The organism is Telluria sp. ZB4P36 (assembly GCF_059685865.1).
In genome coordinates this window covers 169393-225177 of record NZ_JCASIE010000006.1, presented here as the reverse complement: position 1 = coordinate 225177, position 55785 = coordinate 169393, and the positions used below count along the sequence as shown (strand labels likewise).

Annotated in this window: 58 protein-coding genes and 1 tRNA gene (2 of these 59 cut by a window edge); 22 read left to right on the top strand and 37 right to left on the bottom strand. The window is 65.6% G+C overall.

The window, feature by feature from the left end; all coding sequences use genetic code 11:
- The 19 genes from rpsE to AC56LK_RS11345 all read right to left on the bottom strand — a co-directional run.
- A protein-coding gene (gene rpsE / locus AC56LK_RS11435; RefSeq protein ID WP_436107905.1) for a 30S ribosomal protein S5 crosses the window boundary here: on the bottom strand, positions 1–74 show its 5' end (the start). 445 nt of this gene lie to the left of the window's left edge; only the first 74 of its 519 coding nucleotides appear in the window; its start codon is at positions 72–74; the stop codon falls past the left edge of the window.
- A gap of 12 nt (positions 75–86) precedes the next feature.
- Complete coding sequence (gene rplR / locus AC56LK_RS11430) at positions 87–449, bottom strand: 50S ribosomal protein L18 (protein WP_005663438.1); 363 nt, start codon at positions 447–449, stop codon at positions 87–89.
- An 11-nt stretch (positions 450–460) separates the two neighbouring features.
- Complete coding sequence (gene rplF, locus AC56LK_RS11425; RefSeq protein ID WP_436107906.1) at positions 461–994, bottom strand: 50S ribosomal protein L6; 534 nt, start codon at positions 992–994, stop codon at positions 461–463.
- A 9-nt stretch (positions 995–1003) separates the two neighbouring features.
- Positions 1004–1399, bottom strand: coding sequence for a 30S ribosomal protein S8 (gene rpsH, locus AC56LK_RS11420; RefSeq protein ID WP_436107907.1), 396 nt, complete (start codon positions 1397–1399; stop codon positions 1004–1006).
- Between the two features lie 14 nt (positions 1400–1413).
- Positions 1414–1719, bottom strand: a complete 306-nt coding sequence (gene rpsN / locus AC56LK_RS11415) for a 30S ribosomal protein S14 (RefSeq protein ID WP_436107908.1) — start codon at positions 1717–1719, stop codon at positions 1414–1416.
- A gap of 4 nt (positions 1720–1723) precedes the next feature.
- Positions 1724–2263, bottom strand: a complete 540-nt coding sequence (rplE, locus tag AC56LK_RS11410; RefSeq protein ID WP_224946781.1) for a 50S ribosomal protein L5 — start codon at positions 2261–2263, stop codon at positions 1724–1726.
- A 5-nt stretch (positions 2264–2268) separates the two neighbouring features.
- A complete protein-coding gene (gene rplX, locus AC56LK_RS11405; protein ID WP_027867252.1) occupies positions 2269–2583 on the bottom strand; it encodes a 50S ribosomal protein L24 in 315 nt (104 codons plus the stop codon).
- A gap of 9 nt (positions 2584–2592) precedes the next feature.
- A complete protein-coding gene (gene rplN / locus AC56LK_RS11400; protein WP_005663451.1) occupies positions 2593–2961 on the bottom strand; it encodes a 50S ribosomal protein L14 in 369 nt (122 codons plus the stop codon).
- Between the two features lie 227 nt (positions 2962–3188).
- Positions 3189–3461 (bottom strand): 30S ribosomal protein S17, encoded by a 273-nt coding sequence (rpsQ, locus tag AC56LK_RS11395; protein WP_036246286.1) that lies wholly within the window; start codon positions 3459–3461, stop codon positions 3189–3191.
- Positions 3458–3649: a 50S ribosomal protein L29 gene (rpmC, locus tag AC56LK_RS11390; protein ID WP_027867254.1), complete on the bottom strand. Its 192-nt coding sequence runs from the start codon at positions 3647–3649 to the stop codon at positions 3458–3460. Before rpmC ends, rpsQ begins: the two co-directional genes overlap by 4 nt.
- A gap of 12 nt (positions 3650–3661) precedes the next feature.
- Positions 3662–4081 (bottom strand): 50S ribosomal protein L16, encoded by a 420-nt coding sequence (gene rplP / locus AC56LK_RS11385; RefSeq protein ID WP_005663456.1) that lies wholly within the window; start codon positions 4079–4081, stop codon positions 3662–3664.
- Between the two features lie 2 nt (positions 4082–4083).
- Positions 4084–4914 (bottom strand): 30S ribosomal protein S3, encoded by an 831-nt coding sequence (gene rpsC, locus AC56LK_RS11380; protein WP_436107909.1) that lies wholly within the window; start codon positions 4912–4914, stop codon positions 4084–4086.
- Positions 4915–4925: 11 nt separating this feature from the next.
- Positions 4926–5258: a 50S ribosomal protein L22 gene (gene rplV, locus AC56LK_RS11375; protein WP_171085678.1), complete on the bottom strand. Its 333-nt coding sequence runs from the start codon at positions 5256–5258 to the stop codon at positions 4926–4928.
- Positions 5255–5530: a 30S ribosomal protein S19 gene (rpsS, locus tag AC56LK_RS11370; RefSeq protein ID WP_137172337.1), complete on the bottom strand. Its 276-nt coding sequence runs from the start codon at positions 5528–5530 to the stop codon at positions 5255–5257. Before rpsS ends, rplV begins: the two co-directional genes overlap by 4 nt.
- 10 nt (positions 5531–5540) lie before the next feature.
- Positions 5541–6368: a 50S ribosomal protein L2 gene (rplB, locus tag AC56LK_RS11365; protein ID WP_497184638.1), complete on the bottom strand. Its 828-nt coding sequence runs from the start codon at positions 6366–6368 to the stop codon at positions 5541–5543.
- Complete coding sequence (rplW, locus tag AC56LK_RS11360) at positions 6368–6685, bottom strand: 50S ribosomal protein L23 (protein ID WP_296315993.1); 318 nt, start codon at positions 6683–6685, stop codon at positions 6368–6370. The genes rplB and rplW overlap by 1 nt, the downstream gene beginning before the upstream one ends.
- Positions 6682–7302, bottom strand: coding sequence for a 50S ribosomal protein L4 (rplD, locus tag AC56LK_RS11355; protein ID WP_497184637.1), 621 nt, complete (start codon positions 7300–7302; stop codon positions 6682–6684). Before rplD ends, rplW begins: the two co-directional genes overlap by 4 nt.
- A 2-nt stretch (positions 7303–7304) precedes the next feature.
- Positions 7305–7961, bottom strand: a complete 657-nt coding sequence (gene rplC, locus AC56LK_RS11350; RefSeq protein WP_159698345.1) for a 50S ribosomal protein L3 — start codon at positions 7959–7961, stop codon at positions 7305–7307.
- Positions 7962–8227: 266 nt separating this feature from the next.
- Positions 8228–8304 (bottom strand) — tRNA-Val (locus tag AC56LK_RS11345).
- Positions 8305–8511: 207 nt separating this feature from the next.
- On the opposite strand from AC56LK_RS11345, the gene AC56LK_RS11340 reads away from it, so the two are divergent.
- The 7 genes from AC56LK_RS11340 to AC56LK_RS11310 all read left to right on the top strand — a co-directional run bounded on the left by AC56LK_RS11340 (position 8512) and on the right by AC56LK_RS11310 (position 15309).
- Positions 8512–9087 carry a TerD family protein gene (locus AC56LK_RS11340; RefSeq protein WP_497184636.1) on the top strand — a complete coding sequence of 192 codons (576 nt, stop codon included), beginning with the start codon at positions 8512–8514 and terminating at the stop codon, positions 9085–9087.
- 82 nt (positions 9088–9169) lie between these two features.
- Entirely contained in the window at positions 9170–10189 is a 1020-nt protein-coding gene (locus tag AC56LK_RS11335) for an ATP-grasp domain-containing protein (RefSeq protein WP_497184635.1), read from the top strand.
- Positions 10186–11370, top strand: coding sequence for a phosphoribosyltransferase domain-containing protein (locus AC56LK_RS11330; protein ID WP_497184634.1), 1185 nt, complete (start codon positions 10186–10188; stop codon positions 11368–11370). The genes AC56LK_RS11335 and AC56LK_RS11330 overlap by 4 nt, the downstream gene beginning before the upstream one ends.
- Entirely contained in the window at positions 11348–12100 is a 753-nt protein-coding gene (locus AC56LK_RS11325) for a hypothetical protein (protein ID WP_497184633.1), read from the top strand. The genes AC56LK_RS11330 and AC56LK_RS11325 overlap by 23 nt, the downstream gene beginning before the upstream one ends.
- A complete protein-coding gene (locus tag AC56LK_RS11320) occupies positions 12097–13194 on the top strand; it encodes a cysteine protease StiP family protein (RefSeq protein WP_497184632.1) in 1098 nt (365 codons plus the stop codon). Before AC56LK_RS11325 ends, AC56LK_RS11320 begins: the two co-directional genes overlap by 4 nt.
- A 1-nt stretch (position 13195) precedes the next feature.
- Positions 13196–14092 carry an HpcH/HpaI aldolase/citrate lyase family protein gene (locus AC56LK_RS11315; RefSeq protein WP_497184631.1) on the top strand — a complete coding sequence of 299 codons (897 nt, stop codon included), beginning with the start codon at positions 13196–13198 and terminating at the stop codon, positions 14090–14092.
- Positions 14089–15309, top strand: coding sequence for a TerD family protein (locus AC56LK_RS11310; RefSeq protein WP_497184630.1), 1221 nt, complete (start codon positions 14089–14091; stop codon positions 15307–15309). The genes AC56LK_RS11315 and AC56LK_RS11310 overlap by 4 nt, the downstream gene beginning before the upstream one ends.
- Here the strand turns inward: AC56LK_RS11310 and AC56LK_RS11305 are convergent.
- Positions 15200–16162 carry a hypothetical protein gene (locus AC56LK_RS11305; protein ID WP_497184629.1) on the bottom strand — a complete coding sequence of 321 codons (963 nt, stop codon included), beginning with the start codon at positions 16160–16162 and terminating at the stop codon, positions 15200–15202. The genes AC56LK_RS11310 and AC56LK_RS11305 overlap by 110 nt on opposite strands.
- A 239-nt stretch (positions 16163–16401) precedes the next feature.
- Here AC56LK_RS11305 and AC56LK_RS11300 point away from each other — a divergent pair, with 239 nt between their 5' ends.
- Positions 16402–17289, top strand: coding sequence for an ABC transporter ATP-binding protein (locus tag AC56LK_RS11300; RefSeq protein ID WP_497184628.1), 888 nt, complete (start codon positions 16402–16404; stop codon positions 17287–17289).
- Entirely contained in the window at positions 17286–20885 is a 3600-nt protein-coding gene (locus AC56LK_RS11295) for a M1 family aminopeptidase (RefSeq protein ID WP_497184627.1), read from the top strand. Before AC56LK_RS11300 ends, AC56LK_RS11295 begins: the two co-directional genes overlap by 4 nt.
- A 28-nt stretch (positions 20886–20913) precedes the next feature.
- Here the strand turns inward: AC56LK_RS11295 and AC56LK_RS11290 are convergent, their stop codons facing one another.
- Positions 20914–21810: a hypothetical protein gene (locus AC56LK_RS11290; protein WP_497184626.1), complete on the bottom strand. Its 897-nt coding sequence runs from the start codon at positions 21808–21810 to the stop codon at positions 20914–20916.
- Between the two features lie 164 nt (positions 21811–21974).
- On the opposite strand from AC56LK_RS11290, the gene AC56LK_RS11285 reads away from it, so the two are divergent.
- Positions 21975–22163 (top strand): hypothetical protein, encoded by a 189-nt coding sequence (locus AC56LK_RS11285; RefSeq protein WP_497184625.1) that lies wholly within the window; start codon positions 21975–21977, stop codon positions 22161–22163.
- Positions 22164–22259: 96 nt separating this feature from the next.
- Here AC56LK_RS11285 and rpsJ read toward each other — a convergent pair whose 3' ends face one another.
- The 6 genes from rpsJ to AC56LK_RS11255 all read right to left on the bottom strand — a co-directional run bounded on the left by rpsJ (position 22260) and on the right by AC56LK_RS11255 (position 28585).
- Positions 22260–22571, bottom strand: a complete 312-nt coding sequence (rpsJ, locus tag AC56LK_RS11280; protein WP_197065334.1) for a 30S ribosomal protein S10 — start codon at positions 22569–22571, stop codon at positions 22260–22262.
- A 308-nt stretch (positions 22572–22879) separates the two neighbouring features.
- Positions 22880–24070 carry an elongation factor Tu gene (tuf, locus tag AC56LK_RS11275; RefSeq protein WP_436107920.1) on the bottom strand — a complete coding sequence of 397 codons (1191 nt, stop codon included), beginning with the start codon at positions 24068–24070 and terminating at the stop codon, positions 22880–22882.
- Positions 24071–24151: 81 nt separating this feature from the next.
- Positions 24152–26257 carry an elongation factor G gene (gene fusA, locus AC56LK_RS11270; RefSeq protein ID WP_497184624.1) on the bottom strand — a complete coding sequence of 702 codons (2106 nt, stop codon included), beginning with the start codon at positions 26255–26257 and terminating at the stop codon, positions 24152–24154.
- Between the two features lie 117 nt (positions 26258–26374).
- Positions 26375–26845, bottom strand: a complete 471-nt coding sequence (gene rpsG, locus AC56LK_RS11265; RefSeq protein ID WP_091877420.1) for a 30S ribosomal protein S7 — start codon at positions 26843–26845, stop codon at positions 26375–26377.
- Between the two features lie 135 nt (positions 26846–26980).
- Complete coding sequence (gene rpsL / locus AC56LK_RS11260; RefSeq protein ID WP_036240557.1) at positions 26981–27364, bottom strand: 30S ribosomal protein S12; 384 nt, start codon at positions 27362–27364, stop codon at positions 26981–26983.
- A gap of 312 nt (positions 27365–27676) precedes the next feature.
- Entirely contained in the window at positions 27677–28585 is a 909-nt protein-coding gene (locus AC56LK_RS11255) for a LysR family transcriptional regulator (RefSeq protein ID WP_497184623.1), read from the bottom strand.
- A 102-nt stretch (positions 28586–28687) separates the two neighbouring features.
- Between AC56LK_RS11255 and wrbA the strand changes: the two genes are divergently transcribed.
- Complete coding sequence (gene wrbA / locus AC56LK_RS11250) at positions 28688–29314, top strand: NAD(P)H:quinone oxidoreductase (protein WP_497184622.1); 627 nt, start codon at positions 28688–28690, stop codon at positions 29312–29314.
- A 77-nt stretch (positions 29315–29391) separates the two neighbouring features.
- Positions 29392–30513 (top strand): MFS transporter, encoded by a 1122-nt coding sequence (locus AC56LK_RS11245; protein ID WP_497184621.1) that lies wholly within the window; start codon positions 29392–29394, stop codon positions 30511–30513.
- Here AC56LK_RS11245 and AC56LK_RS11240 read toward each other — a convergent pair.
- Both AC56LK_RS11240 and AC56LK_RS11235 read right to left on the bottom strand, forming a co-directional pair.
- Positions 30507–32093: a MutS-related protein gene (locus AC56LK_RS11240; RefSeq protein WP_497184620.1), complete on the bottom strand. Its 1587-nt coding sequence runs from the start codon at positions 32091–32093 to the stop codon at positions 30507–30509. The genes AC56LK_RS11245 and AC56LK_RS11240 overlap by 7 nt on opposite strands.
- Before the next feature lie 44 nt (positions 32094–32137).
- The gene (locus tag AC56LK_RS11235; protein WP_497184619.1) at positions 32138–33247 is read right to left on the bottom strand and encodes an alpha/beta hydrolase; all 1110 of its coding nucleotides are present in this window, start codon (positions 33245–33247) and stop codon (positions 32138–32140) included.
- A 238-nt stretch (positions 33248–33485) separates the two neighbouring features.
- Here AC56LK_RS11235 and AC56LK_RS11230 point away from each other — a divergent pair, with 238 nt between their 5' ends.
- The 8 genes from AC56LK_RS11230 to AC56LK_RS11195 are packed head-to-tail and all read left to right on the top strand — an operon-like array spanning position 33486 to position 42215.
- Positions 33486–34754, top strand: a complete 1269-nt coding sequence (locus AC56LK_RS11230) for an efflux RND transporter periplasmic adaptor subunit (protein ID WP_497184618.1) — start codon at positions 33486–33488, stop codon at positions 34752–34754.
- Between the two features lie 27 nt (positions 34755–34781).
- Positions 34782–35492 (top strand): ABC transporter ATP-binding protein, encoded by a 711-nt coding sequence (locus AC56LK_RS11225; protein ID WP_497184617.1) that lies wholly within the window; start codon positions 34782–34784, stop codon positions 35490–35492.
- A gap of 13 nt (positions 35493–35505) precedes the next feature.
- The gene (locus AC56LK_RS11220; protein WP_497184616.1) at positions 35506–36816 is read left to right on the top strand and encodes an ABC transporter permease; all 1311 of its coding nucleotides are present in this window, start codon (positions 35506–35508) and stop codon (positions 36814–36816) included.
- A gap of 16 nt (positions 36817–36832) precedes the next feature.
- Positions 36833–38065, top strand: a complete 1233-nt coding sequence (locus tag AC56LK_RS11215; protein WP_497184615.1) for an ABC transporter permease — start codon at positions 36833–36835, stop codon at positions 38063–38065.
- A 30-nt stretch (positions 38066–38095) separates the two neighbouring features.
- Complete coding sequence (locus AC56LK_RS11210; RefSeq protein ID WP_497184614.1) at positions 38096–39427, top strand: sigma-54-dependent transcriptional regulator; 1332 nt, start codon at positions 38096–38098, stop codon at positions 39425–39427.
- The gene (locus AC56LK_RS11205) at positions 39424–40767 is read left to right on the top strand and encodes a sensor histidine kinase (RefSeq protein WP_497184613.1); all 1344 of its coding nucleotides are present in this window, start codon (positions 39424–39426) and stop codon (positions 40765–40767) included. Before AC56LK_RS11210 ends, AC56LK_RS11205 begins: the two co-directional genes overlap by 4 nt.
- A 15-nt stretch (positions 40768–40782) precedes the next feature.
- On the top strand, positions 40783–41385 hold the full coding sequence (locus AC56LK_RS11200) for a glutathione S-transferase family protein (RefSeq protein WP_497184612.1): 603 nt from the start codon (positions 40783–40785) through the stop codon (positions 41383–41385).
- A gap of 53 nt (positions 41386–41438) precedes the next feature.
- A complete protein-coding gene (locus tag AC56LK_RS11195; protein WP_497184611.1) occupies positions 41439–42215 on the top strand; it encodes a spermine/spermidine synthase domain-containing protein in 777 nt (258 codons plus the stop codon).
- A 10-nt stretch (positions 42216–42225) separates the two neighbouring features.
- Here AC56LK_RS11195 and AC56LK_RS11190 read toward each other — a convergent pair whose 3' ends face one another.
- The gene (locus AC56LK_RS11190; protein ID WP_497184610.1) at positions 42226–43464 is read right to left on the bottom strand and encodes an alpha/beta fold hydrolase; all 1239 of its coding nucleotides are present in this window, start codon (positions 43462–43464) and stop codon (positions 42226–42228) included.
- A 194-nt stretch (positions 43465–43658) separates the two neighbouring features.
- Here AC56LK_RS11190 and AC56LK_RS11185 point away from each other — a divergent pair, with 194 nt between their 5' ends.
- Both AC56LK_RS11185 and AC56LK_RS11180 read left to right on the top strand, forming a co-directional pair.
- Positions 43659–45107, top strand: coding sequence for a Gfo/Idh/MocA family oxidoreductase (locus tag AC56LK_RS11185; RefSeq protein ID WP_497184609.1), 1449 nt, complete (start codon positions 43659–43661; stop codon positions 45105–45107).
- Positions 45108–45416: 309 nt separating this feature from the next.
- On the top strand, positions 45417–47792 hold the full coding sequence (locus tag AC56LK_RS11180) for a TonB-dependent receptor plug domain-containing protein (protein ID WP_497184608.1): 2376 nt from the start codon (positions 45417–45419) through the stop codon (positions 47790–47792).
- Positions 47793–48131: 339 nt separating this feature from the next.
- Here AC56LK_RS11180 and AC56LK_RS11175 read toward each other — a convergent pair whose 3' ends face one another.
- The 7 genes in view from AC56LK_RS11175 to AC56LK_RS11145 are tightly spaced (at most 51 nt apart) and all read right to left on the bottom strand, a layout consistent with a single transcriptional unit that may run on beyond the window.
- Positions 48132–49661: a hypothetical protein gene (locus AC56LK_RS11175; RefSeq protein ID WP_497184607.1), complete on the bottom strand. Its 1530-nt coding sequence runs from the start codon at positions 49659–49661 to the stop codon at positions 48132–48134.
- Positions 49658–51643, bottom strand: coding sequence for a hypothetical protein (locus AC56LK_RS11170; protein WP_497184606.1), 1986 nt, complete (start codon positions 51641–51643; stop codon positions 49658–49660). Before AC56LK_RS11170 ends, AC56LK_RS11175 begins: the two co-directional genes overlap by 4 nt.
- Positions 51627–52598 carry a BatA domain-containing protein gene (locus AC56LK_RS11165; protein WP_497184605.1) on the bottom strand — a complete coding sequence of 324 codons (972 nt, stop codon included), beginning with the start codon at positions 52596–52598 and terminating at the stop codon, positions 51627–51629. The genes AC56LK_RS11170 and AC56LK_RS11165 overlap by 17 nt, the downstream gene beginning before the upstream one ends.
- The gene (locus tag AC56LK_RS11160) at positions 52595–53485 is read right to left on the bottom strand and encodes a DUF58 domain-containing protein (RefSeq protein ID WP_497184604.1); all 891 of its coding nucleotides are present in this window, start codon (positions 53483–53485) and stop codon (positions 52595–52597) included. Before AC56LK_RS11160 ends, AC56LK_RS11165 begins: the two co-directional genes overlap by 4 nt.
- A 2-nt stretch (positions 53486–53487) precedes the next feature.
- Positions 53488–54444 (bottom strand): AAA family ATPase, encoded by a 957-nt coding sequence (locus AC56LK_RS11155; RefSeq protein WP_497184603.1) that lies wholly within the window; start codon positions 54442–54444, stop codon positions 53488–53490.
- A gap of 51 nt (positions 54445–54495) precedes the next feature.
- Entirely contained in the window at positions 54496–55116 is a 621-nt protein-coding gene (locus tag AC56LK_RS11150) for a DUF4159 domain-containing protein (RefSeq protein ID WP_436107947.1), read from the bottom strand.
- Between the two features lie 17 nt (positions 55117–55133).
- On the bottom strand, positions 55134–55785 hold the 3' end of the coding sequence (locus AC56LK_RS11145; RefSeq protein ID WP_497184602.1) for a TldD/PmbA family protein. Its footprint extends 686 nt past the window's final position; only the last 652 of its 1338 coding nucleotides appear in the window; the start codon falls outside the window, past its right edge — the gene reads right to left on this strand; the stop codon is at positions 55134–55136.

The window sequence follows — 55785 nt, the reverse complement described above, 5'->3', positions numbered from 1 at the left end:
TTGATCGCGATCATTTTCTCGCGCATGCCATCATCCGGCTTGTCGCTTTGCATTTTTGCTTGCATTTTTGCCATGACGATTCTTCCTTAGAACTTCAGACCGGCTTCACGCGCGGCTTCCGCCAGCGCCTTCACACGGCCGTGGTAACGGAAACCCGAGCGGTCGAACGCAACTTCGGTGATTCCTGCTTTCAGTGCTTTTTCAGCGACGCGCTTGCCGACCAGGGCAGCAGCGGCAGCGTTGCCGCCGGCGCCAGTCTTGCCAGCCAGTTCAGCGCGGACTTCTGCTTCCAGCGTCGAGGCCGACACCAGCACCTTTGCGTCCGGGCTGATCAGGTTCGCATAGATGTGCAGGTTGGTGCGGTGAACCGACAGACGGTTCACGCCCAGCTGGGCGATCTTGATGCGGGTTTGACGTCCGCGACGCAGACGCGATTGTTTCTTGTCCATGTCAGCTCCGATTATTTCTTCTTGGTTTCTTTAAGCTTCACCACTTCGTCCGAATAACGGACACCCTTGCCCTTGTAAGGCTCAGGCGAGCGGTAAGCGCGCACTTCAGCAGCCACTTGGCCGACCTTTTGACGATCGATACCCTTGATCAGGATTTCGGTCGGGGTCGGGGTGGTTGCAGTGATGCCTTCCGGCATCGCGTGCAGCACCGGGTGCGAGAAGCCCAGCGACAGGTTCAGGGCGTTGCCCTGCACAGCTGCCTTGTAGCCCACGCCCACCAGGTTGAGCTTCTTCTCGAAGCCCTTGGTGACGCCGGTAACCATGTTGTTGACCAGGGCGCGCAGGGTACCCGACATGGCGTTCGATTCACGCGAATCGTTCACCACGTCGAAAGTCAGCGTGCCGTTGTTGTTTTCCACTTTGACCAGGCCGTTCAGCGGCTGGGTCAGGGTGCCGAGCGGGCCCTTGACGGTGATCGACGACGCGTTGATCGCGACATCGGTACCTGCCGGGACGGCGATTGGCATCTTAGCTACTCGAGACATGTTTACTCCTTAAGCCACGTAGCACAGCACTTCGCCACCGACGCCGGTAGCACGTGCCTTGCGGTCAGTCATGACGCCTTGCGGGGTCGAGACGATTGCCACGCCCAGGCCATTCATGACCGACGGGATTTCGTTCTTGCCCTTGTAGACGCGCAGGCCAGGACGGGACACGCGCTCGATGCGCTCGATGACCGGACGGCCGGTGTAATACTTCAAACCGATTTTCAGTTCCGACTTGCCACCTTCGGTGGTCACGGCGAAATCTTCAATGTAACCCTCGTCCTTCAGGACGTTGGCAATGGCAACCTTGACTTTCGACGACGGCATTGCAACCGTGGTTTTCTGGACAACTTGTGCGTTGCGAATGCGGGTCAGCATATCGGCGATAGGATCGCTCATACTCATTGCTTATTCTCCTATTACCAGCTAGCTTTGGTCATACCCGGGATTTCGCCTTTCATGGCGAACTCGCGGACTTTGGTACGGGCCAGACCGAATTTACGGAAGGTGCCACGTGGACGGCCGGTGATGGCGCAGCGGTTACGCTGACGGGTCGGGGCCGAGTTGCGCGGCAGTGCCTGCAGTTTCAGGCGTGCTTCGTAACGCTCTTCTTCCGACTTCGACTGGTCGTTGATGATCGCTTTCAGAGCTGCACGCTTTGCGGCGAATTTCTCCACCAGGTCTGCACGCTTCTGTTCGCGGTTAATCAGTGCAAGTTTTGCCATGCTCTTAGTTCCTGAACGGGAATTTGAAGGCGGCGAGCAGCGCTTTGGCTTCTTCGTCGGTCTTAGCGGTCGTGGTGATCGAGATGTTCATGCCACGCAGCGCATCGATCTTGTCGTAATCGATTTCCGGGAAGATGATCTGCTCTTTGACGCCGATGTTGTAGTTGCCACGGCCATCGAAAGATTTGCCGTTGACACCACGGAAGTCACGCACGCGCGGCAGGGCCACGGTGATGAAGCGGTCCAGGAATTCGTACATGCGGTTACCGCGCAGGGTCACCATCGTACCGATCGGGTAGCCTTCGCGGATCTTGAAACCTGCGATTGCCTTGCGAGCTTTGGTAACGACCGGCTTCTGGCCGGCGATCTTGGTCAGGTCGCCAGTTGCGTGCTCGATGATCTTCTTGTCAGCGACTGCTTCCGACAAACCCATGTTCAGGGTGATCTTGGTCAGGCGCGGGACTTCCATGATCGACTTGTAACCGAATTTCTCGGTCAGCTCGGCGACGACTTTGTCTTTGTAAATTTGTTGGAGACGGGCCATTTATCTTACCCCTTCACTACTTCGCCGTTCGACTTGAAGACGCGGACTTTTTTGCCGTCCTGGTCTTTGAAGCCAACGCGATCTGCCTTGCCGGTCGCAGCATTGAACAGCGCGACGTTCGACACGTGAATCGGCATAGTCTTGTCGACGATACCACCAGTAACACCGGTCATCGGGTTAGGCTTGGTCGCTTTTTTAGCGACGTTGACGCCTTCAACGATGACGTGTTCAGCGTCTACACGCTTTTGAACGACGCCACGCTTGCCCTTGTCTTTACCGGCCAAAACGATGACTTCGTCGTTTTTACGAATCTTATCCATGTCGACTCCTTACAGAACTTCAGGTGCCAGCGACACGATCTTCATGAACTTCTCGGTACGCAGTTCGCGCGTGACCGGTCCGAAGATACGGGTGCCGATCGGCTCCAGCTTGGCGTTCAGCAGGACGGCGGCATTGCCATCGAACTTGACCAGGGAACCGTCCTGGCGGCGCACACCTTTAGCGGTACGCACAACCACGGCGTTGTAAATTTCGCCCTTCTTGACGCGACCACGAGGCGCAGCCACCTTGACGGTGACCTTGATGATGTCGCCAATGCTCGCATAACGGCGCTTCGAGCCGCCCAACACCTTGATGCACAGAACTTCCTTAGCACCGGTGTTGTCGGCCACTTCGAGCCGGCTTTCGGTTTGAATCATAGTATTTTCTTTCCCAACTTAAGCCGTAGAAAACCCCACGGAGAACCGTGGGCCTGCGGTCAGTCTTGGTCCCGCCGCACCGCCCCTGCTGGAGCAATACGTTTGGGTGATGGACTTTCCATTCGTTACAGGCCGCGGCGTCCGCGGGGGACAAACTGCGGCAACACATGAACGAAGCCCGCTAGTATCACAGATACCAGCGGGCCACGCAAGACAAATTTTAAGGCTTAGATGACCTGTGCTTGTTGCACAACACGGGTCACGGTCCAGGCCTTCGTCTTCGAGATCGGGCGACCTTCCGTGATCTCGACCGTGTCACCGGCTTTGACCTGGTTGGTCTCGTCGTGCGCGTGGTACTTGTTCGAGCGCACGATGATCTTGCCGTACAGCGGGTGCTTCACGTGACGCTCGATCAGTACGGTCACCGTCTTGTCCATCTTGTCGGACACGACTTTGCCGACCAGCGTACGCTTCAGCGCCGTTTTAGTGGTGTCGTTCATTTGGCTTCCTTCGAGTTCATCACAGTCTTCACACGCGCGATGTCGCGACGTACTTTCTTGAGCTGCGCGGTGTTGCCCAGCTGCTGGGTAGCGATTTGCATGCGCAGGCCGAACTGGGCCTTCAGCAGCTCATTCAGCTCCTTTTGCAGCGCTTCCTGGTCCTTGCCGCGGAGTTCCGATGCTTTCATATTCAACTCCTGTTATTGGCCGACTTGACGGACCACGAAAGTGGTCGCCAGCGGCAGTTTGGCAGCGGCCAGGCGGAACGCTTCGCGCGCCAGTTCTTCTGCGACGCCATCCATCTCGTACAGGACTTTGCCTGGCTGGATTTCAGCGACGTAGTACTCCGGGTTACCCTTGCCGTTACCCATACGGACTTCGGCCGGCTTGTTCGAAATCGGCTTGTCCGGGAAGATACGGATCCAGATACGGCCGCCACGCTTGATGTGACGGGTCATGGCGCGACGTGCCGCTTCGATCTGGCGTGCGGTGATACGGCCACGGGCAACTGCCTTCAGGCCGAACTCGCCGAACGAGACCGCGGTGCCGCGGGTGTGCGAAATGCCGGTGTTACGGCCTTTCTGCTCTTTACGATACTTCCTGCGCGATGGTTGCAGCATGCTTATTCTCCTGCTTTCTCAGCTGGCGCAGCGGCGGCCGGGGCGGCAGGCTTCACAGCCGGACGTGCACGGACGGTTGGTGCTGCAGTGCCAGGACGTGCGCCGCCAGCCGGACGTGGGCCGCGCGACGGCTTGCCGTCGTCGCGACGCGGGCCGCGTGGCTTCTTCTCATCCGGCGGGGTGTCGATGACTGGAGCTTCGCCGGTGACCGAACGGTCGCCCTTGTAGACCCAGACCTTGACGCCGATGATGCCGTAGGTGGTCGATGCTTCGCTGGTGCCGTAGTCGATATCGGCGCGCAGGGTGTGCAGAGGCACACGGCCTTCGCGGTACCATTCGGTACGTGCGATCTCGATGCCGTTCAGGCGGCCCGACGACATGATCTTGATGCCGACAGCGCCCAGGCGCATGGCGTTCTGCATCGCGCGCTTCATTGCGCGACGGAACATGATGCGCTTTTCGAGCTGCTGCGAGATCGAGTCGGCGATCAGCTGCGAATCGATCTCAGGCTTGCGGATCTCTTCGATATTGACGTGCACAGGCACGCCCATGATCTTCGCCAGCGAAGTCTTCAGCACTTCGATGTCTTCGCCCTTCTTGCCGATCACGACACCAGGACGCGACGAGTAGATGGTGAAGCGCGCGTTCTTGGCAGGACGCTCGATGACGATGCGGCCGACCGAAGCGTTCTTCAGCTTCTTCTTCAGGAAAGCGCGAGCTTCCAGGTCTTCCTTCAGCATGTCGGCGAAGTTGCCGTTGCCAGCGTACCAGCGCGATGCCCAGTTACGGGTGACCGCCAGGCGGAAGCCGGTTGGGTGGATTTTCTGACCCATTCTGTGACCCCTTAGTTACCGACAGTCACGTAAATGTGACAGGATTGTTTAGAAATGCGATCACCGCGGCCTTTGGCGCGAGCCGTAAAGCGCTTCAGGATCGGGCCCTTTTCAACGTAGATCTGCACGACCTTCAGTTCGTCGATGTCCGCGCCATCGTTGTGTTCCGCGTTGGCGATTGCCGACTCGAGAACCTTCTTGATGATGGTCGCGCCCTTCTTCGGGCTGAACTGCAGAATGTTGAGTGCTGCGTCAACTTTCTTGCCGCGGATCAGGTCAGCAACGAGGCGGCCTTTCTGTTCCGACAGGCGAACGCCTTTGAGGATTGCTTTAGTTTCCATTATCGTTTCGCCTTCTTGTCAGCAGCGTGGCCCTTGAACGTACGGGTCAGCGCGAATTCGCCGAGCTTGTGGCCGACCATGTTCTCCGACACGTACACCGGCACGTGGACCTTGCCGTTGTGCACGGCAATGGTCAGACCGATGAAGTCAGGAGAGATCGTCGAGCGGCGCGACCAGGTTTTGACTGGCTTCTTGTCTTTGGTCGCTTGCGCGGCTTCGACTTTTTTCACCAGGTGGGCGTCAATGAACGGCCCTTTTTTCAATGAACGAGTCATGTTTTATCCCTTATTTCTTGCCGCGGCGCGAGACGATCATCGACGAAGTGCGCTTGTTCGAACGCGTCTTCTTGCCCTTGGTCTGCTGGCCCCATGGCGACACCGGATGGCGACCTGCCGCCGTCTTGCCCTCACCACCACCGTGCGGGTGATCGACCGGGTTCATGACGACACCGCGGACGGTCGGACGCACACCGCGCCAACGCATCGCACCGGCTTTACCGATCTTGCGCAGGCTGTGTTCGGCGTTGCCGACTTCACCCACGGTTGCACGGCACTCGATGTGCACGCGACGGACTTCACCCGAGCGCAGGCGAACCTGGGCGTAGGTGCCTTCGCGGGCCATCAGGACGACAGCGGCGCCGGCGGTGCGGGCCATCTGTGCGCCTTTGCCAGGCAGCATTTCGACGCAGTGCATCACGGTACCGACCGGGATGTTGCGGATCGGCAGGCAGTTACCGGCCTTGATCGGCGCTTCCGAACCGTTCATCAGGGTATCGCCGACAGCGACGCCTTTCGGAGCGATGATGTACGCACGGGCGCCGTCCGCGTAGCACAGCAGAGCGATGTGCGCGGTACGGTTCGGGTCGTATTCGATACGCTCGACCTTGGCAGGGATACCATCCTTCTGGCGCTTGAAGTCGACCAGACGGTAGTGCTGCTTGTGGCCACCGCCGATGTGACGGGTGGTGATGTGACCGTTGTTGTTACGGCCAGCAGTCTTCGATTTCTTCTCAACCAGGGCTGCGAGCGGACGGCCTTTGTACAGGCCTTCGGTCACAACTTTCACCATGCCGCGACGGCCTGGGGAGGTTGGCTTCATCTTAACGAGTGCCATTATTTAGCCTCCTCGACAAAATTGATTTCCTGACCCGGCTTGAGGGCCACGAAAGCGCGCTTGGTGTGGTTGCGACGACCGGTGAAACGGCCCGAACGCTTGACCTTGCCTTCGCGGTTGACGGTTTGCACCGATTCCACTTCGACCTTGAACAGCAGTTCAACGGCCGCCTTGATTTCTGGCTTGGTTGCATCCGGCAGAACCTTGAACACGATCTGTTCGTTCTTTTCAGCGACGAAGGTCGCCTTTTCGGAAATGACCGGAGCCAGCAGCACCTTCATCAGGCGCTCTTCGCTGAATTTGATTGCGGCGCTCATGCGTACATCTCCTCGATCTTGGCCAGTGCTGCTTTGGTGACCAGGACTTTTTTGTAGAACACCAGCGACATCGGGTCAGCTGCTTTCGGCTCGACGACGAGCACGTGCGGCAGGTTGCGCGATGCCAGTTCCAGGTTCTCTTCGATGGTGTCGGTGATCACCAGGACCGATTCCAGGCCCATGCCCTGCAGTTTTTGCTGCAGCAGCTTGGTCTTTGGCGCTTCGATCGACAGGTTTTCGATAACGACCAGACGGCCTTCACGGGCCAGCTGCGAGAAGATCGAGCAGATACCTGCACGGAACATCTTCTTGTTGACCTTGTGGGTGAAGTTCTCGTCAGGCGAGTTCGGGAAGATGCGACCACCGCCGCGCCACAGAGGCGACGACGACATACCAGCACGAGCGCGGCCGGTGCCTTTTTGGCGCCATGGCTTCTTCGTGGTGTGGCTGACTTCTTCACGGTCTTTCTGCTTGCGGTTGCCGCTGCGCGCGTTGGCGGCGTAGGCGACCACGACCTGGTGGATCAGGGCTTCGTTGTATTCACGGCCGAACACGGTGTCGGCAGCTGCAACGCCGGCGCCAGCTTGACCTTGCTCATTCAGGAGCTGGAGTTCCATACTTAGGCTCCTTTCTTGGCTTTGGTTTTGACAGCCGGCTTGACGATCACTTGGCCGTTCTTGGCGCCAGGAACGGCACCCTTCACGAGCAGCAGTTGACGGTCAGCGTCGATGCGTGCGATTTCCAGGTTCTGGGTGGTGACGGTAACGTCGCCCATGTGACCGGTCATGCGCTTGCCTGGGAACACGCGGCCCGGATCCTGCGCCATACCGATGGAGCCAGGAACGTTGTGCGAACGCGAGTTACCGTGGGTCTGACGACCCGAGGCGAAGTTGTGACGCTTGATGGTACCGGCGTAGCCCTTACCGATCGAGGTGCCTTGCACGTCGATTTTCTGGCCCACTTCGAACATCGAAGCATTGATGGTGTCGCCGGCTTTGAGTTCAGCGGCTTTTGCGGAATCGATGATGAATTCACGCAGCATCGTGCCAGCTTCCACGCCAGCTTTGGCGTAGTGACCGGCGGCGGCCTTGTTCACGCGCGAGGCGCGACGTTGACCGAAGACGACCTGAACTGCAGTGTAGCCATCAGTTTCAGGGGTTTTGACTTGCGCAACACGGTTGTTGGACACGTCCAGCACAGTGACAGGGATCGAATCGCCGTCATCCGTGAAGATACGCATCATGCCAACCTTGCGACCGAGGAGGCCCAGGCTCATTTTTTCTCCATTCCCACCTACGATTGGGCGGGGCTAATTAGTACTACTAAAAAAGTACGGGCTGAAAAAGACGTGCCCATACCGAAGCCGGCTAGTATAGCGTGCAAACGGCAACGGCGCAACAGGAGAAATCGAGGTGTACTCGGCCTGTTGCGTTTTCCGCAGTGTCCTGGAGAGAGCGAGGAATCTGACCTAGCTGGTCAGCACAGAAAAGGTGCATCACACACTTTTTCTCTGCAAGCCTTGGGGCTTGCGATCTGGAAGTCTGGTGGGCGGTGCAGGATTCGAACCTGCGACCCCTTGGATGTCGACCAAGTATTCTAACCAGCTGAACTAACCGCCCGGGGAGCCGCATTATACGTGCGGCTTTCCGGTTTTTGCAATAGCTGTGTTGTGCAATCGTGCAAACAGGTTTTTCCGGCGCCAGGATCCCCGAGCGTCCCGTACAGACATTGTGAAATCCCACACATGTACAATTGGACAATTAACGCCTATATTGGCAGGTGGCCGGCGCCGGCCCTCACCATCCTCTTACTTACAAGGAGTACGTATGGCAATCAGTCTGCAGAAAGGCGGCAACGTCAACCTGAGCAAGGAAGCGCCCGGCTTGACCAAGGTGATCATCGGCCTGGGCTGGGATCCGCGTTCCACCGACGGCGCCGCCTTCGACCTGGACGGCAGCGCCTTCCTGCTGAAGGCGGATGCCAAGGTCCGCGGCGACAGCGACTTCATCTTCTATAACAACCTGAAATCGAGCGACGGCTCGGTGGAGCACGCCGGCGACAACACCACCGGCCAGGGCGCGGGCGACGACGAGAAGATCATGGTCGACCTGGCGCGCGTGCCGGCCGACATCGACAAGGTCTCGTTCTGCGTGACCATCCATGACGCCGACGCGCGCCGCCAGAACTTCGGCATGGTGGCCAAGGCCTATATCCGCTGCCTGAATGCCGCCGGCGAAGCGGAGATCGCGCGCTACGACCTGTCCGAGGACAGCTCGACGGAAACGGCCATGATCTTCGGCGAACTGTACCGCCACGGCGGCGAATGGAAGTTCCGCGCCGTCGGCCAGGGCTTCAAGGGCGGCCTGGGTCCGCTGGCGCGCTCCTTCGGCGTCAACGTCTGAGCATATAGAGAGAGCGCCCACGCCGCCTGCATTCCCGCGCCCGCCTCGTGCGGGCGCACGTCCACCTGTCTTGAAAGAATTCATGCGCGTCTGGTACAACAGGACGTTTTCGTCCGTCTACGCCGCCATCCGGCTGATCCGCGCAGCCGACACCGCCGGCCGCTTCACCATCATCCACAGCAATGCCAACCGCCACACGGCGGCGGCGCGCCTGGCCCATGAATTCCACGGCGAGCCGACCGGGCTCGAACCGGCCGCCTACGTCGACTGGTGCCTGGAGTTCTGCCGCAAGCAGCGCATCGACATCTTCGTGCCGGGCCGCGAGGCCACCACGCTGGCGGCCCACCACGCGCGCTTCCTGGAAATCGGTACGCGCGTGCTGAGCGCGGCCACGCCCCAGAAACTGCAGCTCATCCACGACAAGGCCGGCTTCTATGCGGAGACGCACTTGCCGCAGGCGCCGGTGGCCGAGTTCCGCCGCTTCGAGGACCTCGCCGGCTTCGACGCCGCCTGGGCCGAACTGCGCCCGCGCCACGCCAAGCTGTGCATCAAGCCTTCGCGCGGCATTTACGGCATCGGCTTCGCCATCGTCGACGAGGAGCGCAGCGCCGCCGCCCTGCTGCTGGGCGGCGTCGAGTACCACATCGGCTACCAGGACCTGCGCCGCGGCCTGGGCGAACTCGGCGAGTTCCGCACCATGCTGCTGATGGAATACCTCGAGGGTAGCGAATACAGCGTCGATTGCGTGGGCGACCAGGGCCGCCTGGTGGCGGCGGTGGCGCGCCGCAAGCTGGCGCAGGCCGGCAGCGGCCAGCTGATCGACATGCGTCCGGAAATCATCGAGGCGACCACCAAGCTGGCCGCCGACTATGGCCTGAACGGCATCTTCAACGTGCAGTTCCGCGAGGCTGCGGGCAAGCCACGCCTGCTGGAGATCAACCCGCGCATGTCGGGCGGGATCGGCATGGCCTGCGCCGCCGGGCCGAACCTGCCGTGGATCGCCCTGAAGGGCTTCGCCGACGGCTTCGACACGGTCGAAGTGCCGGAAGTCGCCAACGGCATGCGCGTCGCCGAGATCGCCGAAGCCGTGGAGCTGCCATGAACGCCAAGTCGGACGCAGCCCAGCTGCTCCGGCGCAGCGTGGCGCTGCCGACCGGGACGCTCGAAGTCACGCTGGCGGACGGCGCCGACGAGCTCGAGTCCCTGCTCGGCTTCGCGGCGCGCGCCAACGCCAAGCGCGGCTTCCTGTTCCTGAGCAAGGTGCTGGGCAAGCACTGGCCGGTGAAGCCCGCCGACATGATCGCCGTCCACGACCGGATCGCCGCCACCGTCCCGGCGGCCGATGGCCCGGTGGTCTTCATCGCGATGGCCGAAACCGCGATCGGCCTGGGCCAGGGCGTGTTCGAAGCCTGGCTGCGCGCGCATCCCGGGCGCGAGGCGCTGTTCGTCCACACCACGCGCTACCGCGTCGGCACCGGCCCCCTGATCGAATTCGAGGAGGCGCACAGCCACGCGCCGCGCCAGTTCCTGCACCTGCCGGAAGATCCGGCCCTGCGCGCCCTGCTGCTGCAGGCCGGCACCCTGGTGCTGGTGGACGACGAGGCCAGCACCGGCAACACCTTCCTCAACTTGAGCGAGGCCTGCCGCCGCCTGAACCCGGGCATCGCGCGCGTGCACCTGGCGACCATCACCAACTTCATGGGAGCGGAAGCCACCGCCGGCCTGTCGGCCCGCTTCGGCCTGCCGGTGACGATGGGTGCGCTGGTGAGCGGGGAGTACCGTTTCACGCCTGGCGACTACGTGGCCCCGGCCACCCCGGCCCAGCGTTTCGACCCGGACGCGGACCGCGGCGCCAGCATGTGCTTCGGCCGCCTGGGCCTGCAGCGGGCCTTGCGTACGCCCGCGGCGCTGGCGGATCGCCTGGCCCCGGGCTTCGCTCCCGGCGCGAAAGTGGCGGTGCTGGGCACCGGTGAATTCATGCACGCCGCCCTGCTGCTCGGCCGCGAGCTGGAAGCGCGCGGCGTCGACGTCCGAGTGCAGTCGACCACGCGCTCACCGATCCTCAGCTGGGGCGCTGTCGGCCACGCGCTCGCCTTCCCCGACAACTACGGTGAAGGCATCGCCAACTTCATCTACAACATCGCGCCCGGCCAGTATGACCACGTGCTGGTCTGCCACGAGACCGCGCCGAATGCCGCGCTGCGCGAGCTCGCCGGCCAGCTCGGCGCGCGCCTGTTCCACTTCCAGTCCGAGGCTAAAGTTGAAGAAGTTCCTGTTCGCTGACCTGGACGATACGCTGTTCCAGACTTTCGAGAAGTGCGCCGCCGCGGAGGCGCTCGAGCCGGCCGCCTATTACAAGGACGGCAGCATCTGCTCGTACACCACGCGCGCCCAGCGCGCCTTTCTCAGCTTCGTGCAGGACGGGATGACCGTGATCCCGACCACGGCGCGCGACCATGACGGCCTGCGCCGCGTGCACCTGCCCTTCGACAGCTACGCCATCATCAACTACGGCGGCGTGGTGCTGGAGCCGGGCGGCAGCGCCGACCGCGCCTGGCTGGAAGGGATGCGCACGGCCATGCATGCGGCCCTGCCCGGCCTGCATGAGCTGACCCGTCACATCGACGACTACGCCGCGCGTACCGGCTTCGGCGGCCGCGCCCGCATGATCGAGGATTTCGCCACGCCCTTCTTCCTGGTCGTGAAGGATCCGGACAAGCGCCACGAGCGCCTGGCGCCGATCGAGGCTGAGGTCGTGCGGCCCTGGATCGCGGACGGCCGGCGCGACTACGTCGTTCACCGTAACGGCAACAACCTGGCGATCCTGCCGAAGGCGCTCGACAAGGCCAATGCCGTGGCCCACGTCACGGCGCTGTTGCGCGCCGCGCACGGCGATGTCGTCACCTTCGGCATGGGCGACAGCCGCTCGGACGCGCGCTTCATGGCGGCCTGCGACTACGCCATCGTCCCGCGCGCCACCCAGCTGGCGCGCCTGACCGTGGAGGCCCTGTGAGCTTCCCGGGCAGCTACCGCGAAGGCGAAGTGCACTTCCTGCTGACCCGCCTGCAGGCCCAGGAATTCACCGACGTCGCGGACAAGGAGCGCCTGATCCAGTCGGGCCGGCGCCACTACAGCCAGATGCTGTCGCCCGAATCAGTCCCCTCGGCACGCTACCTGGGCGTGTTCGAGGACGCCTGCCGCGCCAACAATGCGCGCATGGCGGCCGACTGCCTGCGGCTGGCGGCGCTCATCGACGCACGGCGCAGCGGCCCCATCACGCTGGTGTCGCTGGCACGCGCCGGCACGCCGGTGGGCGTGGTGCTGGCACGCCTGCTGCGCGAGGTCTTTCAGCGCGAGGCGGTACATTATTCGGTGTCGATCGTGCGCGACCGCGGCATCGATGCGGCGGCGCTGCGCCACATCCTGGCCAGCGGCCACGCGCCGGAATCGATCGTGTTCGCCGACGGCTGGACCGGCAAGGGCGTCATCGCACGCGAGCTGGCGCTGTCGGTGTCCGCCTTCAACGCCACGCAGTCGGTCAACATCGACAACGGCCTGTACGTGCTGTCGGACCTGGCCGGCGCGGCCGCCTGCGCGGCCTCCGGCGACGACTACCTGATCCCGTCGAGCATCCTGAATGCGACGGTGTCGGGACTGGTCAGCCGCACGGTGCTGGACGAACGGATCGGTCCCGAGGACTTCCACGGCTGCGTCTACTACGGAGAATTCGCCGGGTTCGCCGAAGCCGACCAGTCGCAGCGCTTCGCCGACGCGCTGGTGGCGCTGGCGCTGGCGCTGGCGGACGGCGGCCTTCCGCCTGCCGCGCCGCTCGACGCGCAGGCGGCCGCGGAACGCTCGCGCAGCTACCTCGCCGGCGCGATGGCGCGCTACGGCATCCTTGACGTCAATCTCATCAAGCCCGGCATCGGCGAGGCGACCCGGGTGCTGCTGCGCCGCGTGCCGCGCCTGCTGGTACTGCGCCGTCCGGGTACGCCGGATGTCAGGCACCTTGAAGTGCTGGCCGAAGAAAAACAGGTGCCGGTCGCGATCGACCCGGCCCTGCCCTACCACGCGGTTTCCCTGATCAGGAGTGCATCGGATGCTTAAGTTGGCAAATAAGTCTATGGGCGCGTCGCTGTACGTGCCTGCCAATCACAAGGACCTGGTACAGATCGCAAACGGCGACAAGCTGCCGGGCGCTCGCTCGCTCATCTTCTGCACGGAAGATGCCATCGCCGACCGTGAACTGAGCTGGTCGCTGTTCAACCTGTCCGTGGTGCTGGCGAACATGCGCAGCGAGGTCGCGGCCGAGCGCTTCGTCCGGGTGCGCAACCCGGACGTGATGGCGCGGGTACTGGCCATGCCGGGCGTCGAGAAGCTGACCGGCTTCGTGCTGCCGAAGATCACGCGGCACAATTTCGAGACCTATTTCCGCCTGGTGCGCGACACGGACCACGTCCTGATGCCGACGCTGGAGACGGCGGAAGTCTTCAGCGACAGCGAGATGCAGCAGCTGCGCGCCGTGTTCGAAGCGGCGGGCGTGCGCCACCGCATCCTGGCGCTGCGCATCGGCGGCAATGACCTGCTTGCCCTGCTGGGCCTGCGCCGGCCGCGCGGCATGACGATCTACCGCACGCCGCTGGGCCCGGTCATCGCACGCCTGGTAACGACCTTCCGTCCCTGGGGCTTCGCCCTGACCGCCCCGGTATTCGAATACCTCGACCTGCCGGCGCTGCTCGACCAGGAAGTACTGGAAGATCTCGCCCACGGCATGGTCGGGAAGACCGCGATCCACCCGACCCAGATCGGCCCGATCGAGCAGCACTACCAGGTGCGCCCGCAAGACCTCGCAGTGGCTCGCGCCATCCTCGACGAGGCCAGCCCCGCCGTGTTCCGCATGGACGACGCCATGTGCGAAGTGGCCACGCACCGCGCCTGGGCCGAACGCCTGGTGGAGCAGTCGCACCGTTTCGGCTCGACATCGATGGAAGGAGAACCCTCATGAACCTGTTTTCGCGTGGCCAGAAGGGCAAGCTGGCAGACCTCGGCACCGGCAGCGCCTTCACCGTCGAGCTGGACATCCAGGCGCCCGGCATGTCGGTCGACGTGTCCTGCTTCGGGCTGGATGCGGCGGACCGCCTGTCGGACGAGCGCTACATGGTGTTCTACAACCAGCTGGCCAGCCCGGAAGGCGCGGTGCGCCTGGAGCTGGCAGGATCGGGCGCGCGCTTCGCGGTGAACCTCGACCAGCTGCCGGCGACGATCGCCAAGCTGGTCTTCGTCGCCGCGATCGACGGCACGCAAACCATGCGCGCGCTCGGCGCCTGCGCCCTGAACCTCGGCAGCGCGCTGCGCTTCCCCTGGTCGGGCGCGGACTTCGGCGACGAGAAGGCAGTCATCGTGGCGGAGCTGTACCGGCGCGACGGCTCCTGGCGTTTCGGCGCGGTCGGACAAGGTTTCAATGGCGGGCTGGCGGCGCTGCTGGCGCATTTCGGCGGAACCGAGGCGGCGCCGGCCCCTGCCCCGGCCCCCGCCCCTGCACCTGTCCCGAAAGTCTCGCTGTCGAAAGTTACGCTGGAAAAGCGCGGCGACAAGGTCTCGCTCGACAAGCGTGCCGGCCGCGGCTTCGGCCGCATCCATGTGAACCTGAACTGGAACCAGTCGGCCACCGCCGCCCCGCCGCAGCCGAAGGCCGGTTTCTTCGACAAGCTGATCGGTGGCGGCGCCGGCCGCAAGGGCCGCGGCGGCATCGACCTCGACCTCGGCTGCATGTACGAGCTGGCCGATGGCCGGCGCGGACTGGTGCAGGCGCTCGGCAATGCCTGGGGCGACTTCGAACGCGAACCCTTCATCCGCCTGGACGCCGACGACCGCACCGGCGCAGTCAGCGGCGGCGAGAATCTGTACCTCAACGGCGAGCGCTTCGACCAGATCCGCCGCGCCCTGATCTTCTCCTTCATCTACGAAGGCGTGCCGAATTGGGCGGCGACCGACGGCGTGGTGACGATCGCCGCGCCGGACCAGGCGCCGATCGAGGTCCGCCTGGACGGCGGCGGCAACCAGATGATGTGCGCGATCGCCCTGATCGAGAACCGGGGCGGCAGCCTGCAGGTCACCAAGCTGGCCGAGTACTTCCAGCAGCAGGGCGGCACCAGCGCGCACGAGCTGATGGACCGCCACTTCGGCTTCGGGCTGCGCTGGAAGACCGGGTCGAAAGGCTGAGACCTGCCAGGCGCCATGCCAACAGGCACAAGCCTGCGGCCAGCAGCATGAAGGACCGTGGTTCCGGCACGGCCGACACGAAGGAGCGCGTGTAGTCGGTGCCGGTTAGCGAGCTCAGCGAATAGTCGCTGATCGCCTTCCCGCCGGCACTTGCTTCCAGAATGCCGGCCCACTGTGCGCTCAGCATCGCCTCGTGGCCGCCATATCCGGCCGCATAGCCGCTGGTCCATGCGGTATGGCCGAAGCGCACCGGCTCGCCCCACACGAAATCCGCCGTCATCGTCAGGTAGCGGTCCTCGAAAGGGGTGTCCCATTGCCTGATGCCATTCACATCGTTGAGGTAGGTCCGCTTGACGTGTCCGGAAAAGTCGCCTGCATTGATGTCTTCCGACACTGACCCCGAGGCGTCGTTGACATAGCCAAGCAAGCTGGTGCCCACGCTGAGCTGCGCACCTTCGCCGGCAAACACGGTCATCCGTCCTTCGTAGTGGAAGCTGATCGTGATCCGTCCGGGCTGGCCCAGGAGGTCGGGGCGCGACAGCGTGATCTCGTCCGCGAAGCCGCTGTTGATGTAATGGTTGACGATGCCCCCCTCGGCGGAGCTCACCAGGGCGCTGGCGCTGGCCGTCCCGAAGCCCGCATCGGCAGCGACGATCGCCGAATGCGGCCCGTCCCACCAGGCCAGTACCGCGCGCGTCGGCTCGCTGCGCGACTCTGGCCTCAGGATGCGGCTGTCGCTGCCCTGTGGCATGTCATAGGCGTATGCCGCCCATACCCCCGTGCCTTCCGCCTGCGCCGGGCTGCCCGCCAGTGCCGCGATGAACAGGATGGCAGTAATGATCACTGACCTCATGCTTTCCTCCATTGCGTCATGCGCCCGGGACGGGCAGAAGACCAGCGTATCAGGCTGGGATGCCGGCGCAAGGGCCGCACGACGCACTGTGGCGCATGGCCGACGCCCCGGCAGCGGCGCCCCGCTTATCCGGCAAAACCGCCCATTCGCAACGCGCAACACAAGCTTCGTCGGAAAGGCCTCGGCAAGCCTCTGCGCCGGCCTTATAGTCCGGTGATCGACCATCCACCGGCCCTACCATGCTTCAGATCAGCCACCTGGCAAAAACCTACCCCAACGGGGTACGCGCCCTGCACGACATCAACCTGACGATCGGCACCGGCATCTTCGGCCTGCTCGGCCCGAACGGGGCCGGCAAGTCCAGCCTGATGCGCACCATCGCGACCCTGCAGGACGCCGACAGTGGCAGCATCCGCTTCGACGGTGTCGACATCGCGGCCGATCCCGGCTTCCTGCGGGCCCGGCTCGGCTACCTGCCGCAGGACTTCGGCGTGTACCCGAAGATTTCCGCCGCGGACCTGCTCGACCACATGGCGGTGTTGAAGGGCATGACCTCGGCCGCGCAGCGCAAGGAACAGGTCGATGCCCTGCTGCAGCTGACTAATCTCTACGAGCAGCGCCGGCGCGCGGTCAGCAGCTTTTCGGGCGGCATGCGGCAGCGCTTCGGCATCGCCCAGGCCTTGCTGGGCGACCCGCGCCTGATCGTGGTCGACGAACCGACCGCGGGCCTCGATCCGCAGGAACGTCACCGCTTCCACGACCTGCTCAGCGAGATCGGCGAGAGCATCGTCATCCTGCTGTCGACCCACATCGTCGACGACGTGCTCGACCTGTGCCGGGACATGGCCATCCTGGCGGCCGGCACGGTGCGGCGCCGGGGCGTGCCCGCCGACCTGGTCGCCCAGCTGGACGGCCGGGTATGGGAACGCTTCCTCGCCCGCGCCGAGCTGCCGGCCTGCCGGGCGCGGCACAAGTTGATCTCGTCGCGGCTGCTGGCGGGCCGCCTGCGCGTGCGGGTGCTGGCGGACGGCTGCCCCGATGCCGGCTTCACGCCGGCCACGCCGGACCTGGAAGACGTGTATTTCTCGGTGCTGAACGAGGTGGCCGACGCGGGCAGGCCGGCATGAAACAGCTGCTCCTGCTGATCGGCTTCGAATGGCGCTTCCACACGCGCCAGAACGGCTTCCGCTTCGCCGTGCTGTGCTTCGCCGCCCTGGGCGCCTTCGTCCACGGACGCCTGGGCGGCAGCGCCAACGTCAACCTCAATGCGCCCTACATGATCGCGTATGGATTGGCGATGCTGTCGCTGCTGTCGGTGTTCGCCGCCATGGTGTTCTGCGCCAGCGCCATGTTGCGCGACACCGACTACCGGATGGCTGAACTCGTCTGTGCAAGCCCGGTCGGCAAGCGCCATCTCCTGCTGGCCCGCTTCGGCGGTGCCTTCGCCGCCAGCCTGGCGGCGGTGTGCGCACTGGCGCTCGGCATGTTCGGCGCCAGCTTCCTGCCGCTGGAAGCCGGCCAGCAGCTCGGGCCGCGCCTGCCCGGCCACTACCTGCTGCCCCTTGCGCTCATCGTCGTGCCCAACGTCGCGCTGGCGGCGGCCGTCCTGTTCAGCGTGGCCGCCTTCACCCGCAACATGATCGCCACCTATGCCGCGGCACTGTTCCTGTATGCCTTGTACTGGACCGGCGCGATCGTGGGAGGCTCGCCGCTGCTGGCGCAGGCCAGTCCGCCGACCGCCGAGGGCATGGCCCTGGCGGCCCTGCTGGATCCTTTCGGTATCTCGGCCGTGATGCAACAGGGCATGCACTGGAACGCCGCCGAAAAGAACAGCCGGCTGATCGCACTGGCAGGGGCGCTCCTCGCCAACCGCCTGCTGGTGCTCGGGGCGGCGCTGGCGATCCTGGCGCTGGCCTACCGCCGCTACCGGCTCACGCCCGCCGCAGCCGCGCGTACCGGGGCGCAGGCCATGGAGTTGCCTGCCGCCGGCCCGCGACCCCGCGCGCGCTACCTGCCGGTGGCGGTGCGACCCTCCCAGTGGCGGAACTTGCTCGCGCTTGCCCGTCTCGAGCTGGGTGTCGTGCTGAAAGGCTGGCCCTTCATTGCGATGATGCTGGCCTGGACCTTCCTCGTGGCCAATGCGCTGTTCGAGGCGATCGACAACGCCGACGGCGGGGCACGCGCCCTGGCCCATACCAGCCTGCTGCTGAACGGGTTCCAGTTCCAGATGCTTCCCATGTTCGGGACGCTCCTGATCATTTTCTTCAGCGGCGAACTGGCCTGGCGCGAGCGCAGCCTGCGCATGGACGGCCTGCTGGACTGCACGCCGGTCTCCAGCGCCGCCATGTTCGGCGCCAAGCTGCTGGCGCTGGCCTGCCTGCCGCTGTTGATGATCGCGCTCGCGATCGCCTGCTCGCTCGCGTTCCAGCTCGCCACGGGCTATCCCGTGCCGGGCACCGGCGTCCGGCTGTATCTGTCGCTGTTCTATTACGCCGGCCTGCCGCTGGTGCTGACCGCGGTCCTGGCCCTGTTCTTCCAGGCGCTGGTGCCCAACAAGTATGCCGCCATGCTGCTGGCCGGCGCCTGCACCCTGGCCGCGGCGGACATCGGCGCCGCGCTGGGCATCGAGCACCCCATGCTGCGCTACGCGCGCGCGCCCGCGCTGTTCCATTCGGAGATAGGCGGCTACGGCGGTTCCGCGACCGCCTTCCATTGGTACATGGCCTACTGGAGCGCGCTGGCGGCCCTGCTGGCAATGGCCGGCCTGGTCCTGTGGAAGCGCGGCATGCAGCGCAGCCGGGCACGCACCACGGCAGCGGCCAGCCCCGGCATGCGGATCGCGGCAGCATGCTGCACGTTGGCGCTGTGCGCGCTCGGCGGCCATATCTACGTCCAGACCAATGTCAGGGCGGATTACGCGAGTACCGAAGACCGCATCGCATGGAGTGCCGAGTACGAGCGGCGCTATGCCCGCTACCGCCACCTGCCGCAAGCACGGGTCGAGGCGGTGCGCACCGAGGTCGCGCTCTACCCCGCCGCCGCCCACTTCCTCATCAAGGGGCAGTACCGGCTGCGCAACCGCAGCGGCAGGCCCATCGCGGAACTGCTGGTGGCCTCGAGCCGCCATGCCGACACCCGCGCCATGGTGCTGGACGGGGCACGCATCGTGCGCCACGACGCGCGCTTCGGCCAGACCCTGTACCGCTTCGAGCCGGCCCTCCAGCCCGGCCGGGAGGCGACGATGCGCTTCGAGATCGCGGCGCGGCCGCCGGCCTTCGCCGACATGCCGGCCACCCTGTCGGTGGGCGCCGACGCGACGGTCCTGTTCGCGCCCGGCCTGCTGCCGGCGATCGGCTACCTGCCCCGCTTCGAGCTCGACGATCCGGCCGAGCGGATCCGCCGCGGACTGGCGCCGCAGGGGCCGGCGCCGCGCGTCGAAAGCGAGCTCGCGGCCGGCGAGACCAGGCTGCGCGAAGGCGAAGACTGGCGCAGCTTCGACACCCTCATCTCCACCGACGCCGACCAGACCGCATTCGCGCCGGGACGGCTGCTCGCCACCTGGCAAACCGGCGCACGCCGCCATTACCATTACCGTACCGACGGCCCGGTGCGCGACGTCGCAGGCTTCTACTCGGGACGCTACCGCAGCAACCGCACCCGGCACGGCGGCGTGCAGGTCGAGATTTACCACCATCCCGGCCATGACGGCAACGTGGCCGCCATGCGCGCCGCGGCGCTGGCCTCGCTGGACTATTTCCAGCAGCATTTCGGGCCCTACCGGCAGGACCACCTGCGCATCGTCGAAGTGCCGGCAAGCGCGGGGCTGACCGGCTTCGCGATGCCGGGCCTGATCCTGATCGGCGAACAGGGCGGTTTCTTGGCGGACCTGCGCGCGCCGCGCTCGCGCAGCCAGGTGACGCGCCGCATCGCGCATGAAGTGGCGCACCAGTGGTGGGGCCACCAGCTCGCGCCGGCACAGGTCGCGGGCAGCCTGGTGCTGGTGGAAACCCTGACCAAGTATGCCGAGATGCGGGTGCTGGAACAGCTCCAGGGCAGGACCGCCCTGCGCGACCAGGTCGACTACGAGCTGGCCCGCTACCTGCGCGGCAGCGCGGACGAGGAAGGCCGCGAACTGCCCTTGTACCGGACGGCCCCGCACCAGTCCTACCTGATGTATTCGAAAGGCGCGGTCGTCATGCACGGCCTGACGGCATCGCTCGGCGCGGCGGCGATCGACGCCGCCTTGCGCGACCTGCTCGCGGCGCATGCCTACCCCGGCACGCCGGCCACCACGCTCGACCTGGTCGCGGCCCTGGTGCGCCGGGCGCCGGACCAGCGCGCGCTCATCGAGGAATCGTTCCAGCAAATTGCACGCTACGACCTGAAGGCCAGGCAGGCGCGCTACCGAAAAATGGAGGATGGCCGCTACCGCGTCACCCTGCAGCTGGAGGCGCGCAGGTTCTTGATCGACGAGCGCACCGGCAATGGGAGTGAGACCGGCCTGGAAGTGCCGCTGCAGGTCGGCATCTATGACCGTGACGCCGCGGAGGAAGGCGCCAGGACGCTCTACCTCGGCGCGCACCGGCTCGGCGCCGGGCAGTCCGAAGTGAGCGTCATTGTCGGGCAGGCGCCGGGGATGGTGGCCGTGGAGCCGGCCTTACGGCTAGTGGAACGCAACCGCCGGGACAATTTCACGGTGCCGGCGGGGGCGCCGGAAAATTAGCCCTCGCCAACGCCGACCCAGCCCCACGTCATCCGGCGGCCTGCGTGATGCGCGAGGCCAGCAGCTCCGGACGATCGAGGTAGAGCAGCACATAGCGCGGCACGCTGCGGCGCACCTGCCAGTGCAGCAGCGTGAGGCCGGCGTCCGGCTTCATGAGCAGCACGCAGTTCGGTTTGTCGATGGGCGTCACGAGCAAGGTATCGGCGCGGTGGATGCCGTGGCGCCGGCGCCAGCGGTCCGGCGCTTCCGCCAGCGCATCGATGCGCTCGATGGCCGCCAGGGGGATGCTGCCCTCGGTGCGCACGCCGACGCGCAGGTGCAGCACCCCGTCGGCCAGCACGTGGGCGCCGCCCTTGAGGTACCAGCGGTCGGCCAGCACCCACACGAAGGAATACAGGACCAGGATGGCGCCCAGTACGTGGATCGCCAGGCGGGCGTCCGCATCTTTCACCATCATGTTGATGACCACGACGTCAGCCGGCAGCTCGAGGAAGAGCGCGACCATGACGATGCCGACCGCGGTGCCGTAGGCGCCGCGCTGCAGATAGGTGAGCGCCAGGCCCTGCGGCCCGGGCGCCGGTGCGCGGCGGCGCAGCCAGTGCCCGAAACCGGTCCACATCAGGCGCTCGAGCCGGAACATGCCAAGCAGTTCCGGCGGCAGCAGTGCCGTGACGCGGCTGCGCCAGCCGGTCGCGCTGCGCAGGCGCTGCAGCGCGTCTGGCAGGTGCGCCAGGTCTTTCGCCGCCAGCAGGAACAGCGGCAGGATCCACGCGAGCTGGCGCAGCGCCGGTCCCATGTCCGCCGGCGCCGCCAGCCGCACCAGGATCAGCACGAATAAGACAAGGTAGGCGTAGCCGGCCAGCTGCAGCCAGGACGTGCGGCGCAGGTCGTGGGCGGCGGAATGGAAGCGGTCGAGGGCGGGCATGCGTTCATCTCATGGTTGTGATCGCTTCGATTACACCATGGCGACGACACCGGGGCAATGTCTGCGGCATAAAGCGCAAGCGCGCTTGCCCGCGCAGGTGCTTGCGGTAGCACAAGCCGGCCGGCGAAAGCGCGCTCGACAATGGGCTTTTGCACGGAGGGCTTATGTCGAATTTCGATCATCTTCCAGACGATGCCACGCGCCTGACGCCTGCCAGCCTGCGCGCGCATTTCACTGGGCACCCGACGCTGATCGGCTGGATTGCCCGTTCCGTGCTGCTGGTCCTGCTGCTGGGTGGGGCGCTGGTCATGGGCACCCTGCTTGGGCCAGTGGTGTATGCGCTCTTGAACTGAAGCCGCAATGACAAAGGCCGGGAATCCTTGCGAATCCCCGGCCTTTTCTGCCGTGGCGGATTGCTCCGCCTGCGGCTCATCAGCTTAATACAGGTATTACTGCAGCTTGATTTCGACGTCGACGCCAGCCGGCAGGTCGAGCTTCATCAGTGCGTCAACGGTCTTGTCGGTCGGATCCACGATGTCCATCAGACGCTGGTGCGTACGGATTTCGAACTGGTCGCGCGAGGTCTTGTTGACGTGCGGCGAACGCAGGATGTCGAAACGCTGGATGCGGGTCGGCAGCGGGACCGGGCCCTTGACGACTGCGCCGGTGCGCTTGGCGGTATCCACGATTTCCAGGGCCGACTGGTCGATCAGCTTGTAGTCGAAGGCTTTCAGGCGGATGCGGATTTTTTGGTTCGACATGCTATTTCCTTTAAAAGAACGTTCCGGCACGTGGCCGGCAATGTGTGAAAGGTCCTACGGTACTGCTCAAGTGGACCTCGGGAAGCCGTAGCGAGCGGCAGCAATGTTGTCCGAGAAGCGCAGCTGTACGAGTAGTACAGCGAGCATCGCAGGGCGACAGTGCAACGCGCAGTAGGCTTACCGAGGTCCACTTGAGAGGCGGGAGTATATCACTCTTCCCTCTCATAAAGATGGGGGCAGACTAAAAAGTCTGCCCCCATCTGTTGTCGCGGCGGGACAAGCCCGCTACTAGATCAGGCTAACCGAAATTAGGCCAGGATCTTTGCCACGACGCCGGCGCCGACGGTACGGCCGCCTTCGCGGATTGCGAAGCGCAGACCTTCTTCCATCGCGATCGGAGCGATCAGCTTGACGGTGATCGACACGTTGTCGCCTGGCATGACCATTTCTTTGTCTGCCGGCAGTTCGATCGAACCGGTCACGTCAGTCGTACGGAAGTAGAACTGCGGACGGTAGTTGTTGAAGAACGGGGTGTGACGGCCGCCTTCGTCTTTCGACAGGACGTAGATCTCACCGGTGAAGTGGTTGTGCGGCTTGATCGAGCCCGGCTTGGCCAGAACCTGGCCACGCTGGACGTCTTCACGCTTGGTGCCGCGCAGCAGCAGGCCGACGTTGTCGCCAGCTTGACCCTGGTCCAGCAGCTTGCGGAACATTTCCACGCCGGTGCAGGTGGTCTTCACGGTGTCGATGATACCGACGATCTCGATTTCTTCGCCGACCTTGATGATGCCGCGCTCGACACGACCGGTCACCACGGTACCGCGGCCCGAGATCGAGAACACGTCTTCCACCGGCATCAGGAAGGCGCCGTCGACGGCACGTTCCGGGGTCGGGATGTAGGTGTCCAGGGCTTCAGCCAGACGGATGATGCAGTCTTCGCCCATTTCGCCCGGCTGGCCTTCCAGCGCCATACGTGCCGAACCCTTGATGATTGGCAGGTCGTCGCCTGGGAACTCGTACTTCGAGAGGAGCTCGCGGACTTCCATTTCGACCAGTTCCAGCAGTTCTGCGTCGTCGACCAGGTCGCACTTGTTCAGGAACACGATGATGTACGGAACGCCAACCTGACGCGCCAGCAGGATGTGCTCGCGGGTCTGCGGCATCGGGCCGTCAGCGGCCGAGCACACCAGGATCGCGCCGTCCATCTGCGCGGCACCGGTAATCATGTTCTTGATGTAGTCGGCGTGGCCTGGGCAGTCAACGTGTGCGTAGTGACGGTTTTCGGTTTCGTACTCGACGTGCGCGGTGTTGATGGTGATGCCGCGTGCCTTTTCTTCCGGAGCCGCGTCGATCTGGTCGTAGGCCTTGGCTTCGCCGCCGAACTTCTTCGACAGGACAGTTGCGATTGCAGCCGTCAGGGTGGTTTTGCCGTGGTCAACGTGACCGATGGTGCCGACGTTGACGTGCGGCTTGGTCCGTTCGAATTTACCTTTTGCCATTTTTAGATCTTCCTTTAAATGAACTGATTGTCTATTTTTTTTGAAGGGGCAGGCCTCGCCTCCTGCCCCTGTATTACTGAATTACTTGGACTTCGCGGTGACGATGGCGTCGATCACGTGCTTCGGAGCTTCCGAATAGTGCTTGAATTCCATCGTGTAGGTCGCACGGCCCTGGGTCGCCGAACGCAGCGAGGTCGAGTAACCGAACATTTCCGACAGCGGGACTTCGGCCTTGATGATCTTGCCGCCGCCGCCCGGGATTTCGTCCATGCCCTGCACCATACCGCGGCGGGACGACAGGTCGCCCATCACGGAACCGGCGTAGTCTTCCGGCGTTTCCACTTCCACGGCCATCATCGGCTCGAGGATGACCGGCGACGCCTTGCGGCAGCCGTCCTTGAACGCCATCGAACCTGCCATGCGGAACGCGTTCTCGTTCGAGTCGACGTCGTGGTACGAACCGAAGGTCACGGTGACTTTCACGTCAACGACCGGATAGCCAGCCAGCACGCCGCTGGTCAGGGTCTCGCGCACACCCTTCTCGACTGCCGGGATGTATTCGCGAGGAATGACACCGCCCTTGATGGCGTCGACGAATTCGAAGCCCTTGCCCGGCTCTTGCGGCTCGATCGACAGGACAGCGTGGCCGTACTGGCCGCGACCGCCCGACTGCTTGACGAACTTGCCTTCGACGTCGGTGACTGCCTTGCGGATGGTCTCGCGGTAGGCAACCTGCGGCTTGCCGACGGTTGCTTCCACGCCGAATTCGCGCTTCATGCGGTCGACGATAATTTCCAGGTGCAGCTCGCCCATACCACCGATGATGGTCTGGCCCGATTCTTCGTCGGTACGCACGCGGAACGACGGGTCTTCCTGAGCCAGACGGTTCAGTGCCAGGCCCATCTTTTCCTGGTCAGCCTTGGTCTTCGGCTCGACTGCCTGCTGGATGACCGGCTCCGGGAACACCATCTTTTCCAGGGTGATGACAGCCGAAGGATCGCACAGGGTTTCGCCCGTGGTCGCTTCTTTCAGGCCGACTGCAGCGGCGATGTCGCCGGCGCGGACTTCCTTGATTTCTTCGCGCTGGTTCGCGTGCATCTGCAGGATGCGGCCCAGACGTTCCTTCTTGCCCTTGACCGGGTTGTAGACGGTGTCGCCCGAATTGACCATGCCCGAGTAGACGCGGAAGAAGATCAGCTGGCCGACGAACGGGTCGGTCATGATCTTGAATGCCAGCGCAGCGAATTTCTCGTTGTCGTCGGCCTTGCGGGTGGTCGGCTGGTCATCTTCGTCGGTACCGGCGACTGGCGGAATGTCGACCGGCGACGGCAGGTATTCGATCACGGCGTCGAGCATCGCTTGCACGCCCTTGTTCTTGAACGCAGTGCCGCACATCATCGGGACGATTTCCGACGCGATGGTACGCTGGCGCAGAGCGGCCTTGATCTCTTCTTCCGACAGATCGCCTTCTTCCAGGTACTTGTTCATCAGCTCTTCCGACGCTTCAGCAGCGGTCTCGACCAGCTTTTCACGCCATTCGTTGGCTTGATCGACCAGTTCCGCCGGGATGTCGCGGTAGTCGAACTTCATGCCCTGCGAAGCGTCGTCCCAGATGATCGCTTTCATCTTGACCAGGTCGACCACGCCCAGGAAGTTCTCTTCCGCGCCGATCGGGATCTGCAGCGGAATCGGGTTTGCCTTCAGGCGAGCGCGCATCTGCTCGTAGACCTTGAAGAAGTTCGCACCGGTACGGTCCATCTTGTTGACGAATGCCAGACGCGGGACCTTGTACTTGTTAGCCTGACGCCACACGGTTTCCGACTGTGGCTGCACGCCGCCGACTGCGCAGTAGACCATGCAGGCGCCATCCAGCACGCGCATCGAGCGCTCGACTTCAATGGTGAAGTCGACGTGGCCCGGGGTGTCGATGATGTTGATGTGGTGCGGCTCGAAGTTGTTGGCCATACCCTTCCAGAAGCAGGTCGTCGCTGCCGAGGTAATGGTAATGCCGCGTTCCTGCTCCTGCTCCATCCAGTCCATCGTCGCAGCGCCATCGTGCACTTCGCCGATCTTGTGGTTCACGCCCGTGTAGAACAGAACGCGTTCGGTGGTGGTCGTTTTACCAGCATCGATGTGAGCGGAAATACCGATATTGCGGTAGCGCTCAATGGGGGTCTTGCGTGCCATAATTTTTCCTAAATCTTTGAATGGACAAAACCGAGCAACATCTTGGTGTCAAAATGTGCCCGGCCTGAACAACGGATACTGCCTTGGCCGCGCCCCCGAAAGGGTCTGGCCATGTGCTTAGAAGCGGAAGTGCGAGAACGCCTTGTTCGCTTCTGCCATGCGGTGAACTTCGTCACGACGCTTCATCGCGCCGCCGCGCATTTCTGCGGCTTCCATCAGTTCACCACCCAGGCGTTGTGGCATGGATTTTTCGCTGCGCTTGTTTGCGGCTTCGCGCAACCAACGCATGGACAGCGCCATACGACGAACCGGACGAACTTCCACTGGCACCTGGTAGTTGGCGCCGCCGACACGGCGGGACTTGACTTCCACCAGCGGCTTGGCGTTGTTGATCGCGGCCACGAACACTTCCAGCGGGTCTTTGCCCGACTTGGTCTGGATGTATTCGAACGCACCGTAGATGATGTTTTCAGCGACCGATTTCTTACCGGACAGCATCAGAACGTTGACGAACTTGGCGACATCGGTGTTGCCGAATTTTGGATCCGGCAGGATTTCGCGCTTGGGTACTTCACGACGACGTGGCATTTCAATTCCTTCCTATCTTCAGTTGAGTGCGGGATCCGCACTCGCGAAAGACCCTCATGATCTTTCACTTACTCGGCCTTCCGGCCGGCTCAACTTAACTTGTAAATGTGACCTGTTTGTGACAGGGTCCGCAGATTACTTCTTCGCAGCCTTGGCACGCTTGGCGCCGTACTTCGAGCGAGCCTGCTTACGGTCTTTCACGCCCTGGGTATCCAGTGCGCCGCGGACCATGTGGTAACGCACACCCGGCAAGTCTTTCACACGGCCGCCGCGGATCAGGACGACGCTGTGCTCTTGCAGGTTGTGGCCTTCACCGCCGATGTACGAAATGACTTCGAAACCGTTGGTCAGGCGAACTTTAGCGACCTTACGCAGTGCCGAGTTCGGCTTCTTCGGGGTCGTGGTGTAGACACGGGTGCAAACGCCACGCTTTTGCGGGCAGTTTTCCAGTGCCGGGGACTTGCTCTTCACAACCGCGGCTTCACGCGGCTTGCGAATCAGTTGATTGATGGTTGGCATCGTTCAAAAATCCAACAAAGTTACTACGTTGATGACCCGAGCCTGTCTTTCCCTGGCCCGGGGACTGAAACCTAGTCCCGGATCGAACTGGACAACGGAGGCGACGAAAGCCACTCACCGAAGGAGCGGCTGCGAATGCGTATACGATGTGCAGAATAAATTCGAGAACTCGCGAGTATAGACCCGATGTGCAAGCGGGTCAACCGCTTTGCCGGTCGGCCGGCCCGGCGGGCAGGGTAAACCGTGGTTTACCGTAGTGGATGTGGCAAGGCTGCTACAAAAACACGCAAATCCTTCCTGGGCGGATAGTTCTCAGTCCGGCCTGCGCCGCAGCAGGGCCGCATGCAGCGCCCGGCCCACTGGTCCGAGCGGCTCGTCCAACCGGTGCGCGATATAGGCCTCCGAACGCAGTTCACCGTCGCGGCCGAGGCCTGGAACCGCGAGGCGCACCAAGCGCCCGGCCCGCAGGTCCGGCATCGCCAGCCAGGCAGGCAAGCGTCCCCAGCCCAGGCCGGCCACGATCATGGCGTGCTTGGCATCCTGGGTATTCACGCGGCAGGTCTGGGGCGAGAGCACGCCGAAGCTGCGCCCCACCGACAGCGCGGTCGGATCGGCCAGCACGATCTGGAGGTGGTCGGCAAGGTCCGGCTGGCTGATCTTTCCTTCTTGCGCGCGGGTGCCGAGCGGATGCCGCGGCGCGGCCACCGCCAGTTGCTCGATGGAGCACATCGCCTCCAGCGCCACGCGCGGGTCGCGGAAATCTTCGCCGACCAGGATCGCAAGCGTGCTGCGCTTGTCCAGCAAGGCGTCGAGCGGACCTCCCAGTGCTTCGACGGCAAGCGTGAAGCCGACCGTGGGAAAGGCGGCCCGCACTTCGGCCAGGGCGGCCCCCACGTCCAGGATGGGAAACAGGGTGTCGATCGTCAGCGTCAGCGAGAGTTCGACGCCTTCGCCCATGCCGCGCGCCCGGGCGCGCATGGCATCCACCCTGAGCAGGATGTCGCGCGCGTTCGCCAGCAAGGCCTCCCCCTGCGCCGTGAGCACCGGGCGATGTCCGGAGCGGTCGAACAGGCTGACCCCCAATTCCCCTTCGAGGTTGGCGATTGCATGGCTGATGGCGGACTGGACGCGCCGCAGGCGAACGCCCCCGGCGCGGAAGCTTCCGCTTTCCGCCACCGTCACGAAGGTCCGCAACTGGTCGAGGGTCAACACATCGAGCATGATCTATCCAATCGATCAAACTCATCGATTTTATATCACTTCCGCATATATCCCGGAGCCTTTACGCTTGCTGCTCCATCGAACCGACTACAAGGAGCGGCAATGACCAAGGTACTCATACTGTATTACTCCTCGTATGGCCATATCGAGACCATGGCGCAAGTGCTTGCCGAAGGTGCCAGGGCAGCCAATGCCAGCGTCAGCATCAAGCGGGTACCCGAACTGGTGCCGGAGCACGTCATGGACAAGGCCGGATACAAGCGCGACCAGGCGGCGGGCATCGCCACGGTGGCCGAACTGGCCGACTACGACGCGATCGTGGTCGGAACGCCCACCCGGTTCGGCAATATGGCCGCGCAGATGAAGAACTTCCTCGACCAGTGCGGCGGCCTGTGGGCTGCCGACAGCCTGGTCGGCAAGGTCGGCAGCGTGTTTACCTCGACCGGCAGCCAGCACGGCGGCCAGGAGAGCACCATCCTGTCGGTGCACACCGTGATGCTGCATCTCGGGATGGTCATCGTCGGCCTGCCGTATACCTTCAAGGGCCAGAACCGCATGGACGAGATCACCGGCGGCTCACCGTATGGCGCTTCGACCCTGGCCGACGACGGCGCGGGCGGAGACCGGCAACCGAGCGCCAACGAACTCGCGGGCGCACGTTTCCAGGGCCGCCATGTGGCCACCATTGCGCACGCACTGGCGGCGGCACGGCAAAAGGAGTTGGCCTGATGGGGAGCGTGGGGCCGACGGCAACGCATACGCCTACCCGATGGGGGGCGGTTGCCCTGGTCGTGGGTGCGGGCATCGTGACTGCTTTCCAGGCAGGAAAGGCGGCGATTGCCATTCCCTCGCTGCAGGCCAGCCTGGGCCTTGACCTTGCCGCGGCAGGCTGGTTGAGCGGCATCTTCGCTGTCCTCGGCGTCGTGGGGAGCATTCCCTGCGGCGCGCTGGTGGCGCGGATCGGAGACCGGCCGCTCCTGATCGCCGGACTGGCGTCCGCGCTGCTGGGCGCCACGGCGGGCGCACTTGCTCCCGGCTATGGCCTGCTGCTCGGCTCGCGCGTGCTGGAAGGCCTCGGCTTCCTGCTCATCACGGTGAGCGGCCCGGCCATTCTCAACCGGGTGGCGCGGCCGGAACAGCGCGAGCTCGCCTTTTCCCTGTGGAGCTGCTTCATGCCCGCCGGGATGGCACTGGCCATGGCCGCCGGCCCCCAGTTCAGCGACTGGCGCGGCCTGTGGTGGGCCAGCGGCGGCGCAGCGGCAGCGATGCTGACTGCGATGCGCGTGGTTCCGCCGGCCCGGCACACCGCGCCAACCGTAACAAACACCGGCAGGCGTGCGGCGGCCGTGCTGACCACCCGGGCGCCCGTGCTGCTCGCACTGTGCTTCGCGCTCTACAGCCTGATGTTCTTCGCGCTGTTCAGCTTTCTACCGGTGCTGCTCATGGCGCGCATGGGGATCCGGCACGACAGCGCCGGCCTGCTCACGGCATTGGCGGCCGGCGTCAACACCATCGGCAACCTCGCGGCGGGCTACCTGCTGACGCGCGGCGCGAGCCGCTTCGCCCTTCTGGCCTTCGCTTTCGCCATCATGGGACTGGCCGCCCCCGGCATCTTCCTGCCATTCTTCGGCGCCGGCCAGGCGCTGCTGCTATGCATGCTGTTCTCCGCCGTCGGCGGCCTGGTACCGGCCACCCTGATCTCGTCCGCACCGATGCTGGCAGGCCCGGCCCACCCGGTGCCGGTGGTGCTGGGTCTGCTCATGCAGGGAAGCGCCCTCGGCCAGATGCTCGGCCCTCCTCTCGTCGGCGGCGCCATCCACTCCTTCGGCTGGACATTGGCGGCCTGGATCGTCGTGTGGTCCGCCCTAGTGGCGATGGGCGCCGCGTCTCTTGTCCGCCCCGCGATGACGGGCCGGCAGCTTCAGTGATACTCCGGCGCACGAAGCTGTACCGAAGGCATCGGCGGCTGGGCCAAGTGCGCCGCCAGCCAGCGCGCCACCTCGGCCGCCCTGCCCTCGATCCGGGCGCCGAAGCCCTGGGTCGCCAGCAGCGCGATGCCGTTCGGCTCGCGCAGCACGCCCGGCTGCAAGACCGGGCGCCCGCCCGCCGCATCGATGCGGAAAGGTTCGAGCCTGTCGGCCAGAATACACGCCAGCACCAGGTTGTGCGACGACACCAGCACCAGGTCGCGTTCGCACAGGCTTTCCAGCACCGCAGCGGCGGCCGACACCGATTCCAGGTGGTTGGTGCCGCGGAAGACCTCGTCGATCAGGCAGATCCCGGCCGGCTCCCCGCTGGCCGCCAGGAGTTCGCGCGCCCGGCGCAGCTCCGACATATACAAGCTCTCGCCGCCCAGCAGCGAATCCTCGTTCTGCATGCTGGCGCGGACCGGCAGCGCCGGCAAGCTCGCCTGCCGTGCGTAGCAGAAGCCGAAGGCGCGCGCCGCGACCAGGTTCAGCCCCACCATGCGCAGGAAGGTGCTCTTGCCGGAAGCATTCTGGCCGGAGATGAAGGCGCCCTGCCCGTCCAGGGCCAGCGACAGCGGGCTCGGGGCCTCCATCAGCGGATGCACGCCGCCATCCAGTGCCAATGTGCGCGGCCCGCTGCGTTTGGCCCAGCACCAGTGCTCCTGCCGGCGCAGGTGACGCGCCAGCGCCACGTCGGCGTCCAGTTGAGCACTGCGCAGATAGCAGGCGCGCAGGAAATCGCGCGCGGCCGCGACGGTGCGGACGGTTTTCCAGTAGCGGCCAACGTTATGGGCGGTAAACCAGTTGGCATAGGCCTGACCGCCCGGAATCATGCGCAGCAGCAGCGAGCGCCCGATGCGCTTGTGCAGGCGCGCCGCCTCCGTGCGCGCGTCAATGAAAGGCTTCAGCAGCGGACCGCCCAGTTCCGCCAGCGCATGGCTCCCGGCCAGCAAGGCGTTCAGGCTCCCCAGTGTGTTGTTCCACGACTCGAGGCGGCGGTGGTAGCTGATCTGCAGCGCCATCAGCGGCACCAGCGCGGCGAGCGTCGCCATCCAGCCCAGCGGCTGGGTCGCCAGCAGGCCGAGCGACAGCAGGAGCATGAGCGGCAGCACCCAGAGGAAACGGCTCCAGGCCGGCGGCTGGGGTAGTTCTTCGCTGAACAGCAGGCCCGCAAGCTCGGTCTCCGCGTAGCGCAGCGGGCGCAGTGCCGCGGCCAGCGCATCCACGCAGCCCGGGTCGTCCAGCAAGCCGCGCAGGCGTTCCGTCAATGCCGCGCAGTCGGCATCATCCAAGCCGGCGCGCAGGCGGCGGTGCAGCATCTGGCGGCCGAAGATGCTGGTGTCCTGCGCCAGCCGTTCTTCCCAGGATTCCAGCAGCAGGTCGTGCCAGGTCTGGTCGTCGAGTGCGCTGCGCGCATCCAGGTCGCCGCGGTGCAGGCGGCCGATTTCCTCGGGCGTGAAGAAGGGGGACGGCGGTTCCCGGTCGGCTGGTTTGAAGACGTCGCGGAGAGGACGAAGAAGGGCGGCAAGGAAGTCAGGCATCGAACGATCTTAGCATCGTGCCGGGACCAGATGTTCAAGCATTGTCACGGCGCGGCGTCACCCGCCTTTTCGGCGATCGGGCGGGCATGGCGTACCAGTGCCACCAGCATTTTCCCGGGTTCCTCGTTGAACATCTCGTGCGCGGAGTGCTCGAACCAGACCAGCGACTTGGATGGCGCCTGCACCTTCTCGAACCATTCCGCGGCAGCGCTGGACGAAACGTTGTAGTCGTGGCGTCCGTTGAGCAGGATGAGTGGACAGTCGAATCGGGTATGTCCGCTGAAATCCATCGCGATCGTCTCCGCCAGCAAGCGTTCGGTCGACACCTCGTTGGCCTTCCAGATGGTACGCAGCTCTTCATCGGAATATTCGGGCGACAGGCGGGCGGCGGCGCCCTCGTGGTCGAAGTTCCGCCGTCCGTACACGGCGCCTCCGTAATGGCCCAGCCATTTGCGCTGCAGGTACAGGTCCGGCAGCCTGATCGGACGTCCGGGCGCGCCGTACGGACCAAGCGACTCCAGCTCGCGTACCGCCTGGGCGTTCCCGTCGCGCCGGGCGGCGTCGAGCGCGAAGCGCAGGCCGCGCCGCTCGCTTTCCGGGGAATTCGTGATCTGACCGGCGCCGATGTAGGCGTGCAACCACTCCGGGTGGCGCTGGGCCACCTCGATGCCGAGCGAACTGCCCCATGAATGACCGAGCACGAAGATGCGTTCCTTGCCGAACTCGCGCCGCAGCCACGCGACCATTTCCACGGCATCCTCGACCATGCGTGCCCGCGTCATCGTTCGCAGGACGGCGGCCGGGTCGTTGGCCGCGTAGGTCTTGCCGGCGCCCCGCTGGTCCCACTGTACGACCGTGAAGTAATCCTCCCAGCCGCGCTGGAAGTACCAGCTCGTCGGCATGCTCACGTAGCCCGGCCCTCCGTGGATCATCAGCAGGACGGGATTGCGGCGGTCAACGCCGCGTACCGAGATCCACTGGTCGATTCCGCCAATGCGCACGGCCCGGGTACGCTCGATGCCTTCGGGCGTGACGATGCGCCGCATATCCGAGACGATTTTCAGCGCTTCGGCACGGTTCGCGGGTTTCTGCGCGCGGGCCGGGACGAGGACGACACACAAGGCCAGGAAGCAGGCCAGGAGGTGAATACGCATGGGGGCTCCTTGAATTAGGTGTTAAGCAACGCCGTGTACGATAACCCACGTCGCATCCATGGTCGAGCCTGGCCAGCGAGTGTCCGCCCGCCCTGTCCGCCCAACTGTCCGACATGCGTATTGACGGACACCCCGGACACCGGACGCGAGCGCAGCTTTCCTGCCAAATCAAGCACTTGCCTGGTTGGCACGGATCGTGCATTGACAACGCCATCCAACGTTGTCACCAGAAGATGCCATGATCCGCGATACATCAGAACAAGACGCCGTCCTCGCCCCGGCCCCGGTCCACAAGCTCAAGCGCCGCGCCTTGTGGGTGGGCGGCGCCGTCGCCATCCTCGCCGTCAGCGCCGCCGTGCTGGGCGCCTGGACCAGCAGCGAGCACTCGGTCAGCGCAGACCGCCTGCGCATCGCCGAAGTCAGCCGCGGTACCCTGGTGCGCGACGCCTCGGTCAATGGCCGCGTGGTCGCCGCCGTCAGCCCGACCCTGTACTCGACCTCGCCGGCCACCGTCAACCTGAAGGTTGCGGCCGGCGACACCGTGAAAAAGGGCGACGTGCTGGCGGTGCTCGAGTCGCCCGACCTGAGCGATGAGCTCAAGCGTGAAGTGTCGAGCTACGAGCAGCTGAAAGCCGAAGTGGCGCGCCAGCAGATCCTGGCGCGCAAGCAGAAGCTGCTGGCGCAACGCGAAGCCGACACCGCCGAGATCGACCGCCTGTCGGCCCAGCGCACGCTGGAGCGCTATGAAAGCGTGGCCCAGGTCGGCGTCATCGCCAAGATCGATTACCAGAAGGCCAAGGACGCCCTGAACTCGGCCCAGATCCGCGCGCGCCACGCCTCGCAGGCCGCCGCCCTCGAAGGCGACGACGTGCAGCTGGCCCTCAAGACCAAGATCAACGAACTGGAACGCCAGCGCCTGTCGATGGCCAACGCCCAGCGCCGCGTCGACGAACTGACGGTGCGTGCGCCGGTGGATGGCTTCATCGGCACCCTCAACGTGCAGAACCGCATGGTGGTGGCCGCCAATGCGCCCCTGATGACCCTGGTCGACCTATCCAAGCTCGAAGTCGAAATCGAGGTGCCGGAATCCTACATGACCGACATCGGCCTGGGCATGAGTGCCGAGATCACCCTCCCGAGCGGCAAGGCCACCGGCAAGCTGTCGGCGCTGTCGCCCGAGGTCGTGAAGAACCAGGTGCTGGCGCGCGTGCGCTTCGATGGCGCGCAGCCCACCGGCCTGCGCCAGAGCCAGCGCGTGACCGCGCGCCTGCTGATCGAGGAACGTCCGAACGTGGTGATGCTGCCGCGCGGCCCCTTCGTCGAGAACGACGGCGGCCGCTTCGCCTACCGCGTGGAAGACGGCATCGCCGTGCGTACGCAGGTAGCACTGGGCGCCACCAGCATTTCCGCCGTCGAGATCCTGTCCGGCCTGAAGCCCGGCGACAAGGTCGTCATTTCCGGCACCGACACGTTCAACAACGCGCAACGCGTTTCGATCAACCGCTAGAAGCCCAACAAAAACTAGGAGAATCCCATGCTGCGCATGACCAACCTGAGCAAGGTGTACCGCACCCACATGATCGAGACCCACGCGCTGCGCGGTTTCGAGATCGAAGTCAAGCAGGGCGAGTTCGTCACCGTGACCGGCCCCTCCGGCTCCGGCAAGACCAGCTTCCTGAACATCGCCGGCCTGCTGGAAGAATTCACTTCGGGCGAGTACATCCTCGACGGCGTCAATGTCAAGGGACTGGACGACTCGTCCCGCTCGCGCCTGCGCAACGAGAAGCTCGGCTTCATCTTCCAGGGCTTCAACCTGATTCCCGACCTGAACCTGTTCGACAATGTCGACGTGCCGCTGCGCTACCGCGGCTTCAACAAGACCGAGCGCAAGGAGCGCATCGAGGACGCGCTGGCCAAGGTCGGCCTGGCCTCGCGCATGAAGCACTACCCGGCCGAGCTGTCCGGCGGCCAGCAGCAGCGCGTGGCGATCGCGCGCGCGCTGGCCGGTTCGCCCAAGCTGCTGCTGGCCGACGAACCGACCGGTAACCTGGATACGCAGATGGCACGCGGCGTGATGGAGCTGCTGGAAGAGATCAACGCGGCCGGCACCACCATCCTGATGGTCACCCACGACCCGGAACTGGCCGTGCGCACCCACCGCAACGTCCACATCATCGACGGCCAGGTCTCGGACCTGGTGCGCAAGGGCCCGACCCTGGTCGACAAGACCGCCGTATCGGCATAAGGAGCCGGACGCCATGTTCACCTACTACTTCAAGCTCGGCGTGCGCAGCCTGCGCCGCAACCCCGCGCTGACCGCCCTGATGGTGCTGACCCTGGCCATCGGCGTGGCCGCCAGCGTCTCGACCCTGACCATCCTGCACATGATGTCGGGCGACCCGATTCCCCACAAGAGCGAGCGCCTGTTCGTGCCGCAGCTCGACAACGGTCCGGTCGAGGGCTGGGTCCCGAGCGACGGCCCGAACGACATGCAGATGAGCTATCCGGACGCCGCCAACCTGCTCAAGAGCGGCCAGGGCGAACGCCGCACCGCGATGTACGGCGTCGAGCTGCCGGTCGAGCCGCCGCGCAGCGACATCCCGGCCTTCAATTCGCGCGGCCTGGCGCCGACCCGCGACTTCTTCACCATGTTCGACGTCCCCTTCCTGCACGGCCAGCCCTGGACCGAGGGCGACGACACGCGCGGCGCCGACGTGGTCGTGCTGAGCCGCGAGATCGCGGAGAAGCTGTTCGGTAACGTCAACCCGGTCGGCAAGCAGCTCATGATGAAGGGCTTCCCCTTCACCGTGGTCGGCGTGACCGATACCTGGGCGCCGCTGCCGCGCTTCTACAAGCTGATCGGCGGCAGCCGCTTCGGCAAGGGCGAGGAATTCTTCATCCCCTTCTCGAGCGCGATCCGCCACGAGCAGGGCCACAGCGGCAGCATGAACTGCAGCGCCAACCGCGAGCCCGGCTTCGCCAACCTGCTGAGCTCCGAGTGCACCTGGATCCAGTTCTGGTTCGAAGCCCGTTCCGCATCGGACCGCGCCGACCTGCAGAGCTTCCTGAACAACTATGCGAGCGAGCAGCGCAAGCTCGGCCGCCTGAAGCGCAATGCGCCAAACGAGTTGTACAACGTGATGGAGTGGATGGAAGAGCTGAAGGTGGTCGGCAACGACAGCAAGCTGTCGGCCTGGCTGGCGTTCGGCTTCCTGATCCTGTGCCTGGTGAACACCATCGGCCTGCTGCTGGCGAAGTTCTCGGTGCGCGCCTCCGAAATCGGCGTGCGGCGTGCGCTGGGCGCCTCGCGCCGCGACGTGTTCAAGCAGTTCCTGATCGAGACCGGCGTGGTCGGCCTGGCCGGCGGCGTGCTGGGACTGGTGCTGGCCTTCGGTGCGCTGGCGCTGATCGGCATGCAGAGCAAGGGCATGGCGACGATCGCGCGCATGGACTGGCAGATGCTGATCCTGACCTTCGTGATGTCGGTGCTGGCCGCCCTGATCGCGGGCCTGCTGCCGACCTGGCGCGCCTGCCAGGTGACGCCGGCGATCCAGCTGAAATCCCAATAAAGCGAGAGAGACCATCATGGAAATCCGTCCCATCCTGTCCGCGCTGATGCGCAATAAGACCGGCCCGATCCTGGTCGCCCTGCAGGTCGCCCTGAGCCTGGCGATCCTGGCCAATGCCCTGCACATCGTCAACGAGCGGCGCGAAACCGCCGCCCGACCCTCGGGCCTGAGCGACGAGGCCGCGACCTTCTACTTCACCGTCCGCAACCTGAACAAGGACGGTCCCGAACAGCAGCTCGCCACCATGAAGCGCGAAGCCGATGTGCTGCGCGCGGTGCCGGGCGTGCTGTCGGTGGCGAACGTGTCGCAGATGCCGATGTCGCGCGACGGCAGCACCAGCAGCGTCGCCATCGACCGGCGCCAGGAACGCGAGAGCTCGTCCGCGGGCATGTACATCTCGGGCGACTCGCTGGTCAAGACCTTCGGCCTGAAGGTGGTCGACGGCCGCGACTTCCTGCCGCAGGATTTCGTCGAGATCAACGAGAACGAAAACCGCGAACTGCCCAAGACCCTGATGATCACCAAGCCGCTGGCGGACAAGCTGTGGCCGGGCCAGTCGGCGGTCGGCAAGACCCTGTATTTCGGCACCGGCGACGAGGCGCAGGGCGTCCAGGTGGTCGGCGTGGTCGAGCGCCTGCAGACGGCGCACACCGAAGTGGGCGAGCGTGGCGAGTTCTCGGTGCATGTTCCGGCGCGCCTGTACGGCAACCCGGGCGCCCTGTACGCGATCCGCACCGAACCTGGCCAGCGCGACCGCGTCATCAAGGAAGCGGAGGCGGCGCTGCGCAAGTCTTCCGCCACCCCGATGATCCTGCAGACCAAGACCACCGAGGAAGACCGCAAGGACCGCTACCGCGCCGACGTCGCGCTGTCGTGGATGCTGATCACCGTGAGCGTGCTGCTGCTCCTGATCACCTGCTCGGGCATCGTCGGCATGGCCAGCCTGTGGGTGACCCAGCGCCGCAAGCAGATCGGCGTGCGCCGCGCCCTGGGTGCGCGCAAGATCGACATCCTGCGCTACTTCATCATGGAGAACTTCATGATCACCAGCGCCGGCGTGTTCGGCGGCGTGATGCTGGGCCTGAGCCTGAACCACCTGCTGGTGACCCGGCTCGAGATGGCGCGCCTGCCGGCGCACTACCTGGTGGGCGGCGCGGTGGTGTTCTGGGCGCTCGGCATCATGGCTGCCTATGGCCCGGCCTGGCGCGCGGCCAGCATCTCGCCGGCCACGGCGACCCGCAGTGCCTGATAGAAACGAACCAGTGCTAAACTTGCCGTCATGCCAACCGTACTGATCATCGACGATAACGCCGCGGTCGCCATCGCGCTCGAGGTCCTGTTCTCCCTCCACGACATCGCGGCGCTGCGCGCGGGCTCGCCGGAGGAAGGACTGGCCATCCTCGGGCGCGCGCCGGTGGACCTGGTCATCCAGGACATGAACTTCACGGCCGACACCACCTCGGGCGAGGAAGGCGTGGCGCTGTTCCGCGAGATCCGCCGGCGCCACCCGGACCTGCCGGTGATCCTGCTGACCGCCTGGACCCACCTCGATGCCGCGGTAGAGCTGATCAAGGCCGGCGCCGCGGACTACCTGTCCAAACCCTGGAACGACGAGCGCCTGCTCACCACGGTGACCAACCTCATCGAGCTGGGCCAGGCCAACCGCGCCCTGAACCAGCGCCTGCAGCGCGAGCGCAAGGCCAAGCGCGAGCTGGAACAGAACTTCGACCTGCGCGGCCTGGTGTGGCAGGACCCGGCCACCGAACGCGTGCTGAGCCTGGCCTGCCAGGTGGCGCGCGCCGACGTGCCGGTCCTGATCACGGGCCCCAACGGCACCGGCAAGGAACGGATCGCCGAGATCATCCAGGCCAACTCGCAGGTGGCCGACGGTCCCTTCGTGGTGCTGAACTGCGGCGCCCTGCCCTCGGAGCTGATCGAGGCCGAGCTGTTCGGGGCCGACGCCGGCGCCTACACCGGCGCTTCCAAGGCGCGCGAAGGCAAGTTCGAGGCGGCCGACGGCGGCACCCTGTTCCTCGACGAGATTGGCAACCTCCCGCTGGCCGGCCAGATGAAACTGCTGCGCGTGCTGGAAACCGGGCGCTTCGAGCGCCTCGGCTCCAACCGCGAGCGCCAGGTCAAGGTGCGTGTGATCAGCGCCACCAATGCGGATCTCGGCGCCATGATCCGCGCCGGGAGCTTCCGCGAAGACCTGTTCTACCGCCTCAACGTGATCGAACTGCGCCTGCCGCCGCTCGCCGCGCGTCCGGGCGACATCCTGCCGCTGGCCCTGAGCTTCCTGCGCGGGAAGATCCTGCACCCGTCCGCCGAAGCGGCGCTGCAGGCCCACACCTGGCCCGGCAACGTGCGCGAACTGAAGAACGTGATGGCGCGCGCCAGCCTGCTGGCCCAGGGCGACGTGATCAAGGCGCCCGATCTCGGGCTGCCAGTGACGGTGGCGCAGGTGGCGGATGCGGAACCCGACCGCGAGGCCATCGTGCTGGCGCTGGCGCGCGCCGGCGGCGTGGTGGCCCAGGCTTCCGCCGAGCTGGGCCTGTCGCGCCAGGCCCTGTACCGGCGCATGGAGCGGCTCGGCATCGCCAGGCCGGCATGAAGCGGCCGGGCCTCCGGCTCTCGCTGGTGACGCGCTGGTCGGCCCTGGTCGGCACGCTGCTGGCCCTCGGCATGCTGATCGCGCTCGGGCTGGACCACTTTTTCCCTGGCCACCCCGTCCTGGTCTTCTTCGCCTGCCTGGTGGCGATCGTCCCGATCGCCATCATCACCATCCGCTCCCAGATCCAGCCGATCCTGTCGCTGTTCCGCGCCCTCGAGGGCACGGTGACGAGCTACCGCGACGGCGATTTTTCCTTCAGCCTGCACTGGCCGCAGAACGACGAGCTGGCCGACCTGATCGCCGCCCACAACGATCTCGGCCACGTGTTGCGCGAGCAGCGCCTCGGCCTGGTGCAGCGCGAACTGCTGCTCGACACCATGGTGCAGAACACGCCCGTGGCGATGCTGCTGGTGACCGACTTCGCCGCGAATACGGGCACCATCGTCTACGCCAACCTGGCGGCGCGCCAGCTGCTGTCCGAGGGCCGCAAGCTGGAAGGGCACGGGCTGGGCGACATTCTGGAGAGCGCCACCCCGGCCTTGAAAGAGGCGCTGGCGCGCGGCGGCGACGGCCTGTTCACCGCCGGCGAGTCGGAAGACGAAGAGGTCTACCACCTGGCACGCAGCGCCTTCACGCTCAACGGCCGCCGCCACGAACTGCTGCTGCTGCGCCATCTCACCACCGAGCTGCGGCGCCAGGAGGTGCAGACCTGGAAGAAGGTGATCCGCGTGATCAGCCATGAGCTGAACAATTCGCTGGCGCCCCTCACTTCGCTCGCCCACTCGGGCGCGGAGCTGGTGCGGCGCGGCCAGACCGAGCGCCTGCCCCAGATCCTGCAGACCATCGGGGAGCGCACCCGCCACCTCGAGACCTTCATCCTCGGCTACGCGCGCTTCGCCAAGCTGCCCACCCCACGCCTCGAAGCCCGGCCCTGGGACGTCTTCATCGACCGGCTGGCCGACCAGGTGTCCTTCCGCGTGGTGGGTGAATTGCCGCAGGAGCCGGCCTGGATCGATGCCGCCCAGATGGAACAGGCCCTGCTCAACCTGCTCAAGAACGCCCACGAATCCGGATCGCAGCCGGAAGCCGTCGAGCTGCAGGTGCGCCGCATGCAGGATGCCTTGCGCATCGACGTGCTGGACCGCGGCGCCGGCATGAGCGACACCGTGCTGGCTAACGCGCTGGTGCCCTTCTACTCGACCAAGCGCAGCGGCACCGGCCTCGGGCTGGCGCTGGCGCGCGAGATCGCCGAAGCCCACGGCGGCCGCATTTCGCTGTCGAACCGCGAAGGCGGCGGCCTGGCCGTCACCCTGATTTTGCCGGCAATGCCCACCCCATGACATGAAAGGACGCTTATGCTGAAGATCATCGGAAAGGACACCTCGATCAATGTCCGCAAAGTGCTGTGGACCAGCCTCGAACTCGGGCTGCCCTTCGAGCGCGAGGACTGGAGCGCGGCACACGCGGGCCTCAACCCGAACGGCCTGGTGCCGGTGCTGGTGGACGAGGGCTTCGTGCTGTGGGAATCGAACACGATCTGCCGCTACCTGTGCACGAAATACGGCGAAGCGGGCGCCCTGCTGCCGGCCGGCGCGCGTGACCGCGCACGCGTCGAGCAGTGGATGGACTGGCAGGCCACCGACCTGAACACCGCCTGGCGCTATGCTTTCATGGCGCTGGTGCGCAACAGCCCCGCCTACCAGGACCGGGCCCAGGTCGAGGCCAGCATCGCGTCCTGGAACCGCCACATCGGCATCCTCGACGCCCAGCTGCGCGCCACCGGCGCCTACGCTGCGGGCAGCGCCTTCACGCTGGCCGACGTCGTGCTGGGGCTGTCGGTGAACCGCTGGATGATGACGCCGATGGACAAACCGGAGTTCCGCCACGTGGCCGCCTATTACGACCGCCTGACCGAGCGGCCGGGCTTCCGCGAGTTCGGGCGCAACGGTATTGCCTGAAGTGCGCCGGCGGGTGGTCTGGTAAGATCGGGCTTCACAGCCGTTCCTCTGCCATGCCACCTTCGTACGCCCGCATCGATCCCCGCTTCGCCCAACCGGGTCACCCGCCCGCCACCATCGACGAGTTCGAGGGCGTGCGCTTCCTCCACCTCGGCACTTCCTGGGTGCAGGGCGCGATGCGGCTGTCCAGGCCGGACGCGATCGAGCTCGAATACGTCCAGATGATGATGATGTGGACGCTGTTCAAGGAGGCGCCGCGCCGCATCGTCCAGTTGGGCCTCGGCAGCGCGGCCCTCACCAAGTTCTGCTACCGCCGCTTTCCCGGCGCCCGCGTAACCGCGGCCGAGCTCAATCCGAACGTGATCGCCATCTGCCGCGCGCTGTTCGGCCTGCCCGAGAACGACGCGCGCCTGGACGTGCGCGAAATGAATGCGCTCGACTTCGTGCTCGACGCCGACAACCACGGCCAGGTCGACGTGCTGCAGGTGGACCTGTACGACCATGACGCACGCGGCCCGGTGCTCGATTCGCCGGATTTCTACCAGGGCTGCTACGACTGCCTGCGGGAAGACGGCATCATGACCGCCAACGTGTTCGGCGACGTCAACAGCTACGACAAGAACCTGCTCACCATGCAGCAGGTATTCGACGCCGTGGTCTGGCTGCCCGAGGTGCACGATGCGAACATCGTGGTGCTGGCCTTCAAGCATGCGCCGCAGCTCGACTTTTCGGTGCTGTACGAGCGCGCCGGCGAGATCCGGCGCCATCTCAACCTGCCGGCGAAGAAGTGGGTCGACGGGTTGAAGGAGTGGATGCGCGACCACGCCTGAGGATCAGCTCTCAGCGCGCCAGCACCCCCTCAGCCTTGGCCAGGTTGGCGCGGTAACCCGCCAGCACCTTCTCGCTTTTGCCCTGCGCCTCGGCCAGCGTGATCGCCTTCATGAACTGCAGCTTGGCCTCGAGCGGCTTGCCCGCAGCCAGCAGCACCTCGCCGTAGCTGTCCTGCACGTTGTCGGACGTGCTGTACCTGGCGGCGCTCGCCTTCATCAGCCGTTCGGCGAGCAGGGGCTGCTTGCGTGGTCCGAGCAGTTCGTAGCCGATGCGGTTGATGTCCGCCTCGCCGAAGCCGCTCGCCTCCAGCGCCTGCGCCATCTGCGCATCGGAACCGCCCTGCTCCAGGCGGCGCAGCAGCTCCGCCCGCGCCGCGTCGCGCACGCGCTTGATGCGCCCGCTTTCCGCTGCGGCGATCACGCCCTCGACCGCGGCGACGACCAGCTGCGGCTGCTCCTGGTGGATATTGTGGCCGCTCTCGGCGGTCACGATGTGGCTGCCGTTGCTGAAGCCGCGGAAGAAGCGCTCGTGCAGCGTGCGCCAGACCTGCACCGCGGCCGGCGTCTCGAGGAAGAGCTGCGGCTGCTCGCGCTTCTGCACCGAGGTCAGTACCGCCACCGGCACGTCGGGCAAGGCGCCGGCGAAAGGCAGCTTGCCGCTGTCGAGCACCGCCTGCACGCTGCGCAGTTCGGCGTGGAATTTCGGCGGCATGAACTGCTCGGTGAGCTTGTTGTCCTTGTCCACGGCAGCGGCATCGAGCTTGCGCAGCTCGACGTTGAACTGTTCGTCGCTCGGATCGACGAAGACCATGCCGGCCACCTGTTCCGGATGGCGCGCGGCAAAGCTGCGGATCAGGAAGCCGCCGTAGGAATGCCCGACCAGCACGAAGGGCGGTTTCAAACCTGCCGTGGCGATCAGCTGTTCCAGCTCGCCCGTGCGCGCCGCGATGGTCGGCGCCTCCGGGCGCGGGTCCGACTTGCCATGCCCGGCGCGCGAGTAGGCCAGCACCTTGGCCGATTTGGCCAGCGCCGGCGCGACGTTGCGCCACACGCCCAGGTCGCGCCCGAAGCCTGCTTCCAGGATCACCGTGTAACTACCGGAACCGAGGGTCGCCATCTGCACGCTGTAGTCGCCGACCTTGACGGTGTCCGGCGCGGATGCAGGCGTAGCGGCCTGGAGCGTGCTGGACAGCGCAAGCGCCAGCATGGCGGCGGCAAGGCGGCCGCGGCAAGGAAGTGAACGATTCAAGAGACTCTCCTGGAAATGGTGGTGGCTATTGTAAACACGACAAGCCGACAAAACTCAGCCTTTGCAGGATTACCCATCCCGGATAGGCCACTAGCCGCACTCCAGTCCAACCAATCAACAAATTGGTCTTGCCAATTGTCCTTCTTGCGGCCACCATATGCACAGCTGTAAAACAAGACTGGAGACAAGGAATGATGGAAAAGGATTCTGGCGGCGTCGACCGCCGCACCGTACTGAAGACGGCTGGGGCGGCGGGCCTGATGCTCGCCACCGGCGGCGTCTTCGCAGCGACCGCGCGCAAGCGCTATGCGGTGGTGGGCGTGGGTTCGCGTGCGCGCATGTTCACCAATGCCATGACCGGCAAGTTCCGCGACACTTCAGAAGTGGTGGCCGTCTGCGACAGGAATGCCGGACGCCTGGCGCGTGCCGTGAAGCTCATCACCGAGACCGGCGCCAGCCAGCCGCGCGGCTACAGCGCGGCCGACTTCGACCGCATGATCCGTGAAACGAAGCCGCAGTTCGTGATCGTCACCACCACCGACGCCAGCCACGACGACTACATCGTGCGTGCGCTCGACGCCGGCTGCGACGTGATCACCGAAAAGCCGATGACGACCACCGCCGAAAAGGCGCAGCGCATCCTCGATGCCGTCAAGCGCACTGGCCGCCAGGTGCGCGTCACCTTCAACTACCGCTACTCGCCGCCGCGCACCCAGATCAAGGAACTGCTGATGTCGGGCGAGATCGGCGACGTCATTTCGGTCGACTTCACCTGGCTGCTCAACACCGTGCACGGCGCGGATTACTTCCGCCGCTGGCATGGCAACAAGGCGAATTCGGGCGGCCTGATGGTGCACAAGTCGACCCACCACTTCGACCTGGTCAACTGGTGGCTCGGCGCCCAGCCGGAAACCGTCCACGCCTTCGGCTCGCGCCAGTTCTACACGCCGGAAACCGCGCGCCGCATGGGCCTGTCCGGTCCGCACGAGCGCTGCCTCACCTGCCCCGAAAAACAGAAGTGCAGCTTCTATTTCGACCTCGCTTCCGATCCGGGCCTGAAAGCCCTCTATCTCGACAACGAGAAGTACGACGGCTACTACCGCGACCAGTGCGTCTGGCGCCCCAGCATCGACATCGAGGACACCATGAACGTGATGGTCCGCTACGACAATGGCGCGCACCTGAACTACGCGCTGTCGGCCTATGACGCCTGGGAGGGTTACCACATCGCCTTCAACGGCACCAAGGGCCGCATCGAACACCGCATCGTCGAATCCGGCGGCGCGGCCGGCGCAGCCAAGGTCCAGAGCGGCAGCGAAAGCGTCTCGATCCGCGTCATCCCGATGCGCGGCCAGCCGCGCGACATCGAGCCGATCATCGGCAAGGGCAGCCATGGCGGCGGCGACGACGTCATGCTTACCGAAATCTTCGGCGACGGCCCGGCCGACAAGTACAAGCGCGCATCGGACGAGCGCGCCGGCGCCTGGTCGGCCCTGGTCGGGATTGCGGCCAACAAATGCTTCGAGACCGGGCAGACGGTACGTGTCGCCGACCTGGTGACCGGCCTCACCCCGCCGGACCGCGCCCCCATGCCGGACCGCCGCGCACCGGTACCGATGCCGATCCGGATCAAGATTCCCTGACGCGGCACCCGGATCCCGGCAAAGACCGAACCCCATTCCAGCGCAAGCGGAACGGGGTTTTTCCATTCGAGCTGGATGAATTGCTCATCCAGAAGGCAATTCCAGTTCCATAAATAGAGCGAATCACCTAAAAGTGTTGTGTACTGCACAGTTGACACTTGTACTTACGTAAATATTTGCCCAAAATCAAGTTGCCGTAGTTATATGAGACGTAGTTTTTGTGATGCCGTAAATTAATCTCAACAAGGGGACAAGATGGTGAATCAACCGAAGAAACGGGTATTGCTGGCAACCGCACTAGTATCGGCCATGGCATCGGCGTTCGCGCAGGAAGCAGCGGACAGCCAGAAAGAGCCGGCCACCGTGGTGGTGCTGGGTTCGCGTACCCAGGCCAAGACCGCACTCGACACCGCGGTACCGGTGGGCCTGATCAGCGCGAAAGACCTGCAGTCGGCCGGCTCGCTCGAACTCGGCAAGGTGCTGCAGGATCTCGACCCGTCGTTCAACTTCACGACGACCTTCATCAGCGACGGCACCGACATCATCCGCCCCGCCACGCTGCGCGGCCTCGGCCCCGACCAGCTGCTGGTGCTGGTGAACGGCAAGCGCCGCCACCAGCAGGCCCTGGTCAACGTGCAGCAGACCATCGGCCGCGGCTCGGCCGGCACCGACATCAATGCGATTCCCCTGTCCGCCATCCAGTCGATCGAAGTGCTGCGCGACGGCGCGGCCGCGCAATACGGCTCGGATGCGATCGCCGGCGTGATCAACATCGTGCTGAAGAAAGGCGCCACCGATACCCTGTTCAGCGCCAGCGCCGGCACCACCAGCGAAGGCGACGGCGACACCTATACCGCCAGCGCGCACAAGGGCTTCGCCCTGGGCGCGGACGGCGGCTACATGAACCTGTCGGTCGAAGGCCGGCGCCGCAACGAGACCAACCGCGCAGGCCCGGATTCGCTGCGCGTCAACCCGCCGCGCGTGACCCAGCGCATCGGCGACAGCCTGGCCAAGGACGGCTACCTGTGGCTGAACGCCTCGCTGCCGATGGGCGGCGGCGAACTGTACACCTTCGGCGGCGCCTCGAAGCGCACCGGCGATTCCTCGGGCTTCTTCCGCTCGGCGGGCGATGCGCGCAACGTGCCGGCGGTGTACCCGAACGGCTTCCTGCCGAACATCATCACCACCGTCAAGGATGCCTCGCTCGGCCTCGGCTACAAGCACGACCTGGCCGGCGACTGGAGCGTGGACCTGAGCGTCAACCATGGCCGCAGCGAGCTCGGTTTCCACGAGCGCAATTCGATCAACGTCAGCTACTACTACGAAACCGGCAGCTCGCCGCTCGAAGCCGACACCGGCAAGCTGAAATTCGACCAGACCACCCTCAACCTCGACTTCAAGGGTTCGGTGGACTTCGCCGGCGCCCCGCTCTACATCGGCACCGGCTTCGAATGGCGCCAGGATAACTACCAGATCGTGGCGGGCGACCCGGTGTCCTACCAGTACGGCCGCACCAACGATCCGCGCAAGATCATCCGCGACCAGACCGGCGGCATCGCGGCTTCCGGCATCCAGGGCTTCCCGGGCTATACCCCGGGCACCGAAGTGGACGACGGCCGCCACAACACCGCCTACTACGTCGACCTCGAACGCAAGATCGGCGACACGCTCTCGCTCGGCGCCGCCCTGCGCCACGAACGCTACTCGGACTTCGGCAACACCACCATCGGCAAGCTGAGCTTCCGCTACGACCCGTCGCGCACGCTCGGCCTGCGCGCCAGCGCCTCGACCGGCTTCCGCGCGCCGGGCGTGCAGCAGAAGTTCTACAGCTCGGTGTCGACCAACCTGAACGCCGCCGGCGTGCTGACCGAAACCCTGACCGCGCGCGAGAACAGCGCAGTGACCCGCGCCTTCGGCATCGCACCGCTGCAGGAAGAAACCTCGAAGAGCGCCAGCATCGGCGCGATCCTGCGCCCGACGCCGAACTTCTCGGTGACGGCCGACCTGTACCGCACCAACATCGACGACCGCATCGTGTTCTCGTCGAACATCGCGCCGGAATCGGGCGCCTGCGCGACCGCGGCCGCCTGCCCGATCAAGGCCATCCTCGATCCGCTGCGCGTGGGCCAGGCCCAGTTCTTCACCAACGCGATCGACACCTCGACGACCGGCTTCGACCTGGTGGCCCAGCACACCACGCGCGGCCAGGGCTCGACCCTGGTGCTGTCCGGCCAGCTCGGCTTCAACCGCACCAAGGTGAAGAACCGCCATTCGCAGTCCTCGGTGCTCACCGGCGCCCAGCTGTTCGACGACACCCAGGTGACCCTGATCGAAAAAGGCCAGCCGCGCCAGCACCACGTGGTGGCGGCCGACTACACCATCGGGCAGTGGAATGCGACGGCACGCGCGAACTACTTTGGCGAAGTGGAAGGCCAGGGCTTCACCCCGGGCTTCATCCAGACCTGGTCGGCGAAGTGGATCCTCGACCTGACCGGCCGCTACAACTTCAACAAGAAGCTGAGCCTGAGCGCGGGTATCAACAACGTGTTCGACACCTACCCGACCAAGTGGGATCCGGTCAAGGCGGCGCCGTTCCCGCAGCTGGGCTTCACGCATTGCTGGGAAACCTGCCCGTTCGGGATCAATGGGCGGTCGATGTACGCGAAGGTGGATTACGCGTTCTAAGGCAGTGACCCGCGACCCGCGCCTGGCGCAGGTCGCGGGAAGTCTTTATGGCTCTGCGCCGCATAGGCGCAGAGCTGTAGGGCGAGATTACTTGCGGTTGCGGCGGCGAGCCAAGGCGAGACCACCCAGCGCCAAAAGCGGGGCCAGCACGGGCCAGGGTCAGATCTGACATTGGGGCCAGGGTCAGGTCTGGGGCCAGGGTCATGGGGCCAGGGTCAGGTCTGACATTCGAACACGAGCTCTTCCATACTACTGTTGAGTTCGTGTCTGAAAGTCAGACCTGACCCCGGTGTACATCTGCCAGTGCCACGCCACAGCGTCGATGATGATTTGATTGGCCTAGCGGCGTTCGCGCCACCAGAGCAGCAGCATCGCCAGGGTGAACGTGAGCGCGAAGGGCCAGGCCGGGAAAGCCTGTACCGCACCTGCCAATGCCTTCACCGGCGTACGCGCGGCATAGCGCGCGGTGGCATCGCGGCGCTGCGCAGCCTGCCATTGCGGCCAGTCGCCGGGTGCGTAGACATAGACCGCATGCGCGCCCGCCTTCGCATCCTTCACCTGCAGCCAGCCCGATTTCTCTGGCCAAACAGCCACGCAGGCCGCATCGGTACGGGGCGACCAGCTACGCACCAGTTTCAGGTCCGGGAACGTCACCTCGCCCTTTACTCCGCGTGCGCACAGTTCCATGCGCTGTCCCGGCAGCGGCAGTTCTTCCGGCTCCAGCCACTCCACCTCTTGCGGTCTCTCCACGCCGACCCGGTCCAGCACGCCCTGCCACCACAGCGCCAGCGCCTGCGGTTCGGCGATCGCATGGCGGTGCCATTCGCTGGCGCCGAGCCAGGCGATGCGGCCTTTCTGCCAGCTGCGCGTCCACACCAGGTTGTCCGTGCCCGCCCATGCGCCGGCCTCGCGTGACGCCGGGTTGAGCGGCGCCACCGGGAGCTCGAGCGGGGCGTCGATCTTCTTGTCCGCAGGCTGCGCCTTCAGCTGCAGGCCGAGTGTTCGCGACCAGACACCCGGGTCGTTGGCATTCGCTCCCAGCACCAGCAGCGGCAGGCCGCCGGCCACGCGTCCCAGCAATGCGGAGCGTTCGGCTCCGCTCGCGCGCTCGAACCAGGCGGCGTCGATGACCAGCAGGTTGGGCGCCTTCATCTCTTCCAGCGGCAGTTCGGTGCGCGTGATGGCGCGGCCAAGCACCACCTGCCAGTCGAGCAGCGCACCGCTGCCGGCCAGCAGTTCGTTGAGCGTGCGCAGGTCGAACGAAGGCGCACCGAAGCGTCCTTGCACCTGCAGGATGTTCGGCTCGATGACGGTCAGCGGCACCGGTCCTTCGGCCAGCGTCTTGCCGGCGCCATCCAGCAGGCGGGCCTTGAGCACGACCCGCTCGGCCAGCGGCGGCATCCAGTTCACCACCAGGTCGCCGGCGCCGCGCGCATCCGCGATGACCTGGCCGTTTTCCCCCAGCAGCTGCAGGCGTGCGTCCGTCTTGTCGTCGCGCTGCACGCGCAGCGTGAACGTGCGGCCGAGCGCGAGCTGGCGCGGATAGTGCAGGCGCAGGCTGCCGCCCTCGGGGCGCTGCCATTGCAGGGGCAGCGCGGGCAGGTCGTTCCATTGCGCGGCGCGCAGGCCGTCGCCCTTGAGCGCGAAGGCACGCACCCCGTCCAGCATCGGCGCCGGCGCGGCCGCGTCGAGCGTCAGGGTCCGTCCGGTGTCGCCCGGCAGGCGGATACCGGCCGCAAACAGGCCGAGCGCTGCGGCGGCAAGCAGCACCAGCAGCGCGTCGATGAATGTGCGGCGCCAGGCGTAGATACCGGCACTGGCAATGCCTGCGCCGCCGATCAAGGCCAGCATCAGGTTCGTGCTCATCATGGCTTCACTCCTTCACGCCACGCGCGCACGAAGGGCGTTTCCACCGTGGGCTTTGCCTGCAACAGCACCTGTCCCTGCCCCGCTCCCTGACGCAGCCAGGCGCGCAGCACCGGCCGGCACGCCAGGCAACCATCAGCCACGTCCTGGATCGCCTTCTGCGCCGACAGGCGCTGGTCGTCGTCCTGCAGGCGGCTGCGCACCCAGTCGTGCGCGCTGCGGGTCCACAGCGCCGGCAGCGGACCGTCGGCCGACAGCGCCTGCACCAGCAGGCTCACGTCCTCCGGCACGCGCTTCTCGGCACCGCCCTGCTCGCGGCGGTAGCTCGCAGTACCATCCATGTCGCCGCTCATGCGCTTCTCTTCCTTGATCGGCGGCGGCACGAAGGCGGTCTTGTGCAGGTAGATGCGTTCTGCCTGCTGCAATTCCTTGATCGCCTCGAGCGCCTTGTGCTCGGGCGGCAGCGCCGGCTTCGGCGTGATCGCGCGCAGCGCCTTCTCGGCATCCCACATCGCCATCAGCGCGCGGCGCAGCACTTTTTTCGTCTCTTCGTCGAACAGGGTGGCGTTCTCGGCCTCGTCATGGGCGTGGCCGTACTGGTGCAGGATGTCCTGCTTGCCGCCACCCTCAGCGCCGCCGTGGTCGTCGTGGTCGTCGTCGCCGTCGGCAAACAGGGATGACTCTTCGCCGAGGAACTGGCCGTAGCGGCGGCGCAGCGCGCCCTGGTCGTTGGCGATCTTCTGGCTGCGGTCGCGCACCGTCTCCTCGCTCATCTTCGTGGCGCGCATGTCGGCCACCAGCTGCTCGGTATCGATGATGATCTGGCGCTGGCTGCGCAGGCTCTGGGGCTTGACCAGCATCGGCATCGCGGCGCTCTCTTCTTCCGCTTCTCCCGGCGGGGCGGGCAAGCGCAAGGTATAGGTCGGCGACTGCACCGTATGCGGACGCGCCGCGTTGTCGCTCGCGCGTACGAAGAAGTACAGCTCGTCGCCCGGCTCCATGCCCAGCTCCGCCAGCGACCAGTTCTTCGACCAGTTGCGCTGCTTCGGGTCTGGCGAAGTCGGAAGCGGCATCTCGCGGTCGGTGAAGCGGATGTTCTCGCCGCTGCCGCGCGCCAAGGTCATGTGCAGGGTGGCGCGGGCTACGACGTAGTCGTCGCGCACCTTCACGCCCATGGCGGCGCTGCTTGCCGTCTCGGATAGCTCCTGCACCATCCGGGTGGGCGCGGTGACCGTGATTTCCGGCGGCTGGTCGGGGATGACCTTGACCGTGTAGCGCTTGCCGCGCCAGCGCCAGAACACCGATTCGGTGGCGGTCCAGCGCGCGCACTCCTTGCCGGGCTTGAGCAGCTCGCCGGTGCTGAGTTCGATGCTTTCCTCCGCCGCCGACGGGTCTTTCAGGCACCAGCTCATGACGGTCTGTTCGGGAACCTGCAAGTCCTTCGGCGCCGACTCGACCGGCGCCGCCCTGGTGTAGGCCGGCGGCGCGGTGCGCACCACCAGCTGGCTCGCAACCGGGGCAGCGATCGCCACCGGCGCCTTGCCCGGGGCGTTTGCGCTGCCCTGCGGCGCGGCGCTGGTCGCGAACCAGACGGCAGCCGCCGCGGCCATGCTCCCCAGCAGCCAGGGCGCGCCGGTTTTCACGCGGCCGCGCGCGATGCTCCGCAACTGCTGCCCGGAGACGGCGGCGTCGAGGCGGTCGAGGACGCGGCGGCGCTGCAGCTGGGCCACGGGCGTCGGCGCATGCTCGATCAGCGCGCTGCTGTCTTCCATCTCGGGCACGGCGCCGTCCAGCCAGGACGTCCATTCGATGCCGACGCGGCGCCGCAGGATGGCCCAGTCCCAGGCGCACCACATGGTCCAGGCGATCAGGCCGGGGGCCGAGCGGATGACCAGCCATGGCAAGGCCCCGGCGATCCAGAGCGGCAGCCGGCGCAGCTGGGCGGCGCGCCAGACGCGCCGGGTGATCTCAACGCCGTCTTGCATGCGTCAGTATCCTTTCGAGCAAGAACAAGGCCACCAGCGCGGCCATCAGCATGTCGCGCAGAGCGCCGCTCGGTTCCGGCGCACGGGCAGTGCTGGATGCCTCGAACACGCGCGAGGGCGCCGTGTAGGCCGGCGGACCGGCATGCAGACGCTGCCAGTTGTCCAGCAGGGCGCGCGCGGCATCGGCGGTTTGTGGCGGCCAGGCTTGCGCATGCCACAGGCGGCCGCGCGGGCTGTCGGCGTAGCGCAGGCCGTCCACTTGCGCCGCCTTGCCCAGTTCCGGGAAGGCGGCGGTGTCGGTCACGAGCCACAGCGGCGCACGCAGCGACGCCGGCGGTGCGTCCTTGCGATCCCAGACGACGAGGGCGGTCTTCGCACCTGGCGCATCGTCGATGGCAATGCCATCGGTGGTGAACACACGGCGCCACTGTTCCGGGCGCTCGCTCACGATATGGACGCGACGCTCGACCTTTTCCAGCGGGCGCGCCAGCGTGCGCAGTTCGATCCGTCGCCCGAATTCCGGCAGCAGCGCCGGCATCGGCACGTCACCCAGCACAAGCAGGCGCGCTTCCGGGCGCCATTCGCGCTGGTGGGCCCGCAGCCAGCTGATCGCTTGCACAGCCGGCATGCTCAGGCGGTCGGCCTTGGCCAGCCCGGCCTGCGCCGCCTGTTGTTCAACCCATTTGGGGTCGGTGCCGGTAGCGACGATCACGGTATCGCCGCGCCAGGGCATGACCGGATCGGCCAGCCAGGCGATGGCGGTGGCGAGCAGCAGGCAGCGCACCAGCAAGAGAATGACGTTGTTCCAGCGCCAGGCGCGCGTCTGGCGCGGCTCGGCGCGCGGCAGGAAGCGGGCCGTGGCCAGCAGCTCGGCCTTGTGCTGCTCGCGCTTGCGCCGGTGCCACCAGATCGGCAGCAGCAGGATGGGCAGTGCGAACCACCAGAGTTGATTCATGGCCGGCCTCCCGGACGGCGCAGCCATAGGCGCAGGACCTCGCCCGGCGGCTGCTCGATGCGCGCGGCCACCAGCGGAATGTCGCTCTTGCGGCAGGCCGCCGTGACAGTGGCGAAGTGCTGCTCACGGTTCTGGCGGTAGCCTTCCTTCAGGTCGGAACCGAAGCGGTAGACACCGGTGCCCTGCTCCGGGTCGCGATAGGCCAGCGCCGAGGAGAAACTTGCGTCGACCTCCGCCTGCGTTTGCAGGCACAGCACGCGCACGTCGTGGCGCATGCCGCGCAGGCGCACCAGGGCCTGCGACAGGGGCGAGGGCCAGTCGAGCAGGTCGCTGGCCGCGAAGATGACGCTGGGCGACTGCGCGAAATGCAGGCTGGCGCGCAGGGTGTCGGCATCCGGCAGTTCGCCGTCCGCCTGCACGCGGCTGAGTTGCAGCAGCACGCGCTGCAGCTGGCGCGGGCCGCGCAAGGCCGGCGTGAATTGCACCTTGCCCCCGTTCAGCACCACCAGGCCAAAGGCGTCGCCCTGGCGCTGGGCTATGGCGGCCACGCAGCCGAGCACGGTGCGGGCATAGGCCAGCTTGTCGACACCCTCGACTTCGCGGCTGGGCTCGAGCATCGATGCACTGGCGTCCAGCACCAGCCAGACCGCCACGTGGCTGTCGCGCTCCGCTTCGCGCACGAAGTATCGGTCGGCGCGCGCCAGCAGTTTCCAGTCGACGCGGCGCCACTCATCCCCGGGCGCATAGGCCCGGTATTCGGAGAATTCGACGCCCGCCCCGCGTTCGCGCCCGGCGTGGATGCCATGGCCGAGGCCCGCCAGCACATGGCGGATCACGAGGTCGAGCTTCTGCGTGTGCGCGATCAGCGCGGTCTTCGCCAGCGACAAGATTAATCGACCCGGATCTCGTTACGCAGGGCGTGCAGGATGTCGGCGATGGCGATGCCGTCGGCCTCCGCCTCGAAGTTGCGCAGCACGCGGTGCGCCAGGACCGGCAGCAGCATGGCCTGGATGTCATCGCGCGTGACTGCCAGGCGGCCCTGCATCAGGGCGCGCGCTTTCGAGGCCAGTACCAGGGCCTGGCCGGCGCGCGGGCCAGCGCCCCAGCCGACGTGCTGCTTCACCGCGGCCACGGTGGTCAGGGCCGGACGGGTGTTACGCACCAGGCGCGTGGCGTAGCGCAGCAGGTGTTCGCCGATCTCGATGTCGCGCACCAGCTGCTGCAGGCGCAGCAGGGTCTCGACCGACATCGCCGGCTCGGCGTCATCCAGGCCCGCGTGGGTGGTGCGCGAGACCATCAGCACCTCTTCGTCCTCGGTCGGGTAGACCACATCGATGCGCAGCAGGAAGCGGTCGAGCTGGGCTTCCGGGAGCGGATAGGTGCCGGCCTGCTCGATCGGGTTCTGCGTCGCCAGCACGAAGAAGGGACGCGGCAGCTTGTGCGTGGTGCCGGCGAAGGTGACGGCGCGCTCCTGCATCGCTTCCAGCAGCGCCGACTGGGTCTTGGGTGGCGCGCGGTTGATCTCGTCCGCCAGCAGCACCTGGGTGAACACGGGGCCCTGCTGGAAGCGGAACACGCGCTGGCGCGTCGTGGTGTCTTCTTCCAGGATCTCGGTACCGACGATATCGGAGGGCATCAGGTCCGGGGTGAACTGCACGCGGCGGAACTGCATGTCGGTGGCCTGCGCCAGCGATTTCACCAGCAGGGTCTTGCCCAGTCCCGGCACGCCTTCGACCAGGGCGTGGCCGCCGGCCAGCAGGCAGGTGACCAGCAGGTCGACCACTTCTTCCTGGCCGATGATCACGCGCGCCATGCTTGCCTTCAGCTCGCCCACCTTCGCGCTCAAGGACGCGATTTCCTGTTCACTCCATGCTACCGCATCACGTTCCGCCACCACTTACGCTCCCAACGCATATTGAATGATATTGACCGCGAAGCGGGTGTTGTCGACCGCGAGGAACCGCTTGTTGCGGAAGTCGTAGTCCCACTCGCATCCGTAGTCCTTGTTCGAGTACAGCAGGCGGATGCGCCCGCCGAACTCGATCGCCTTCAGGTACTCGTGCACCAGGTCGTCGCCCCAGCCATTGAGTTCCCCGCCGGTGGTCGGCGGCCCGTCGAACTTGAAGAAGCAGGAATACAGCGGGTGCGTATTCGGGATCTTCTTCAGTGCGGAGGCGCCGAAAATCTTGACCATCTCGGCCTCGAACGATTTCGCGAACAGGCCGTCGATGTCGTGGTTGCAGTCGTCCACGAAGACGAAGCCGCCGCCACGCACGTATTTCTCCAGGTTGCGCCGTTCCGCCGGGGTGAACTGCACCAGCTTGTGCCCCGCGAAGTAGCAGAACGGCGCCTGCAGCATCTTCGGATCCGACAGGGCGACGATGCGCTCCGCCGGATCCACCCGCAGCGTGGTGTACTCGACCAGCGAGTTCAGCACGTTGCTGGGCATACGGATATCCACGTCCCAGTCGCCCGACTCGTAGCTCAGGCGCGTGAAGTAGAAATCGAAGTTCGCCATTAGAAGAAGCGCGCCATTTACACCGCGTCGGACAGCGAGGTGAAGTTGAAGTCGCGGACCTTCATCGGCGGCAGCACCATCTGGAACGGCACTTCGTCGCCACCGATGATCTCGGGCTTGCCCAGTTCATCGATGTTGTTGAGGATGGTGACTGGGCTTTCGTTGAAGCGGAAGTTCTTCACCGGATGCTTGATCTTGCCGTTCTCGACGTAGAAGGTACCGTCGCGGGTCAGCCCGGTAATCAAGAGCGACTGCGGGTCGACCATGCGGATGTACCAGGTGCGGGTGACCACGACGCCCTTCTTGGTACCGGCGATCAGCTCTTCCAGCGACTTGGTGCCGCCGGCCATGATCATGTTGCCGTGGCCCGCCGTGGCCTGGTTGCCGGTCTTCTGCGCCCAGTACGGCGAATAGCCGAGCGAGGCGACGCGGCCGTCCTTGATGATGTCGGTGCGCTTGCGGGCGATCATGGTCTGGTTGTCCCACGGCGCCACCGGCACGTCCGGATTCCACGGGTCGGCCCAGATGTTGACCTGCTGGTCAAACAGCTTCTCGCCCAGGCGGTTGCCGCCGCCCTTCTTGGCCAGGAAGCTGCGGCCTTCGTCGGCGGCGCGCGCGCCGAAGGAGCTGAACATGTTGCCGAGGATTTCCGAGGTCGCGGCAGGTTCC

Coding starts and splice junctions, on each gene's coding strand:
- rplR (WP_005663438.1), bottom strand. CDS start 449: ATGGACAAGAAACAATCGCGTCTGCGTCGCGGACGTCAAACCCGCATC.
- rplF (WP_436107906.1), bottom strand. CDS start 994: ATGTCTCGAGTAGCTAAGATGCCAATCGCCGTCCCGGCAGGTACCGAT.
- rpsH (WP_436107907.1), bottom strand. CDS start 1,399: ATGAGTATGAGCGATCCTATCGCCGATATGCTGACCCGCATTCGCAAC.
- rpsN (WP_436107908.1), bottom strand. CDS start 1,719: ATGGCAAAACTTGCACTGATTAACCGCGAACAGAAGCGTGCAGACCTG.
- rplE (WP_224946781.1), bottom strand. CDS start 2,263: ATGGCCCGTCTCCAACAAATTTACAAAGACAAAGTCGTCGCCGAGCTG.
- rplX (WP_027867252.1), bottom strand. CDS start 2,583: ATGGATAAGATTCGTAAAAACGACGAAGTCATCGTTTTGGCCGGTAAA.
- rplN (WP_005663451.1), bottom strand. CDS start 2,961: ATGATTCAAACCGAAAGCCGGCTCGAAGTGGCCGACAACACCGGTGCT.
- rpsQ (WP_036246286.1), bottom strand. CDS start 3,461: ATGAACGACACCACTAAAACGGCGCTGAAGCGTACGCTGGTCGGCAAA.
- rpmC (WP_027867254.1), bottom strand. CDS start 3,649: ATGAAAGCATCGGAACTCCGCGGCAAGGACCAGGAAGCGCTGCAAAAG.
- rplP (WP_005663456.1), bottom strand. CDS start 4,081: ATGCTGCAACCATCGCGCAGGAAGTATCGTAAAGAGCAGAAAGGCCGT.
- rpsC (WP_436107909.1), bottom strand. CDS start 4,914: ATGGGTCAGAAAATCCACCCAACCGGCTTCCGCCTGGCGGTCACCCGT.
- rpsS (WP_137172337.1), bottom strand. CDS start 5,530: ATGACTCGTTCATTGAAAAAAGGGCCGTTCATTGACGCCCACCTGGTG.
- rplB (WP_497184638.1), bottom strand. CDS start 6,368: ATGGCACTCGTTAAGATGAAGCCAACCTCCCCAGGCCGTCGCGGCATG.
- rplW (WP_296315993.1), bottom strand. CDS start 6,685: ATGAGCGCCGCAATCAAATTCAGCGAAGAGCGCCTGATGAAGGTGCTG.
- rplD (WP_497184637.1), bottom strand. CDS start 7,302: ATGGAACTCCAGCTCCTGAATGAGCAAGGTCAAGCTGGCGCCGGCGTT.
- rplC (WP_159698345.1), bottom strand. CDS start 7,961: ATGAGCCTGGGCCTCCTCGGTCGCAAGGTTGGCATGATGCGTATCTTC.
- AC56LK_RS11340 (WP_497184636.1), top strand. CDS start 8,512: ATGGCAATCAGTCTGCAGAAAGGCGGCAACGTCAACCTGAGCAAGGAA.
- AC56LK_RS11335 (WP_497184635.1), top strand. CDS start 9,170: ATGCGCGTCTGGTACAACAGGACGTTTTCGTCCGTCTACGCCGCCATC.
- AC56LK_RS11330 (WP_497184634.1), top strand. CDS start 10,186: ATGAACGCCAAGTCGGACGCAGCCCAGCTGCTCCGGCGCAGCGTGGCG.
- AC56LK_RS11310 (WP_497184630.1), top strand. CDS start 14,089: ATGAACCTGTTTTCGCGTGGCCAGAAGGGCAAGCTGGCAGACCTCGGC.
- AC56LK_RS11305 (WP_497184629.1), bottom strand. CDS start 16,162: ATGAGGTCAGTGATCATTACTGCCATCCTGTTCATCGCGGCACTGGCG.
- AC56LK_RS11300 (WP_497184628.1), top strand. CDS start 16,402: ATGCTTCAGATCAGCCACCTGGCAAAAACCTACCCCAACGGGGTACGC.
- AC56LK_RS11295 (WP_497184627.1), top strand. CDS start 17,286: ATGAAACAGCTGCTCCTGCTGATCGGCTTCGAATGGCGCTTCCACACG.
- AC56LK_RS11290 (WP_497184626.1), bottom strand. CDS start 21,810: ATGCCCGCCCTCGACCGCTTCCATTCCGCCGCCCACGACCTGCGCCGC.
- AC56LK_RS11285 (WP_497184625.1), top strand. CDS start 21,975: ATGTCGAATTTCGATCATCTTCCAGACGATGCCACGCGCCTGACGCCT.
- rpsJ (WP_197065334.1), bottom strand. CDS start 22,571: ATGTCGAACCAAAAAATCCGCATCCGCCTGAAAGCCTTCGACTACAAG.
- tuf (WP_436107920.1), bottom strand. CDS start 24,070: ATGGCAAAAGGTAAATTCGAACGGACCAAGCCGCACGTCAACGTCGGC.
- fusA (WP_497184624.1), bottom strand. CDS start 26,257: ATGGCACGCAAGACCCCCATTGAGCGCTACCGCAATATCGGTATTTCC.
- rpsG (WP_091877420.1), bottom strand. CDS start 26,845: ATGCCACGTCGTCGTGAAGTACCCAAGCGCGAAATCCTGCCGGATCCA.
- rpsL (WP_036240557.1), bottom strand. CDS start 27,364: ATGCCAACCATCAATCAACTGATTCGCAAGCCGCGTGAAGCCGCGGTT.
- AC56LK_RS11255 (WP_497184623.1), bottom strand. CDS start 28,585: ATGCTCGATGTGTTGACCCTCGACCAGTTGCGGACCTTCGTGACGGTG.
- wrbA (WP_497184622.1), top strand. CDS start 28,688: ATGACCAAGGTACTCATACTGTATTACTCCTCGTATGGCCATATCGAG.
- AC56LK_RS11240 (WP_497184620.1), bottom strand. CDS start 32,093: ATGCCTGACTTCCTTGCCGCCCTTCTTCGTCCTCTCCGCGACGTCTTC.
- AC56LK_RS11235 (WP_497184619.1), bottom strand. CDS start 33,247: ATGCGTATTCACCTCCTGGCCTGCTTCCTGGCCTTGTGTGTCGTCCTC.
- AC56LK_RS11230 (WP_497184618.1), top strand. CDS start 33,486: ATGATCCGCGATACATCAGAACAAGACGCCGTCCTCGCCCCGGCCCCG.
- AC56LK_RS11225 (WP_497184617.1), top strand. CDS start 34,782: ATGCTGCGCATGACCAACCTGAGCAAGGTGTACCGCACCCACATGATC.
- AC56LK_RS11220 (WP_497184616.1), top strand. CDS start 35,506: ATGTTCACCTACTACTTCAAGCTCGGCGTGCGCAGCCTGCGCCGCAAC.
- AC56LK_RS11215 (WP_497184615.1), top strand. CDS start 36,833: ATGGAAATCCGTCCCATCCTGTCCGCGCTGATGCGCAATAAGACCGGC.
- AC56LK_RS11210 (WP_497184614.1), top strand. CDS start 38,096: ATGCCAACCGTACTGATCATCGACGATAACGCCGCGGTCGCCATCGCG.
- AC56LK_RS11205 (WP_497184613.1), top strand. CDS start 39,424: ATGAAGCGGCCGGGCCTCCGGCTCTCGCTGGTGACGCGCTGGTCGGCC.
- AC56LK_RS11200 (WP_497184612.1), top strand. CDS start 40,783: ATGCTGAAGATCATCGGAAAGGACACCTCGATCAATGTCCGCAAAGTG.
- AC56LK_RS11195 (WP_497184611.1), top strand. CDS start 41,439: ATGCCACCTTCGTACGCCCGCATCGATCCCCGCTTCGCCCAACCGGGT.
- AC56LK_RS11185 (WP_497184609.1), top strand. CDS start 43,659: ATGGAAAAGGATTCTGGCGGCGTCGACCGCCGCACCGTACTGAAGACG.
- AC56LK_RS11180 (WP_497184608.1), top strand. CDS start 45,417: ATGGCATCGGCGTTCGCGCAGGAAGCAGCGGACAGCCAGAAAGAGCCG.
- AC56LK_RS11175 (WP_497184607.1), bottom strand. CDS start 49,661: ATGATGAGCACGAACCTGATGCTGGCCTTGATCGGCGGCGCAGGCATT.
- AC56LK_RS11170 (WP_497184606.1), bottom strand. CDS start 51,643: ATGCAAGACGGCGTTGAGATCACCCGGCGCGTCTGGCGCGCCGCCCAG.
- AC56LK_RS11165 (WP_497184605.1), bottom strand. CDS start 52,598: ATGAATCAACTCTGGTGGTTCGCACTGCCCATCCTGCTGCTGCCGATC.
- AC56LK_RS11150 (WP_436107947.1), bottom strand. CDS start 55,116: ATGGCGAACTTCGATTTCTACTTCACGCGCCTGAGCTACGAGTCGGGC.